Source organism: Citrobacter sp. Cpo045 (assembly GCF_030332875.1).
Classification (GTDB): Bacteria; Pseudomonadota; Gammaproteobacteria; order Enterobacterales; family Enterobacteriaceae; genus Citrobacter; species Citrobacter portucalensis.
In genome coordinates this window covers 1-57,051 of the sequence record NZ_JAOWGZ010000060.1, presented here as the reverse complement: position 1 = coordinate 57,051, position 57,051 = coordinate 1, and the positions used below count along the sequence as shown (strand labels likewise).

The window sequence follows — 57,051 nt, the reverse complement described above, 5'->3', positions numbered from 1 at the left end:
AGCCAGGGCAACAGTTTAATCATCAAGGCAAATAGTCCGCCCAGAAACATCACGGCGGTGGCTACGACCAATGCGGCCAGAACGCCCAGCAAAGATACGCCGGTGACCATCAGCATGATAAAAAATCCAATCACAAAAAGTAGTTCCAGCATGGCTCTCTCCCGAAATGAAATTCTCTCCATTGCTTTACAAGAAACATGCCAAAAATAATGCGTTGATTTATAAAGAAAACGCCCCGCGACAAAGCGCAGGGCGTGGTGAAATTAACTAACTTTTGGTGAAAACTTAACGCTTGTCTGCCACCAGCTTCAGCGCGTGCTCCAGAACGTTAATATCTGCCCCGGCTTTATGTGCATTCTCGCTCAGGTAACGACGCCACTGGCGCGCACCGGGAATACCCTGAAACAGCCCCAACATATGGCGTGTCACATGTCCCAAATAGGTTCCCTTACTCAGTTCACGCTCAATATACGGGTACATGGCACGCACCACGGCGACTGGATCGGAATCTTTGGTGGTAGCTGCAAAAATCTCGCGGTCAACGGACGCCAGAATGCCTGGGTTTTGATACGCCTCACGCCCCACCATCACGCCATCCATATGTTGAAGATGAATTTTCGCTTCTTCCAACGATTTAATGCCGCCGTTGATCGACATCGTCAGATGCGGAAAATCGCGCTTTAACTGATAAACACGGTCATAATCCAGCGGTGGAATTTCGCGGTTTTCTTTCGGGCTTAACCCTGACAGCCAGGCCTTGCGGGCGTGAATGATAAACATCTCACATTCGCCTTTGCCAGATACCGTGTTGATGAAATCGCAGAGGAATTCGTAGCTGTCCTGGTCATCAATACCGATACGAGTTTTCACCGTTACCGGAATCGACACCACGTCGCGCATTGCTTTGACGCAATCGGCGACCAGTTGCGCATTCCCCATCAGGCAGGCGCCAAACATGCCATTCTGTACGCGGTCGGAAGGACAACCCACGTTGAGGTTAATTTCGTCGTAGCCCCGCTGTTCAGCGAGCTTTGCGCACTGCGCCAGCGCCGCAGGATCGCTCCCGCCCAGTTGCAATGCGACCGGATGTTCTTCTTCGCTATACGCCAGATAATCGCCTTTACCATGAATGATTGCCCCAGTGGTTACCATCTCCGTATAGAGCAGCGTCTGGCTGGACAGTAAGCGCAAAAAGTAGCGGCAGTGTCTGTCCGTCCAGTCGAGCATCGGCGCGATAGAAAAACGATGAGCGGGAAAAGCGGTAGACTGAGATTCAGGCAGCATGGCGAATATTCAAGCATCCGGTTAAAAAAGGGGCGCTACTATAGCATAGACCGTTACGATAGTGAGCCACATCCTCGCGGCTCACTCCCCCTGACCCTAAACAAAAGCTATTTACGCCCCGGTTTTCCGTCGTGAGATCCAAAAAACTGCGGCGGATGGTCGACCCAGCGATCCTCACGTGTAGCGGCATAGACCGGGTTAAGCGGATAATAAATGCGGTTGTATTTTTTGTTCGCCTCACCCACGACTAACAGGCGCACCTCTTCACTGGTGTTATTGATAAAGGTATGGCACACGCCTGTACCTGCCGGGAAACCGACGCTGTCGCCCGGTTCCAGCTTCCATAAATACCCGTTAATCCAGGCCTCAGGATAACCTTCCAGCACGTAGATAAATTCTTCCTCATCGCTTTCGGCGTGCGGGTACGAGGTACGCCGACCCGGCGACAGGCGTTCATGATGAATACCGAGTCGTCCTAACCCCAACTTGCGGGCAAGCGGCGCACCAATAGCAAATAGCTCATCGCTGTCAGGATAAGTGGAGTCATCAGCCCCCTCAACCTCACGCCAGTGGCGAATACAATCGGGTCTTTTCATGGTTATTTTCCAGTATTGCGATGCGTCAGGTATAGCACACCACGGTGGATCTCGGCGTTTTAAGCAGAACATGTTAAAGTAAGGGATTAACCTTCCACGCAAATCGAGGCGCCAAATGGACAAAACCACTACGCAAGAGTTATTGGCTCAAGCTGAAAAACTCTGCGCGCAACGCAACGTGCGGCTTACGCCACAACGCCTCGAAGTACTGCGCCTGATGAGCCTGCAGGAAGGTGCGATCAGCGCCTATGACCTGCTCGACCTGTTGCGGGAAACTGAGCCACAGGCTAAACCACCTACCGTATATCGTGCGCTCGATTTTCTGCTGGAACAAGGTTTCGTGCACAAGGTGGAATCCACCAACAGCTATGTGCTTTGTCATCTGTTCGATCAGCCAACCCACAGTTCCGCAATGTTCATTTGCGACCGCTGTGGCGTGGTAAAAGAAGAGTGTGCGGAAGGCGTGGAAGACATTATGCATACGCTGGCGGCAAAAATGGGCTTTGCACTGCGGCATAACGTTATTGAAGCCCACGGGCTGTGTCCGGCCTGTGTGGAAGTTGAATCTTGCCGCCATCCTGGCGAGTGCCAGCATGACCATACGATTCAGGTGAAGAAGAAAGTTGGGCGCTAGGTAAGCGGGAGAGCGTACATCCTTGTACTCTCAGGAGGGAAGGGTTAATTACCAGCGGTAATCATTACGTTTTTCCCAATCGTTAACTTCTTTCTCCGCCTGATCTTTCGCGTAACCGTAACGCTCCTGGACTTTACCGACCAGTTGGTCACGTTTACCTTCAATGACCGTCATATCATCATCGGTCAGTTTGCCCCATTGCTCTTTCACTTTACCTTTAAACTGCTTCCAGTTGCCGCCGACTTCGTCTTTATTCATCATCAAGTCCTCATCGTTAGGTTGTGAATAGCGAGAGTGCCATGTCCAGACACATGCTGTTTTTGCTGGACGTGAGAATAAGTGTAGTCAGTGATTCTGGGTTTTATTTACTATTCGGAATTTTTAACCATCCCGCTCAGGCAAACCAGGTTCCATTACGCCAGTGACGTCGCCAGATAAAGGCCAGTGAAAGCCCGCGCAACGCCAGGAAAACGGTTAACGCCAACCACAAGCCATGGTTTCCCAGCCACGGCAAAGTCAGCAGCGTTAATGCGAATCCTGTGGCAGCAACGGCCATACTGTTGCGCATTTCTGCCGCGCGCGTCGCGCCAATAAACATTCCGTCTAGCAGATAACACCAGACACCCACCAGCGGTAACACCACCTGCCAGAAAAGATAGCGATCGGCCAGCTGTTGGATCTGCGGCAGCGAGGTCAGCAGCGCAACAATCTGCTCGCCAAACAGGGCATAAACCAGCGAAAACAAAATAGCCACAATACCGGACTGTCGGCAGGCCGCCCGCCAGACGTCCAGCAACTGGCTACCGTCTCGCGCCCCATAGGCCTGGCCCGAATGCGCTTCCACGGCATAGGCAAATCCATCCAGCGCGTAGGCGGTAAAGGTTAACAGGGTCATCAGAACGGCATTAACCGCAATGATATCGCCTCCCAGACGCGCACCCAGCACCGTGATTGCGCCAAAACAGAGCTGCAGCAGTAGCGAGCGCAACATGATGTCACGGTTAAGCGCCAGCAAACGGCGGAAGTTGCCACGCCACGCCTGCTTCAGCATTGCCAGCGAAATTCCGCGCATATGCAGGACTTTGCGCACCATCATCAGGCCGATCAGCAAGGTGGCATATTCAGCAATCACCGTTGCCAGTGCCGCACCCTGCACGTTCATATGCAGGCCCATCACCAGCCATATATCGAGCACAATGTTGAGAATATTACCGACAATCAACAAGATAACCGGCGCACGCGCATACTGAACGCCAAGCAGCCAGCCGAGCAGCACCAGATTCGCCAGCGAGGCGGGTGCGCTTAACCAGCGAATTTCGAGGAAACGTCGGGCCTGCTCCAATACCGCTTCACTTCCGCCAACAATGTGCAGAGCCAGATCGATAATCGGCGTACGAAAAAGTGCGATAAGCAACCCTGCTCCCAGCGCCAGCATGAGCGGCTGCACCAGTGCGCGCGCCAGCGCCTGCGGATTTTTCGCACCAAATGCCTGGGCGGTAAGACCGGTGGTGCTCATGCGCAAAAAAAGCAGCAGCATAAAAAGAAAACTGGTTGCCGTAGCACCAACCGCAACACCGCCAAGATAGACCGGACTATCCAGATGACCAATCACCGCGGTATCCACCAGTCCCAGCAGGGGAACGGTGATATTGGAAAAGATCATGGGTAAGGCGAGGTGCCAGAGTGCTTTATCAGAAGAGGTAAAGAAAGGCATACAGGAGGGCCTGAGAAGAAGTTAGACGTACTGGATAATGTGATGCAGGCCCGGCAAGCGCAGCGCTACCGGGCACGTTGCCGGATGGCGACGTCATCGTCTTATCCGGCCTACAGGGATTCAACAGAAAATTACAGCCATTCACCGTTACGGATGACGCCTACTGCCAGCCCTTCAATAGTGAAGTTTTGTTCGCGCAGGTCGACAACGATAGGTTTGAATTCGCTGTTTTCTGGCAGGAGTTCAACCTTGTTTCCCTGCTTTTTCAGGCGCTTAACCGTAACTTCGTCATCAATACGGGCAACAACAACCTGGCCGTTACGCACGTCCTGGGTTTTATGCACAGCGAGTAAATCACCGTCCATAATCCCGATATCTTTCATCGACATACCGCTAACGCGCAGAAGAAAATCGGCGTTCGGTTTGAACAGTGAAGGATCGACTTGATAGTGGCCTTCGATGTGCTGCTGCGCCAGAAGTGGCTCACCGGCAGCCACGCGCCCCACAAGCGGTAACCCTTCTTCTTCTTCCTGCAACAGTCGAATACCGCGCGATGCGCCGGATACAATTTCCAGCACACCTTTACGCGCCAGCGCTTTCAGGTGTTCTTCAGCTGCGTTTGGGGAACGGAACCCCAAACGCTGCGCGATCTCCGCACGCGTCGGTGGCATACCTGTCTGGCTGATGTGATCTCTAATGAGATCAAACACCTCTTGTTGCCTGGCCGTTAACGCTTTCATTCCGCCCCCTGGGTGTATATACAGTTATGCTGTGAGTATATACAGCTAAAGGCTATTTTGGAACCGCAAACTGCACAAAAAACAGGAGATTTATGCAGTTGTGGAAGCCTTATCGCAAATGCGACCACAACAGGATGCCCCAGGTGATTAGAGCGACAAAAATAGACAGCAATACCGCAGCCGACCCCATATCTTTCGCTCGACCGGAAAGTTCGTGGTACTCAGAACCAATACGATCAACTACCGCTTCAATCGCACTGTTGAGGATTTCAACGATCATCACCAGCATCACAGAACCGATCAACAACACGCGGGTAATTGCATCAACATCCAGCCAGCAGGCGATGGCGACGCCCAGCAGGACGGCAACACTTTCCTGACGGAATGCCGCCTCATTAATCCATGCGGCGCGAAAACCTTTCCAGGAATAACCTGCAGCTTTGATAATTCGGGTGAATCCAGTGGTATTATTGGCCATCAAAAAGAACCTTTTTACATTATTAGCGTCAATGTCATTGTAACGTTACCCCGTTTGTTCAGGGTGTGGCAAAGCAGCGCGAAGTATGACCGGATACCACAGAAATTCACTAAACTTTCTGATATCCTTGCAGCGCATTTGCATTATTAACCAGAGGCTTTACATCGTTTATGTCCGGCTGGCCACGAATTTACTACAAATTACTGAATTTACCATTAAGCGTCCTGGTAAAAAGCAAGTCTATTCCAGCAGAACCTGCTCCGGAATTGGGACTCGATACTTCGCGTCCCATTATGTACGTCCTACCGTACAATTCGAAAGCAGACTTGCTGACGCTGCGTGCCCAATGTCTGGTGCACGACCTCCCCGATCCCCTGGAACCACTAGAGATAGACGGAACGCTGTTACCGCGCTACGTGTTTATTCACGGCGGTCCGCGTGTATTCACCTATTACACGCCGAAAGAAGAGTCCATCAAGCTGTTCCACAACTATCTCGACTTGCATCGCAGCAATCCAGATCTGGATGTGCAGATGGTGCCAGTTTCGGTGATGTTTGGCCGTGCGCCAGGGCGTGAAAAAGGCGAGGTCAATCCGCCGTTACGTATGCTAAACGGCGTACAGAAATTCTTTGCGGTGTCCTGGTTGGGTCGCGACAGTTTTGTCCGCTTCTCCCCGTCGGTCTCTCTGCGCCGTATGGCGGATGAACACGGTACGGATAAGATCATCGCTCAGAAGCTGGCACGCGTGGCGCGTATGCACTTTGCTCGCCAGCGCCTGGCCGCTGTCGGCCCGCGCCTCCCTGCCCGCCAGGATCTGTTTAATAAGCTGTTAGCTTCAAAAGCGATCGCTCGTGCGGTAGAAGATGAAGCGCGCAGTAAAAAAATCTCCCACGAAAAAGCGCAGCAAAATGCCATTGCGCTGATGGAAGAGATTGCCGCCAACTTCTCCTACGAAATGATTCGTCTGACGGACCGTATTCTGGGCTTTACCTGGAACCGTCTGTATCAGGGGATTAACGTTCACAATGCTGAACGTGTACGCCAGTTGGCGCATGATGGGCATGAAATCGTGTACGTTCCGTGCCACCGCAGCCATATGGACTATATGCTGCTGTCGTACGTTCTGTACCATCAGGGCCTGGTGCCGCCGCACATCGCAGCCGGTATCAACCTGAACTTCTGGCCCGCGGGTCCGATTTTCCGCCGTCTGGGCGCGTTCTTTATTCGTCGTACCTTCAAGGGCAACAAGCTCTATTCCACCGTATTCCGTGAATACCTGGGCGAGCTGTTCAGCCGCGGTTACTCGGTTGAGTACTTTGTCGAAGGGGGCCGTTCACGTACCGGTCGTCTGCTCGACCCGAAAACCGGCACGCTGTCGATGACTATTCAGGCGATGCTGCGCGGCGGTACGCGCCCTATTACTCTCGTTCCTATTTACATCGGCTATGAGCACGTAATGGAAGTGGGCACCTACGCGAAAGAGCTGCGTGGCGCGACGAAAGAGAAAGAAAGCCTGCCGCAAATGCTGCGTGGCTTAAGCAAGCTGCGTAACCTGGGTCAGGGCTACGTCAACTTTGGTGAACCAATGCCATTGATGACTTACCTCAACCAGCATGTGCCGGAGTGGCGTGAATCTATTGACCCTATCGAGTCTATCCGCCCGGCCTGGCTGACGCCGACGGTGAATAACATTGCCGCCGATTTGATGGTGCGCATTAACAACGCAGGCGCGGCCAACGCCATGAACCTGTGCTGTACTGCTTTACTGGCCTCCCGCCAGCGCTCTCTGACCCGTGAACAGCTGACCGAACAACTCGACTGCTACCTGAGCCTGCTGCGCAACGTGCCGTATGCTGCGGATTCGACTGTGCCGGCGCAGAGCGCCAGTGAACTGATCGACCACGCCTTGCAGATGAACAAGTTTGAGGTCGAGAAAGACACCATCGGTGACATCATTATTCTGCCGCGCGAGCAGGCGGTCTTGATGACTTACTACCGCAATAACATTGCGCATATGCTGGTTTTGCCTTCGTTGATGGCAGCCATCGTGACTCAGCATCGTCGTATTTCACGCGCCGCGTTGCAGCAGCATATCGACGCGCTGTACCCAATGTTAAAAGCGGAGCTGTTCTTACGCTGGGAGCGTGATGAGCTTGCCGGAGTGATTGACGAACTGGCCAGCGAAATGCAGCGCCAGGGACTCATCACCCTGACCGATGACGAACTGCATATCAATCCAGCCCGCTCCCGCACGCTACAGCTGCTGGCGGCAGGTGCTCGCGAGACGTTGCAGCGCTACGCCATTACCTTCTGGCTGCTGAGCGCGAACCCGTCCATCAACCGTGGCACGCTGGAGAAAGAAAGCCGCACCGTGGCGCAACGCCTCTCAGTGCTGCACGGCATTAACGCGCCGGAATTCTTCGATAAAGCCGTGTTCAGCTCTCTGGTGCTGACGCTGCGTGACGAGGGATTCATCAGCGATACCGGAGATGCCGAACCGGAAGAGACGATGAAGATCTATCAGATGCTGGCCGAACTGGTCACGTCAGATGTGCGTCTGACCATCGAGAGCGCCACTCAGGGCGAGTAAGCATAAAAAAACCGGTCGGAATGACCGGTTTTTTATTTTGCAGGCTAAGCCAAAATCAAAAATGCCAGTAGCTCATTGCCAGACCTAAGAACAGCACCAGACCAACGTAGTTATTGTTCATAAACGCTTTAAAGCAGGCATCACGTTCGCGGTTGACGATCAGTTTCTGCTGATAGACAAACAGCGCGCCCACCACCAGCAGAGACCAGTAATAGCCCAGTCCCAACCCGTTTAGCCAGCCCACCAGCGCCATCAGCGCCAGCACGCCTACCTGCAAAATACCAATAATCAGCTTGTCGTTCTGACCGAACAGGATCGCGGTCGATTTAATGCCGATCTTCAGGTCATCATCCCGGTCAACCATGGCGTACTGCGTATCATAGGCCACCGCCCAGAGGATATTGGCGAGGAACATTAGCCAGCAGCTCAGCGGTACGGATTCACTCACGGCGGCGAACGCCATCGGGATCGACCAGCCAAACGCCGCCCCCAGCACCACCTGCGGCAGATGCGTATAGCGCTTCATAAATGGGTAAACCCACGCTAATGCTAATGCCGCAACGGACAACAAAATGGTCATCGTGTTGAGGGTCAAAACCAGCAGGAAGGCCAGCAACACCAGTACCACAAACAGCGTTCGGGCTTCTTTCTCGGTGACAGCCCCGCTCGGCAGCGGTCGATTCGCGGTGCGTTTGACGTGCCCGTCAAATTTCCTGTCGGCATAATCATTCACCACGCATCCGGCGGCGCGCATTAACCAAACGCCAGCGACAAAAACCGCCAGGATCCACAGTTGCGGCATGCCTGGGGTCGCCACCCACAGAGCCCACAGCGTAGGCCAGAGCAGCAGTAAGGCGCCGATTGGCTTATCCGTACGCATCAAGCGGTGAAACGCCAGCAGCTTATTCTGCGTCAGACTCCACTCCATCTTTATCTTCCTCTCAGTACAACGGCGACGCAGGCAGAAAAAGCTCGGTAAGCATCAGTGGCTTACCGCTCAGCCGCAGGCGGGAACGACGCCCCCACAGCGCTGCATCGCGGCCAATCTCAATAAAATCTCGGGTCAATGTCGATGACGTAAACAGGTAGCGTCCGAGCGGGGTTTTCCCCAGGTTCTGTAAGGCCAGTTCAGGGCCGCACAAGGTTGATTCAGGCACCACAGTCCGTCCGGCAAGCCAGGGTTCACCATCCGCGCATAACAGGATTTCACGTAACCAATAACGAGACTCTTTAGGCAGCAGCGTCAGTTCTTCAGCCACCTCATTTTGCCCAACGAATTCTTCGCGAATCAACGTTACGGTGACCTTTTTCCCCTGCTGCTCAAAACGTTTGGTCATGGAATCTTCCAATAACAACCAGTCGAGCAGTTGGGCGTCCAGCGCCGGGATCGCATCAAAATAACGCAGCGCACGCAGTTGCGTTAACGCAGGGTGTGGCATGCCTTACTCTCCGATTTATAACCTGAAGGCATTGTATCGCAGAAAAGGCATTACGGGGTGAGCAAACACGATTAAGTGATCGGCAGGGCAACATAAGTGTAACAATTAGCACCGAAGGATAAAAAAAGGTGCGCCAGGAGACGCACCAGTTGTTGCAAAATCAACAATGTGGGGAGATGTTTACCCCTTGCCTTTTACACTGCTGATAAAGGTGGATCGGGCAGATTTGGATCCCAGACGTTCCGCTTCATCAAGCAGCTTCAGCGCTTTATCAACATCGCCTTTTGCAACTGCATCCTTAATCGCCTGATTAAAATAGCTTTCCGTGTCGTTCAGCATTGGCTCGCTTTTCTTCACGGGTTGTGGTGCCGGAGCAGCAACGGCTGCCGCCGGAGCAGCAAGGGCCACTGCAGGCGCTGCGGTATTACCAACCGTAACAGGGCCAGGACCGGAAGAACCAAACAGCGGCCCGACCAGCACGCTGGAGGAGGAGCTGGTTTTAACTTTCAGATGCAGCAGACCGTCGGTGGTGTGGCGGGCAATCGGGTCCGGAATATCCGGAACAGCGTTACCTACCCCCTTGGCATAGGCTTTTGCCGGGTCAAGCAGAGTCGTGGTCTGCTGGAGATCTTTATCTGTGGTAAAGACCAGAACATACAGTTTTTGCTGGCCCAGCGCTGGCGTCAGACGCATTACGCCTTCCAGACGATCGGCACTCATCACGCCGGGCTCCTGGTAGGTGAAATAGCTGCTGGGGAAGAACGCAGATGGCGTCATATTCTGATCGAGAATTAAGACGTTTGGCGCAAATACGCTGGTTTGTTTGTTGACTTCACTGGTCAGCGTCAGCGTCAACTCGCCAATATTCGCCGGTACGCTATAGGCCGCTACAGGGCCAGTAATACCAGCAACATCTAAACGCTGACCTGCATTGGCAAGCTGTGTGGACTGAGTTTTAGATTGATCAACCGGCGTCCAGGTTAACTGTTGCAGCGCAGCAGTGGGAATTGCTGGGGCCGCGGTGGTGTTCTGCGGAACAATATTTACATCGGCCAGGCTGATGCCAGGCGCGCTGGCAAATAACCCTGCAGATAAACAAAGGGCAACGAGACTTTTCTTCATTTTCATTGTTATCACCTCAGATAGCATGGGTTCAGCGGTGGCCAGGCAATAGCGCGCTAAACCGTAATCAAGAGGGGCTTGCGCCCCTCTTTCGGTCTTTACGTCAGGTTAGTGCTGGATTACCACCAGATTTCCATCTGGGCACCGAAGGTCCATTCATCGCTGTCGCCACGGCCAAAGGAACCGCCGTTAAAGCCGTCTTTAACTGCTTTACCGAAGTTCGCGTTATTAGATGGGTTACCGTTGTAGTCGTAGCCCCACTTCTCATCCCACTTAGCATAGGTTGCGAAGACGCGGATAGCCGGACGAGACCAGATGCTGTCGCCAGCCTGCCACTGTTGTGCCAGAGTAATTTTATACTGGTTGTTGGTATCGCCAGTTTCCTGGGATTTGACGTTGTCGTAGCCCACTTCCAACAAGGTGCTCATGATTGGCGTCCATTTGAACATTGGACGAACGCCCACGGTCCACCACTTAGTGCCGTTGTTGTTATCCCAGTCGATATCCTGGTACATACCGACGTACATCAGGTCCCAACGATCGCCCAGAGAGATTGCGCCGTGGTCGAGGATACGCAGCAGGCTGCCGTTGTTGTTAATGTCGTAAGCAAAGTTGGAGTTGCTATCAATGCCCACGCCAGAGCCCTGAGACAAACCTTTACCCTGAGAGGTCATGGAGTCGGTAGCGTACTGAACCACAAACTTGTTGTAGCCTTTCAGCATGCTTTGGGTGTGTTCAGCGGTGAACATCCAGCCATCTTTAGATGCGCCGTCAACCAGGCGATAATCATCGCGCGGGTTTGCACGACCGTAGTCAACGCCCAGTTCCAGCGTACCGCCTGGGTTAATTTCCATCTGCGCTAAACGAACGTCAAACACGTCGTTCGCGGTACGGGTGGTGTAATCATAAATGCTGTTGCTGGCGAAGGAGGAAGAACCGCCCGCTTCAGAAGAACGGGTTGCAGCCAGAGACAGTTTACCGAAGCCTACATCGATGTTTTCCAGACCAGCACCAGGACCTGAAATATCCCAGTAGTAGAAGTCGATCATGTGGACGTCATGACGCTGATAGAAGCGCTTACCGGCCCAGATAGTGGAGCCTGGCAGCCATTCAATCAGGTTTTTACCCTGCACGTTGGCTTCACGGAAGGCCGGGTCAGTCCCTTCCCAGTCATTTTGCTGTGCAACGGAGTAGGCAACGTTAGTGTCGAAGTAGAAGCTCTTATCGCCCTCTTTCCACACTTCCTGACCTAATTTAATTTCCGCATAGGTTTCACATTCGTTACCAAGACGGTATTTACTTTGTGCACCTGTTGCCTGGAAACATTGTTGTTCACCGCCGCTACCTGTCCAGCCAATGCCGGAACGAGCATAACCATGGAAATCCACAGCCATTGCCTGAACAGACATAATGCCTGCTGCTACAGCAACCGCCAGAGGGAGTTTGCGCAGAGTAATCATCGTTCTATCTCCTGAGATCATTGCTTTTCTTTAAACGCTGCCACCTTCTAAAACTGCGAATGGTTTTGCGTTTCGTTTTTTTATGGGGGCCTTAAACGCCCGGCTCTTGGTGCAACCGACGACATGCAGTGCCATCCTCACGGAACAGATGGCAACGCTCTGGCGGCAGGCCGATAGCGAATGTGGCACCCTCTTCTACCAACACCACGTCGTTCTGGCGGTAAACCAGGTTTTGACGGATGGCGGGGATCTGGATATGAATTTGTGTTTCGTGACCAAGCTGCTCGACCACCTGCACTTCACCTTCAAGGGTGACATCGGCGATATCGCTGGGCAGCAGATGTTCCGGGCGGATACCTAAAGACATGTTGGCGCCAACCTGTACCGCATGGCTGTCTACCGGGAGCCATATTTGCTGGCGGTTGGGCAGTTCAACCTGCACCTGATCGATAGCCGTTGCCGTGACTTTCACCGGCAGGAAGTTCATCTTCGGTGAACCAATGAAGCCCGCCACAAAGCGGTCAGCCGGGTAGTGATACAGTTCCAGAGGCTTACCAACCTGCGCTACGCGACCGGCATCCAGCACCACAATTTTGTCGGCCAGTGTCATCGCTTCGACCTGATCGTGGGTGACGTAAATCATCGTGCGGCCAAGACGTTTATGCAGGCGGGAGATTTCAATGCGCATCTGCACGCGCAGAGCGGCGTCGAGGTTTGACAGCGGTTCATCCAGCAGGAATACGCGCGGCTCGGCGACCAGCGTACGGCCAATCGCCACACGCTGACGTTGTCCACCGGAAAGCGCTTTCGGTTTACGCTCCAGCAGGTGTGCCAGTTGAAGAACTTCCGCAACCTGATTCACGCGCTGGTTCATCACCTCTTTTTTCGCTCCGGCCAGTTTGAGGCCGAACGACATGTTCTCCGCGACGGACAAATGGGGATACAACGCGTAGGACTGAAAGACCATGCCCACACCGCGTTCGGCGGGCGGAATGTCGTTCATCCGGGTCTCCCCGATAAACAGGTCACCACTGGTGATGGTTTCAAGTCCGGCGATCATACGCAGCAAGGTCGACTTACCGCAGCCTGACGGTCCGACAAACACCACGAATTCCCCTTCGTGAATGTCGAGATTGATATCTTTCGATACCACCACGTCACCCCAGGCTTTCGTTACATTTCGTAGCTGTACGCTCGCCATGCCCTTCTCCCTTCGTTACAACCTGTCATCGACAGCAACATTCATGATGGGCTGACTATGCGCGATCCCTTGACTGCGTGAATCCTCCACCCCCCGGCTTTTTTATGGGGGAGGAGGCGGGAGGATGAGAGAGCAGCGTCTGAGACCCGGGCCACCAGCCTCAGAGGAATTTCGTGATGCAGCCTGCAAAAATCGGTGGGTTTTTATGTGCGCCAGTACGCAATACTCACATTTATGTAACACAGATCACATAAAGAGCGGGTGGGGCGTAGGGGTAAGGAGGATGGAAAGAGGTTGTCGTATAAAGAAACTAGTAACCGTTAAGCCACCTCTGCAAAATCACCAAACAGGATGGGAACTATGAAAATCAAAACTGGCGCACGCATCCTCGCATTGTCTGCATTAACGACGATGATGTTTTCCGCCTCGGCTCTCGCCAAGATTGAAGAAGGTAAGCTGGTTATCTGGATTAACGGCGACAAAGGCTATAACGGCCTCGCTGAAGTGGGCAAAAAATTCGAGAAAGACACCGGGATCAAAGTCACCATTGAGCACCCGGACAAACTGGAAGAGAAGTTCCCGCAGGTTGCCGCGACCGGCGACGGCCCGGACATCATCTTCTGGGCGCATGACCGTTTTGGCGGCTACGCTCAGTCTGGCCTGCTGGCTGAAATCACGCCTGACAAAGCGTTCCAGGACAAGCTCTATCCGTTCACCTGGGATGCCGTACGCTATAACGGCAAACTGATTGCCTACCCGATCGCGGTTGAAGCGCTGTCGCTGATTTACAACAAAGACCTCGTTCCAAATCCACCAAAAACCTGGGAAGAAATTCCTGCACTGGATAAAGAGCTGAAGGCGAAAGGTAAATCCGCGCTGATGTTTAACCTGCAAGAACCGTACTTCACCTGGCCGCTGATTGCCGCCGACGGTGGTTACGCGTTCAAGTTTGAGAACGGTAAGTACGATGTGAAAGACGTGGGCGTGGATAACGCTGGCGCGAAAGCGGGTCTGACCTTCCTGGTTGATCTGATCAAGAACAAACACATGAACGCGGATACCGATTACTCCATCGCCGAAGCGGCCTTTAACAAAGGCGATACCGCGATGACCATCAACGGTCCGTGGGCGTGGTCCAACATCGATAAGAGCAAAATCAACTACGGCGTCACGCTACTGCCAACCTTCAAAGGCAAAGCGTCTAAACCGTTTGTTGGCGTTCTGAGCGCCGGTATCAACGCCGCCAGCCCGAACAAAGAACTGGCGAAAGAGTTCCTCGAAAACTACCTGCTGACCGATCAAGGTCTGGATGAAGTGAACAAGGACAAACCGCTGGGTGCCGTTGCGCTGAAATCCTTCCAGGATCAGTTAGCGAAAGACCCACGTATCGCCGCCACCATGGATAACGCCCAGAAAGGCGAAATCATGCCGAACATCCCACAGATGTCCGCATTCTGGTATGCCGTTCGTACCGCAGTGATCAACGCAGCCAGCGGCCGTCAGACCGTCGATGCCGCACTGAAGGACGCACAGGGTCGTATCACCAAGTAATGCAGTTGTGAACGTGCCGGATGGCGGCATAAATGCCTTATCAGGCCTACAGGGTATGTAGGCCTGATAAGCGCAGCGTCATCAGGCACGCTGACCAACAGGTTTTCATTGTTGTTGAGGATTGAACCCCATGGATGTCATTAAAAAGAAACACTGGTGGCAAAGCGACACGCTGAAATGGTCAGTGATGGGTCTGCTTGGGCTGCTGGTCGGTTACCTTGTTGTTTTGATGTACGCTCAGGGGGAGTACCTGTTTGCCATCATGACGCTGATTTTAAGCTCTGCTGGCCTGTATATTTTCGCTAACCGTAAAGCCTATGCCTGGCGCTATGTTTACCCGGGCGTTGCCGGTATGGGGCTGTTTGTCCTGTTTCCGCTGGTTTGTACGATCGCCATTGCTTTTACCAACTACAGCAGTACCAACCAGCTGACATTTGAACGTGCTCAGGAAGTCCTGATGGATCGTTCTTATCAGGCGGGTAAAACCTACAATTTTGGCCTGTATCCGGCGGGTGATGAGTGGCAACTGGCCCTCACCGACGGTGAAACCGGCAAGAATTACCTTTCTGACGCCTTTAAATTTGGCGGCGAGCAGAAACTGCAACTGAAAGAAGCCGAGGCGCTACCGGCAGGCGAACGTGCAACGCTGCGTATCATCACGCAGAATCGCCAGGCGCTTACCCAATTGACCGCCATCCTGCCGGATGAAAGCAAAGTTACCATGAGTTCGCTGCGCCAGTTTTCCGGCACGCAGCCACTCTATACGCTCGCTGAAGACGGTACGCTCACCAACAGCCAGAGCGGCGTAAAATACCGCGCCAACAACGATATTGGTTATTATCAGGCGATTAACGCTGACGGTAGCTGGGGTAGCGAAAAACTCAGCCCGGGCTACACCGTTGCCATCGGCTGGGATAACTTCACCCGCGTGTTTACCGACGAAGGCATCCAGAAACCGTTCTTCGCCATCTTCGTCTGGACGGTGGTCTTCTCGGTACTGACCGTTATTTTGACCGTTGCCGTGGGCATGGTGCTGGCCTGCCTCGTACAGTGGGAGTCTCTCAAAGGCAAAGCGATTTACCGCGTCCTGCTGATTCTTCCGTATGCCGTACCGTCGTTTATCTCGATTCTGATTTTCAAGGGCTTATTCAACCAGAGCTTTGGTGAAATCAACATGATGCTGAGCGCGCTGTTTGGCATCAAACCGGCCTGGTTCAGCGACCCAACCACCGCGCGTTCGATGATTATTATCGTCAACACCTGGCTCGGTTATCCATACATGATGATCCTGTGCATGGGTCTGCTGAAAGCGATTCCTGACGACCTGTATGAAGCCTCGGCGATGGATGGCGCAGGTCCGTTCCAGAACTTCTTTAAGATAACGCTACCGCTGTTGATTAAGCCGCTGACGCCGCTGATGATCGCCAGCTTCGCCTTTAACTTTAACAACTTCGTGCTGATTCAGTTGTTGACCAACGGTGGTCCGGACCGTCTTGGTACCACCACACCAGCCGGTTATACCGACCTGCTCGTAAGCTACACCTACCGTATCGCCTTTGAAGGCGGCGGTGGTCAGGACTTCGGTCTGGCGGCGGCGATTGCCACGCTGATCTTCCTGCTGGTTGGTGCGCTGGCGATTGTGAACCTGAAAGCCACACGTATGAAGTTTGATTAAGGGAGATTACGACAATGGCTATGGTCCAACCGAAATCACAAAAGTTACGTTTATTCGCAACGCACTTAGGGCTGCTGATTTTTATCGCGGCGATCATGTTCCCGCTGCTGATGGTTATCGCTATCTCGCTGCGCGAAGGTAACTTTGCCACCGGCAGCCTGATCCCGGAAAACATCTCCTGGGAACACTGGAAACTGGCGCTGGGCTTTAGCGTTGAACACGCGGATGGCCGTGTGACGCCACCGCCGTTCCCGGTACTGTTATGGCTGTGGAACTCGGTGAAAGTGGCCAGCATTACCGCGATCGGTATCGTGACGCTTTCCACTACCTGTGCTTACGCCTTTGCCCGTATGCGTTTCCCGGGCAAAGCAACCCTGCTGAAAGGGATGCTGATTTTCCAGATGTTCCCAGCGGTGCTGTCTCTGGTCGCGTTGTATGCTTTGTTTGATCGCCTGGGCCAGTACATTCCGTTTATCGGCCTGAACACGCACGGCGGCGTGATCTTCGCCTACCTCGGCGGTATTGCGCTGCATGTATGGACGATTAAGGGCTATTTCGAAACTATCGACGGCTCACTGGAAGAAGCGGCCGCGCTGGATGGCGCTACGCCGTGGCAGGCATTCCGCCTGGTGCTGTTGCCGCTTTCCGTTCCGATTCTGGCGGTCGTGTTTATTCTGTCTTTCATTGCCGCTATTACCGAAGTACCGGTCGCGTCACTGCTGCTGCGTGATGTGAACAGCTATACCCTTGCGGTAGGTATGCAGCAGTACCTCAACCCACAGAACTATTTGTGGGGCGACTTTGCCGCCGCGGCTGTACTTTCAGCCATTCCGATCACTCTGGTGTTCTTGCTGGCACAGCGCTGGCTAGTCAACGGTCTGACCGCGGGTGGTGTGAAAGGTTAAGTTTTACCGAAGTACCAGCCCGGCAACGGGCAATGCCACTGCAACCCTCAACTTATGTTATCCCAACCTGTGACTGTTATTCGGCGCTCTACGGAGCGCCCTTTTTTTATGTTATTTTGCATCACTGTTACGATTATTTCCTTTCGTGCTCCCCATCACTGCAATTCTATTTCCTGTCTGAATATAGATAAATTAAACAGAATTAAGATCACAGAAAAGACAAAACGTAATTGCAATGTAAAAAATGATAATTGTCTTCCCTGCCTGTTAAATTCAACATCACGGCACTGATCAAAAGAGCTGTATCCTCTAAGGCAGGTCTGAATGAACTCTCAATATAATTCCAGTTATATTTTTTCGATTACATTAGTGGCAACGTTAGGAGGGCTATTATTCGGCTACGACACTGCGGTCATATCCGGAACGGTAGAATCCCTGAATACCGTGTTTGTCGCGCCACAACATTTAAGTGAATCCGCCGCCAACTCGCTGTTGGGCTTTTGCGTCGCCAGTGCGTTGATAGGCTGCATCATCGGCGGTGCACTGGGCGGCTATTGCAGTAACCGGTTTGGCCGCCGGGACTCGCTGAAAATCGCGGCTCTGCTGTTCTTTATTTCCGGTATTGGTTCCGCCTGGCCGGAATTAGGCTTTACGACGATTAATCCTGATAATTCCGTACCTGTTTATTTGGCCGGATACGTTCCCGAATTTGTTATTTATCGTATCATTGGTGGTATTGGCGTAGGTTTAGCCTCAATGCTCTCACCAATGTATATTGCTGAACTGGCACCCGCACATATTCGTGGAAAACTGGTGTCATTTAACCAATTCGCCATTATTTTTGGTCAACTGTTGGTGTATTGCGTTAACTATTTTATCGCCCGTTCTGGCGACGCTAACTGGTTGAATACCGATGGCTGGCGCTATATGTTTGCGTCCGAAAGTATTCCCGCCCTGCTGTTTTTACTGCTGCTGTACACCGTACCAGAAAGCCCGCGCTGGCTGATGGCGCGTGGCAGACACGAGCAGGCGGAAGGTATTCTGCGCAAAATTATGGGCAGCACCCTCGCTACCCAGGCCATGCAGGAGATCAATCAGTCTCTGGACCATGGTCGTAAAACCGGTGGTCGCCTGCTGATGTTTGGCGCAGGCGTTATCGTCATCGGCGTAATGCTGTCTATCTTCCAGCAATTCGTCGGTATTAACGTCGTGCTCTACTACGCCCCAGAGGTGTTTAAAACGCTGGGAGCCAGCACCGATGTAGCGCTGTTACAGACCATCATTGTTGGCGTGATCAACCTGAGCTTTACCGTGCTGGCGATCATGACGGTGGATAAATTTGGTCGCAAACCGCTGCAGATTATTGGCGCTCTGGGCATGGCCATTGGTATGTTCAGCCTCGGTACCGCGTTTTATACCCAGGCTTCCGGGCTGGTTGCACTGCTGTCGATGCTGTTTTACGTCGCCGCATTCGCCATGTCCTGGGGACCGGTTTGCTGGGTGCTGCTGGCAGAAATCTTCCCCAATGCGATTCGCGGCAAAGCGCTCGCCATTGCGGTGGCCGCACAATGGCTGGCGAACTATTTCGTCTCCTGGACCTTCCCGATGATGGACAAAAATTCGTGGCTGGTTTCCCATTTTCACAACGGTTTCTCCTACTGGATTTACGGTTGTATGGGTATTCTGGCGGCGCTGTTTATGTGGAAGTTTGTACCGGAAACCAAAGGCAAAACGCTGGAAGAACTTGAAGAACTGTGGGAACCCGCCGCAGAGAAAACCCAGCCTGCCTCTGCGCAGTAATCCTGACCTGCAACACGCCGCAGCCCGATTGCGGCGTGTTGTCTTTTACTCTCGCTTCAGCCGTTTTGAATTACACAGCCACAAGGTGATCACCAGCAGCAGGATCGCCGCGGAATAGATCAGCACATCCATCGGTGCTTTATGATCGACAATGATCAACCGCACAATCGCGGTGATCCCGATATAAACAAAATAGCGCAACGGAAAGTGAAACCCCGACTGAAAGTACTTCACAATCAGCGCGATAAATTCAAAATAGAGGAAGTAAACCACCAGCCCTTCCACCAGCTCATACTTGCTGGTTTGTTCCGGCGCGAACAGCACATCCGCCAGATGCAGCGTTTCTTTCCCGAGGAATACAACCAGGATCAGGCCCAGACTCAGCAGTCCCAGATTCAACACGGTCTGTAAGATGGTGGAGATAAACTCCACTCGCGGACGAGATAGCGACGTCATAACAGCACCTCTTACTCAGTGGCGAGGTTCATGTATAACGCAAAAATGTGACAGAGATCTACATTTTTTGTTTATGTTTTGTGCAAGAAAGGTCAGCGGGGAATGATGAATGTCACGACACATTTCACAGGATGAAGTATGCAGCTAAGACAATCCGCTGTCCGCAACGTTACCTGCGGTGAGAACGTGGTGATTTATGAACCCGCAAATCTCTACAATTGCACATTGGGTGACAACGTTTTTGTCGGGCCATTTGTTGAAATCCAGGGTAATACGCAAATTGGCGCAGACAGCAAAATTCAGTCGCATACCTTCATCTGCGAATATGTCACCCTGGGCGCCCGCTGTTTTATCGGTCATGGCGTGATGTTCGCCAACGATATGTTTCGCGAAGGAAAACCCAACGCCGACCGCAACAGTTGGGGAAGAATTTCGATTGGCAACGATGTCTCAATCGGCAGTGGAGCGACCATTCTGGCGGTCACCATCTGCGATGGCGCGGTCATCGGTGCGGGGAGCGTGGTGACCAAATCGATCACCGAGAAAGGCGTGTATGCAGGAAACCCGGCAAAATTATTGCGTCGCCTGTAACTTGCCTGCTGACGGCGCAAATGCCTTATCCGGCCTGCAGTACAGGCAGTTTGTAGGCCGGATAAGCGTAGCGCCATCCGGCTGGCAAACGGCTCGATTACCGGAAGTTCTCACTTCTGTCGCTGGTCATGTCGTACAGACCAAACTTACGTCCAAGCTGCTGGCCGCCATCACGCGTTAACGGCGTCCAGCCAATCGCTGCACGGCTGCGGGTCGGACCTGACGAGAACAGATCCAGCGGCACGGATACGTACACCCCTTTGGTAAAATCACCCTCTCCGTACTCATCCGGCGAGGCGTCGGTGATGGTCGCATAGCCGCCTACCACAACGCCGCTGTCAAAGCGCTTCGCCACTTCCAGCGTTCCGCCCTTATCTCCCGCCAGATACTGGCCCACGCTGGCTTTCACCAGTACATCCTGAGCGAATGACGGATTCCAGTACGCCGTCAAATGCCCGGTCTTCACGCTGTAGTCGGTGAATTTCATCATGTCCTGCGCGCTACGCCAGTCACGCTGTTTCACGTAGTTGGCATCAACACCAAACGCCCAGTTGCTGTCTAACGGACGATACAGCACTTCTGCCCCCGCTCCGCCGTACATGGTTTCCAGATAGCCACCGTAAACCTGTCCGTAGAACCCGTTTCCGAGTGACTGGAAGTAGTTGGCCTGTAGGTTATTCACGTAGACATCGTTTTGCACATACTCGCGCACATGGGTACGCACTCGTGGCAAATGCGAATCCTGCGGCGGGTTGGTGTAGTTAAATTTGTCATAGTTATTGGCGAGGTTGGCGAACAAACTCCCGGTGGTCAGCAGGTGATCGGTAACCCACCAATCCGCCGTTCCCATCACGCCCAACTGATACATATAGAAGTTTTCCGGGCCGCCCACCGACTGGTTAAGCACCGGATCGATGTGGAAATCGAAGCGTGACTTATCGATATACCAGCCCTGCTCGGTCGTTTTCGGCACCACGGGCTCAACGCGTTTTTGCGCCAGCTGGGTTTCATGGCCCAACGGTTCGCCTTCCAGATGACGCTTGAGGCTGGAAACCTCCGTTTCGGTCGTCACCTGCGGCAAGTTAAGACGATTTTCCGTAATACGGATCGTGCGGATCCCATCGGGAAGATCGTTCATCACGATCCGGTTGGCACGTTCGATCCCTTCGCGCGAATCACGATATTTCACCTGTTCGCCGGTCACATACAGCGTATCGCCCTGCACCTGAATTTTAGGATCGGCCAGTCCGGCGTTATATTTCAGCAGCGTTAGCTGATTCGCCACCACCGAGTGTTGCAGGATGGCATCCTGCGGCTGTGGCTGATATTTCGGGCGGTCGTTGTCGTTATAGTTTGGCCGCAGATCGTTGAAGTTTGTCCGCAGCGTGACCCCAAACATAAAGGTGTTCCCGCGCTCATAGCTGAGGTTAACGTCGGCCCAATCGGTGACGCGATAAATAGCGCCGACGTTAAACTTGCTCTTCTGATCCAGCTTGCCCGCAAAATCCTGCTGGTAATTGTTTCCCTCATACTCCAGTTTCAGACGCAACGGCTGCCAGGGCGTCTGATACTCGACGCCGCCAAACAGCGATGCCGGGCCGTGGAACATCTGGCTGCCGTCAATAGAACCGGCCTGCTTATAACTGTTATCGCGATAGCAGAATTTATCGCTGTATGAGCAAAACGGATTGCTGACGTTGCCACTGGTCCCGAGATAACCCCAGCCCAGGCCAAGCGAAAAATCAAACGGCCCCCAGGCTTTATTCGCCACAATATACTCCGCATCGAACAGGCCAGTTCCGCCAATATCTCGCGCGCCAACCGCCACCTGCGGCATCCAGTAGCTCTCTTCCCACAGCCGCAGTTTGAGATCAAAAGCTTTATCCTTGTAAGTCTGATCGCCAGAAAACGACTCCACGCTACTGTATTTTTTGGTACGCACATCGGTATAACGCAGCGTGGTTTCCAGCCACGGGAAGAGCTGCACCGACGCAGAGTAGTAGCGGTACTGATCGTTATCGCGGTAATTGAGGCTCATTTCGCCCTCACGCGCCATGCGTGCGGTTGGGGTTTGCAGCAGTCCCACGCCGCCAAAATCGGACTGCGAAGGTCCAATGGGCGCGGGCCAGGTTTCACCGTGGCAGGCAACGCTTACGCCCAGCGCCAGTAAGCTGAGCAGGTAAGTTTTTCTCATTATTCGGGTATCCGCTGGGTCAGGGTGCGAAGAATGTCGGCATTAATTTCATCCGGGGTGCTGCTCCAGACAGCATCAGAGAGTCCGACATAAATGATGCTGCCGGGCATCGGCTCAACGTGACGTTGGTTCCAGTAAGCGACCGGTACTTTTTGCGTGCGCCCGTCGGGATAGATAACCCAAGCGAAGCTACGATCCGCGCCGCTGAGCCGACTTTGCCCATCGAGATAACTGGCAACATCGCGCCCGGGCATAAACGGTTGTTTACCCGGATGGCTTAGCAGGCCAAACAGCGTGATATGCGTTGGCTGCGCTCCGACCCACAGCGTGTAATTGCCCTGCAACGGCGGGTTCCCTCGCTCGCTGACGCGCACAACATCCGGGTCAAGATTAATCATCTGCCTGCCGGTCACCTTCAGCGCCTGAATCCGCTGGCGTAATGTGTTGATAGCGGCAGCATCGTCACCGCTTTCTTCAGCACTCAGCGCTGCCAGACGAGCCAGTAATGCCTGCTGCTGACGTTCCGCCTCCGTCGTGGCCCGCTCTTCGCTGATAACCGCGCCTGGCCACCAGCTATTGCTCAACCGCGGCTGTCCAACCAGGTCGAGCAGATGTTCGGCCCCGGTCAGCGTTTTTGGCTCTTCGCTGGCGGAGGTAAAGACCTTAACGCTGCCCGCAGCAAAAACAGACGCTGCGCTCAGGCCCAACAGCAGCGCCATAACGACTCGTTTGATCATGATTTTGCCGCCTTAATCAGCGTGGTTTTCACCGGGAAGTAATGCGCGCCTAGATACTGTTCCGACTGGCGAATCTGCCCTTCACTGTCTATCCAGTAGCGGTTATGCCAGCGCGTTTGATCGGTAGTTATCTCTTCATCGAGGATCCGTACCGGGGTGTCATCGCTGCCGACCTTGATGGTGTCTGCGCCATCCCATTTGAAAACCGAGCGCGCGGTGGCATAGCGTACCTGCTGATGTTCAGTCCAGCCCATTGTGCGGGTCCACGTTGCGCCATCGACTATCTGATTGGGTTTGATGAGTGGGTCTTCCGCCAGATTATTCACCTCAATTAGGTTGTCCCCGCCGAGATGCGTTTTCACAATGCGCCCATGCTGCGTGACGAGAATAGCCCGATCCTGAGTCACCCATTTCTGCTGTCCGTTTTCCGCAAACGCGAGTACCACAAACAGTTGGGGACCGCCGTTTAGCTGCATATACTGGCTGGCGTAGGGCATATTTTGGATTTCATCGTCCGTCATCTGTACGCCGGGAGTACCAAACACGCTATCCCACAGCGAATGCCCCAACCCTTCGGTGGTGGCTGAGCACGCCTGCAGTAACAGGCAAACCATTATGAGCGCTGGTCGCTTCACGACGTTTCTCCGCATTATTGCCGGGTGGCGCGACGCTTATCCGGCCTACAAATCCCACATACATTTGGCAATTCAAAATAACCACACCGAAGTGTGGTTAGAATTAAACGTACCTCTATTACTGGGTACTGGTGGTTGTGGTGGTTGTAGTTCCGGTATTAGAACCATCGCCGCCACCGGTCGCCGCCAGGGCGACCCCCACTGCAGAACTTACGGTGCTCACGCTGGTTGCGGAGGAACTTCCTGCCGAAACCGACGCGGCAGCCGACCCTGCTGCCTCACCCACCTGAACGGGGGCGGCATAGACAGAAGTCGCCGCAAGCGCAGATATAGCCCACAGGCCATACAGAACTTTTTTCATCACAAATTCCCTTCATTGTATGAATGGAGATTTACCCAAAAGAATTTCGGGCGAGATCGAGTATACACAAGCCAAAGTGTGCAAATTACGCCACGCGGGAATTTAGGATAATTAGATAACGAAAGGAAAAATGATTAAAAAATACAACAAAGACAAATAAATCAATAAATTAAAATATAAAAATTAAAATGCAATATCCGGTAAATCCGAAAACATCAGAAATTGAATAACATTAATAAAATTATTTTAGGATTAAGCTCAATTAAGGTATGAAGTTAGAACGTAGATATCCTGGAGCATTCTTATAAAAAAGCCGATATTAATATCGGCTTTTTATTTCATTAATGCCGGATGCGGCTAAACGCCTTATCCGGCCTACAAGTGTGTGCTATCAGGCACGCCAGGACTTATAACGGTTAATCAAACCGTTGGTAGAACTGTCGTGGCTGCTCACTTCGGAACCATCTTTCAGCTCTGGCAGAATGCGGTTCGCCAGCTGTTTGCCCAGCTCAACGCCCCACTGGTCAAAGGTGAAGATGTTCAGGATAGCGCCCTGAGTGAAGATTTTGTGTTCGTACAGTGCAATCAGCGCACCCAGGCTGAACGGCGTGATTTCGCGCAGCAGGATGGAGTTCGTTGGGCGGTTACCTTCGAACACTTTGAACGGCACAACGTGGTCCAACGTTGCCGGATCTTTACCCTGGTCGCGGTATTCCTGCTCAACCACTTCACGAGATTTACCGAATGCCAGTGCTTCGGTTTGCGCGAAGAAGTTAGACAGCAGTTTCGGATGGTGATCCGACAGCGGGTTGTGGGTGATGGCCGGCGCGATGAAATCGCATGGAACCATTTTGGTGCCCTGGTGGATCAGCTGGTAGAACGCATGCTGGCCGTTAGTACCCGGCTCACCCCAGATGATTGGGCCAGTCTGGTAATCCACCACATTGCCGTTACGGTCAACGTATTTACCGTTGGATTCCATGTTGCCCTGTTGGAAGTAGGCCGCGAAACGGTGCATATACTGGTCATACGGCAGAATTGCTTCGGTTTCGGCACCGAAGAAGTTGTTGTACCAGATACCGATCAGCGCCAGCAGCACCGGCAGGTTTTTCTCAGCCGGAGTGGTGGAGAAGTGTTTGTCCATCGCATGCGCGCCGGAGAGCAGCTCAACAAAGTTGTCGAAGCCTACGGACAGGATGATGGACAGACCGATTGCAGACCACAGGGAGTAACGACCGCCAACCCAGTCCCAGAACTCGAACATATTGGCAGTATCAATGCCAAACTCACCAACCGCTTTACCGTTAGTGGAGAGCGCTGCGAAGTGTTTGGCAACGTGCTTGTTGTCGCCTGCGGTCGCCAGGAACCAGTCGCGCGCGCTGTGGGCGTTGGTCATGGTTTCCTGGGTGGTGAAGGTTTTGGAAGCGACCAGGAACAGCGTGGTTTCCGGGTTCACTTTCTTCAGCACTTCAGCAATGTGCGTACCATCGACGTTAGACACAAAGTGCATGTTCAGGTGATTTTTGTACGGACGCAGCGCTTCGGTCACCATGAACGGACCGAGGTCAGAACCGCCGATACCGATGTTTACTACATCAGTGATGGCTTTACCGGTATAGCCTTTCCAGCTTCCGGAGATGATCGCTTCAGAGAAGGATTTCATCTTCTCCAGCACACCATTCACTTCCGGCATGACATCTTTGCCGTCAACGATGATAGGCGTATTGCTACGGTTGCGTAGCGCCACGTGCAGCACGGCACGGTCTTCAGTGCGGTTGATTTTCTCACCGGAGAACATGGACTTGATGGCACCCGCCAAATCGGTTTCTTTCGCCAGATCCTGCAGTTTAGCCAGCGTCTCTTCAGTGATGCGGTTTTTGGAGAAATCCACCAGCATCAGATCATCAAACGTCGCGGAAAACTTAGTGAAACGATCGCTATCTTTCGCGAAAAGATCCGCGATAGTAACGTCTTTCATTTCTTCAAAGTGTTTTTGTAGTGCCTGCCAGGCTGAGGTCTGCGTTGGATTGATGTTTTTCATTAGCAATACTCTTCTGATTTTGAGAATTGTGACTGAGATCGATTGTAACGCCAGTCACAGAAAAGTGTGATTGTTTTAATGCCATTGCCAGGGCATCCGCCAAACGTGACTAAAAAGTATAGCGGTTATCAGCGTTGTTATTAGTACCGTTACTCAACGCAGTTGCAGCATGAAAAATCCGCATAATCCCAGCGTTGACAGTGCAAGCTACACATTTTATTTATAAATACGGTATTTGCATTTGCGCCTGCACCGGTTTCTGTTCTGCCTAATGTGCCATGGTCGCTCTATTCATTCCCTGACACGAGGTAGTTATGACTGATGTAGTTGTCTCCAAATTTGGCGGTACCAGCGTGGCGGATTTTGATGCCATGAATCGCAGCGCTGATGTAGTACTTTCTGATGCTAACGTCCGTGTAGTGGTACTTTCCGCTTCTGCGGGAATCACCAACCTGCTGGTCGCACTGGCTGAAGGGCTGGAGCCAACCGCGCGCTTCGAAAAACTCGATGCCATTCGTCAAATTCAGTTCAATATTCTGGAACGCCTGCGTTATTCAAACGTGATCCGTGAAGAGATCGACCGTCTGCTGGAAAACATCACCACGCTGGCTGAAGCGGCGTCACTGGCGACCTCAACTGCGCTGACCGACGAACTGGTCAGCCACGGCGAACTGATGTCTACCTTGCTGTTCGTCGAGATCCTGCGTGAGCGCAACGTGCAGGCGCAGTGGTTTGACGTACGTAAAGTGATGCGCACCAACGATCGTTTTGGCCGCGCAGAACCTGACGTCACGGCGCTGGCCGAACTGGCAACGCTCCAGTTGGCCCCGCGTCTGAGCGAAGGTCTGGTGATTACTCAGGGCTTTATCGGCAGTGAAGGTAAAGGCCGCACCACCACGTTGGGGCGCGGCGGGAGCGATTATACGGCAGCCCTGCTGGCCGAAGCGCTGCACGCCACGCGCGTCGATATCTGGACCGATGTTCCTGGCATTTACACGACCGATCCGCGCGTTGTTCCGGCGGCGCAGCGTATTGATGAAATCGCCTTTGAAGAGGCCGCAGAAATGGCGACCTTTGGCGCGAAAGTGCTACACCCGGCAACGTTGTTACCTGCCGTACGTAGCGATATCCCGGTGTTTGTTGGCTCCAGTAAGGATCCAAAAGCAGGCGGTACGCTGGTATGCAATAAAACCGCGAATCCACCGCTGTTCCGGGCGCTGGCACTGCGTCGTAAGCAAACGCTGCTAACGCTGCATAGCCTGAATATGCTGCACTCTCGCGGCTTTTTGGCGGAAGTGTTCGGCATCCTCGCACGCCATAACATTTCGGTCGATTTAATTACCACATCCGAAGTCAGCGTGGCGCTGACGCTGGATACCACCGGTTCGACCTCCACCGGCGATACACTGTTAACACAGTCTCTGCTGATGGAACTGTCTGCCCTGTGTCGGGTTGAAGTGGAAGAAGGCCTGGCGCTGGTGGCGCTGATTGGTAACGACCTGTCCAAAGCCTGTGGAGTGGGTAAAGAGGTGTTCGGCGTACTGGAGCCATTCAACATCCGCATGATTTGCTACGGCGCGTCCACTCATAACCTGTGCTTCCTGGTGCCCGGTACTGAAGCCGAACAGGTGGTACAGAAGCTGCACCATAATTTGTTTGAGTGAGTAGTTACCAACGCCCGATGGCTCTTGTACCATCGGGCATTTTCACCGCATCACCGTTTCATATAACAATCTGTCCAACTCCCTGACATCGCCTTCCCGACTATCCGGTAACGTCGGCGGAATCTCTCCTCTTTCCAGCTTGGCGCGGATAAACGCATGCAACAGTGGACGGCGCGGGCCGTATTCCGCTTCACCCGCACACTGCTTGCGCTCCAGCAGCTCATCAATTTCCTGACGCAATGGCGCATCCAGTTCACTTCCCGCCAGCAACTCGGCAAAACACATCGGTGGCACGCCTTTCCCCGCCTCCACCCAACGCACCGCCAGCAGCGGGCGAATGACGTAAAAGTACTTTTTCAATCGCACGTCGTCACCTTGCAGATAGCCACGGAAGTTTTTCCGCGCCATCGAGTAGTAGTGCCAGCGGGCACGTAGCGGGGAAAACCATTTGGGCACCAACGCTTTCAGCGCCGACACGGTCACTTCATCCTGTTGATAGACCACTGGCGAATCCAGCCACTCAATAAGCGTAGGGTTTGCGCCTTTCAGTAATCCTAGCGCCTTGCGCCATTCCCAGCCGCTGACGTCCAGCTCATCATCTATCGGCAACTCGATAACATCTCGTGGCGCTTCGATCCGCAGATACCACTCGGGCGGATGAACATAGAGAAATCGCACGTCGTAGTCGCTGTCCGGCGAGGCAAATCCCCAGCCACGGCTGCCGGATTCACAGGCATACAGCACCCTGACGCCATAGCGCTGCTCAACCTCTTTTAGCTGGCGCAATACCCTTTCACGCATCGCGCCGTCCACTGTGTTGTAGCTCATTATTCTTATCCTTTTATGTTCACAAGGCCGTGCAGCACCTGGTCCAGGCCCCCGAACACCGAGATTTTATCGATACGTTCAGCGACTCTTTCAAGGGTTTCCAGCTCTTTTAAGCGCAGCGCCACCGGGTTGTTTTCCATCACTTTCGCGGTATTCAACAGCGATCGCGTCGCGGCAGTCTCTTCACGACGGCGGATCACGTTGGCCTGGGCGGATTTCTCAGCTTCAACCAGTTGGGACAGGATGGCCTTCATATCACCCGGCAGGACAATATCTTTCACGCCGAGCGAAGCGACCTCGATACCAAACGGCGTCATTCGGGCTTTCACCTGTGCGCTCACCACCTCATCGATCACCTGCTTATCTTCCAGCAGCTCGTCCAGCGTGCGCGTTCCCACCGCTTCCCGCAGGGCAAACTGCAATTCGCGGTAAAGGTGATCCAGCGGTTTGGTTAGTTGGCCAAAAGCCAGCAACACATCGCCATAACGCCAGTTTGCGGCCAGATTTAAACGCAGGTTGACCTTATCCTTGGTCAGGATCTCTTGTCCACCGACCTCCAGTACCTGTAAACGAGTATCAACAACTTCGGCTTCAATCAGATGGTTTACCTTCCAGTATGCGGTCAACCCCGGCGGCAACAGCGTCTGGGTTTCGCCATCAATTTTCAGCACACCAACATGCCACGCAGGAACCTGTACCGTTAAGATAGCTTCACGACCTTTCACCGTACCGTTACGTCGTGGCTGTAACACCGCATTCATCACCTCAACCGGTACCGAAACCTGACGCGTATCCATACGCACCAGCTTCAGTGCTTCCTCTGCGCGCCAATACAGACGGCGCGTTCCCGGTGGCAAAATTTCCTGCAAGACGCCGTTCACATACAGCGCACCCGCTTCGGTATCGCTTAAATCGGCCACCACACAGTACTGCTCCACCCATGCAGGCTGGAAGCGACGTAAATACTCCGCCAGAGCTTCCGGAATTTCGCTGCCATCGTTATTGATCACCAGAACATCCGGTGTGTTAAACCATGGCAAACGGTGTTCACCTGCATCCAGTACCTGATAGTAATCACCCTGTCGGGATAACAGGCCAAGCTGGCCTTTACGAATAGTGATTTTTTTCTTCATTTTTTATTCCTTATTGTGAGTCAGGCGCGGGTGCAGGGGCGAAGCGGCAGGGGAATTCCCTTTTGCCTGTCGCACGGCATCTTTACCGGCAGCCTGTTCTGGAGCGTGCTAACTGCGCATCGCTCCGTTTTATTTCTATGATTAACAACCAGTTTTCATTCGGAGGATGAAATTGGGAATCGAACCCACTGTGTGTCAGCGGCTGACGGAACACTCCCGGAAAACAGCCTGTGCCGTTCCTGACGTGCCGGCGGGGTTTAACCCCCTGCGTTTTCAGCGTGATTGACGTAAGAGTTATTGCCAGAAGCGTGCCAGAAATGAAAATCGTCAGAATTTATTTTTAATGAATTGATTTATATAAATTTAATTGTTATCGCCAATATTGGCAGTTGTCTCACTCGGTTAATTTTTTTATCTTTTAATCTCTTAACTTATCTTTTTGGATAAACCATGAAAAAGCGGCGGGTTGTAATTGGCGTACTGGGTACGGTGCTGGACAAACGCGGTAAACGCGCCAATCGGTTTAAAAAGTGGCGCCCCACGGTTGGATTGTGCCAACAGCCTGATTTCCCTGTCGACAGACTGGAACTGCTCCACCAGCCACGCGATGAAGGCATGGCGCAAAGGTTGATTGAAGACGTCGCGCTGCTCTCACCTGACACCGAAGTACGCCCGCATGCCGTGACTATTAACGACCCCTGGGATTTTGAAGAGGTCTACGCCGCCTTTCTCGACTTCGCCACCCACTACAGCTTTGATACGGAAAACGAAGAGTATCTGGTGCACATCACCACCGGGACGCACGTCGCGCAGATCTGCTGGTTTCTGCTAACTGAAGCCCGCTACCTGCCCGCCAGCCTGCTGCAAACCAGCCCGGCACCAGCCGGTTCATCGGATGAGGCCGTTTCCGCCGGCGTTTGCTCGGTAATCGATCTCGATTTAAGCCGCTACGCCACGCTCACCAGTCGTTTTCAGCGCGAACAGCAGCAGTCAGTCTCTTTTCTGAAGGCCGGGATTGATACGCGCAACGCCACCTTCAATAAACTGATCGATCGCATTGAGCGTGTGGCTCTACGTTCGACCGACCCGATCCTGCTCACCGGCCCCACCGGCGCGGGTAAATCCTTTCTGGCGAAACGTATTTTTCAGCTACGCCAGTCGCGGCATCTGGTGGCGGGAAAACTGGTCGCCGTCAACTGCGCAACCCTGCGTGGCGACAACGCGATGTCTACGTTGTTTGGTCACGTGAAAGGGGCGTTTACTGGCGCACTCACGGCGCGCGGCGGACTACTGCGAGAAGCGGATGGCGGCGTGCTGTTTCTCGATGAGATAGCCGAACTGGGGTTAGACGAACAGGCCATGCTGCTAAAAGCGATTGAAGAAAAAACCTTTTTCCCGTTTGGATCGGACAAAGAAGTACAGAGCGATTTTCAGCTGATTGCCGGAACCCATCGCGACATGCAGCAATGGGTCGCCGAGGGCCGTTTTCGCGAAGATCTCTACGCGCGTATCAATATGTGGAACTTCGCCCTGCCCGGTCTGGCGCAGCGGCGGGAAGATATCGCTCCGAACGTCGAGTATGAGCTACACCGTTTTTCCAGCAGTAAACAGATGCAGATCCGTTTCGACAAAGAGGCACGTGCTTGTTATCTGGCATTTGCCTGCTCCCCACAGGCGCAGTGGCGCGGCAATTTTCGCGAGCTAAGTTCATCCATCGCGCGAATGGCGACGCTTGCCGAACAGGGACGCATCACCTTATCCCTTGTCGAAGAAGAAATTGCGCTGTTAAAAGAGAGTTGGCAGATTACCGCTACGCAACCGGAACTGAACATGGACATTGACCTTTTCGATCGCCGCCAGTTAGAAACGGTGCTGGAAGTGTGTCGCCGCAGCGCGTCGCTGTCGGAAGCCGGACGCGAACTGTTTGCCGTCTCACGGCAGAAAAAAGCCAATCCTAACGATGCAGACCGCTTGCGAAAATATCTCGCCCGCTTCGGGCTGAGCTGGGAAAGCGTTCGCAGCGATCAGATACAATAAACAATATCTCACATTACCCAATCTGAACTGTTACTGGTTTTCCTAACTTCACCAGCATCATGACCAGCGCATCAAGGGTAAATTTGTTGGTTTTCTGATTAACAACATCTGAAACACGGGGCCGGGAAATATTCAGTTTCACAGCAGCTTCCGCTTGTTTCAGATGGTTTTCATCAATCCATCCGGAAATTTCTTGCATCAACTGCTGCTTCAGGCGAATGAGTTGTTCGACCTCGCATTCAGCATCATGCTTTAAGCTCTTCGCTTCCGCTTCTGCAAACCCCAGTTCGGCAAAAATATTGACATCCGGAGAGGTTACATGGCGAACCTTATTATCAACGGTATTGTTCATTTCTGATTCCTGTCTTCTTGCAAAGCGGTTCGATATCTAACTTTAGCAATGTGTTTATCGTGCTCAGAAGTACGTTTCGCCTTTTTATTGAAACAATGCAGTACATAGACCGCGTTAGCATAGCGAGCAATGTAGATGATTCGGTATGCGCCAGATTCATACCTGAGCCTTACCTCCTCAACACCTCGACCTATCTCTGGCATCGGCTTCCAGTCAGCAGCTTCTAATCCAGCCTGTAAACGATGTAGCTGAAAACCAGCGGTTTTACGTATATCTTCAGGAAAGCTTCGTAAATCATCAAATGAACTGCCAATCCAGACAATGGGCTTTAAGGCCCGCTTTATTGAAAGCATAACACATCCTTGTATAAAATTTTATACAAACAATAAAATGCGTAACCCACACGTTTTCCTGTCATTACGCTAAATCAGAATAGAAATTCCGTCACTTCAACAAGCTATATTTTGCGAGGCTCTTTCAGGATTAGTTTTATTCTGCACGAATTACCGTACACTGAGGATATCGGCTAACAGAGGGCACCCTTATGGCACTCCCCCGCATTACCCAAAAAGAGATGACCGAGCGCGAACAGCGTGAACTGAAAACGCTGCTCGACCGCGCGCGCATTGCGCATGGTCGTCTGCTGACCAACGCAGAGACCAACAGCATCAAGAAAGAGTACATCGATAAACTGATGGCCTTGCGCGAAGCAGAAGCTAAAAAAGCCCGCCAGTTGAAGAAAAAGCAGGCCTATAAACCGGATGCGGAAGCATCGTTTTCCTGGTCAGCAAATACGCCGACGCGCGGCAGACGTTAACGTCCCTTCTTCTTACGTCCCGGCGAAGTAAAACGCTTACCGTTTGCCGCCGGGCGCGATTTCTCTTTCTCCGCTGATTTTTCGATTTTCACCACCGGACGCTTAATGCCTGCGGTTTTTGGCTTCGCTTTCGCCTTCGGTTTGGCTTCTGAGGACGAGTTCTCAATCAGCTTGAACAGATCGATCAGTTCGTCATCTGTCAGGTCGCGCCATTCACCAAGCGGCAGGCCAGACAAACCAACGTTCATGATACGCGTACGCTCAAGCTTGGTAACTTCATAGCCAAAGTGTTCGCACATACGACGGATCTGACGGTTAAGCCCCTGAATCAGCGTAATACGAAACACAAACGGCGCTTCTTTCTTCACCTTACATTTTTTGGTGACGGTACCGAGAATGGGCACACCGGCCCCCATCCCACGGATAAAGTCATCAGTGACCGGCTTATCGACCGTCACCAGATACTCTTTTTCGTGATCGTTACCGGCACGCAGGATTTTATTCACCAGGTCGCCGTGGTTGGTCAGAAAGATAAGTCCCTGAGAATCTTTGTCCAGACGACCAATTGGAAACACGCGCTTGCTGTGATTCACGAAATCAACAATGTTGTCGCGTTCGCTGTCTTCGGTGGTGCTGACAATCCCTACCGGCTTATTCAGCGCGATAAAAACCAGATCTTCCGCTTCACGCGGCTCAATCAACCGACCATTTACTTTTACGACGTCGCCAGGCATCACCTGATCGCCGATGGTGGCGCGTTTACCATTCAGGAAGACATTCCCTTGTTCGATAAAGCGATCCGCCTCGCGGCGCGAGCAGATTCCGCTTTCACTGATGTATTTATTTAATCGGATGGATGAGTCGGGCAGCATAGTTTCTCCTTTGACAGCGAAATATACCCTACCTTGCGGACGATAAAAAATAATCGTGTTCGACTGTCCACGCGCTATTTGTGATCCGTCACACCTTTTGACACAAAAGTGTCAGCGATCCATCCCTGCAATTTTGTTGAGTGAAAACAAGCAGAATCAATACATTAGAGAGGTATGCACATCTGTGCCGACAACGCGCCATCACCACATCAAATGTGCAACACAATCGGTCATTTCAGGGCGCTGAAATAAGTGAAAATAGCTTTGAGATGGAGAACAGATGGGGTTATATCAGATCAAGAAGGCAATTTCGTGATTTGCACAAATGTGCAGGAGTCCAAAAATGGCGACGGAAAACAGCGATGATATCCGCCTGATCGTAAAAATAGCGCAGCTGTATTACGAACAGGATATGACACAAGCGCAAATCGCCCGCGAGCTGGGTATTTATCGCACCACGATCAGCCGGTTACTAAAACGTGGACGCGACCAGGGTATCGTCACCATCGCCATTAATTACGACTACAACGAAAATCTGTGGCTGGAACAGCAGCTAAAACAGAAATTTGGCCTGAAAGAGGCGGTCGTAGTCTCCTGCGATAGCGAGCAGGAAGATGAACAACTTAATATGATGGGCGTACATGGCGCGCAGTTGCTGGAACGCTTACTGGAACCTGGGGACATTATCGGGTTCTCATGGGGCCGCGCTGTACGGGGACTGGTGGAAGGATTATCTCCTGCCAGCCAGTCGCGCCAGCTGATCTGCGTACCGATTATCGGCGGACCATCCGGCAAGCTTGAAAGCCGCTACCACGTCAATACGCTGACCTACGGCGCTGCGGCAAAGCTCAAAGGGGAATCACACCTGGCAGATTTCCCGGCACTGCTGGAAAACCCGCTGATCCGTAACGGGATCATGCAGTCACGACATTTTAAATCGATTTCCGCGTACTGGGATAATCTGGACATCGCGCTGGTCGGGATTGGATCTCCGGCGATACGTGATGGCGCCAACTGGCACGCTTTTTACGGCAGTGAAGAGAGTGATGACCTGCATGCCCGCCAGGTTGCCGGAGACATTTGCTCGCGCTTTTACGATATCAACGGTGTAACCGTAGAGACCAATATGAGTGAAAAGACGCTCTCCATCGAAACCAATAAATTAAAACAGGCGCGTTACTCCATTGGCATTGCAATGGGTGAAGAAAAATACAGTGGGATATTAGGCGCATTACGTGGGAATTATATTAACTGTTTAGTTACCAACAGCCATACCGCTGAATTATTGTTGAAGTAAATAAATTCTAATTGGTCCTGCCATAATTGATTTTATGTGGGATCCCCTTATCTGAATCGGGAGTTTATTATGCAAACGTGGTTAAACTTGCAGGGCAAAGTCATTATTGTTACCGGTGGCGCATCCGGAATTGGTCTGGCGATTGTCGAAGAGTTATTAGCGCAAGGCGCTAATGTACAAATGGCAGATATTCATGGCGGAGAAGGTAAATACGATAGCCATGACGGGTATCATTTCTGGCCAACGGATATTTCCAGTGCCAAAGAGGTTAATCATACTGTCGCTGAAATTATCCAACGCTACGGACGTATTGATGGGCTGGTAAATAATGCTGGCGTTAATTTTCCGCGTCTGCTGGTCGATGAAAAAGCACCCGCCGGGCAATACGAACTCAACGAAGCTGCTTTCGAAAAAATGGTTAATATCAACCAGAAAGGTGTGTTCTTAATGTCGCAGGCAGCGGCACGCCAAATGATAAAACAGCGTAACGGCGTGATTGTGAATGTCTCTTCCGAAAGCGGACTGGAAGGCTCAGAAGGTCAAAGCTGTTACGCCGCGACCAAAGCCGCATTGAATAGTTTTACCCGTTCCTGGTCGAAAGAGTTGGGCAAACACGGCATCCGCGTGGTTGGTATTGCACCTGGCATTCTGGAAAAAACCGGACTGCGGACCCCCGAGTATGAAGAAGCGCTGGCCTGGACCCGCAACATCACCGTCGAACAGTTGCGCGAGGGCTACACCAAGAACGCGATCCCGATTGGTCGATCAGGGCGCTTATGCGAAGTAGCTGATTTTGTTTGTTATCTTTTATCTGAGCGCGCCAGTTACATAACCGGAGTAACCACTAACATTGCGGGCGGAAAAACGCGCGGCTAAGGAGGTTTTATGGTCAATGCAATCTTCTGTGCTCACGGCAAACTGGCCTGCGCCATGCTGGAATCGGTACAGATGGTCTACGGTGATGCCAACGTTGAAGCCGTGGCATTTGTCCCCGGAGAGAACGCCAGCGACATTGTGGAAAAGCTAAAAAAGTTAGTAAGTATTCACACTAGCGATGAATGGCTGATTGCCGTCGATTTGCAGTGTGGCAGTCCCTGGAATGCCGCTGCGACGCTGGCGATGCACAATCCGGCGATACGGGTCATTAGCGGGTTATCACTGCCGTTGGCGCTGGAGCTGGTAGACAACCAAAACAATATGAATGTGGATGAACTGTGCGAACACCTGACGACCATTGCTCAACAAACCTGTGTCGTCTGGAAGCATCTGGAAACGGCCGAAGAGGATTTCTGATGAACATTACCCTTGCTCGTATTGATGACCGTCTGATCCACGGTCAGGTCACCACCGTCTGGTCGAAGGTGGCGAATGCTCAACGGATTATTATCTGTAATGACGACGTTTATAACGATGAAGTACGTCGCACATTATTACGTCAAGCCGCCCCACCGGGAATGAAAGTGAACGTCGTTAATATCGAAAAGGCGGTCGCGGTTTACCATAATCCGCAATACCAGAACGAAACCGTTTTTTATCTATTTATCCGCCCACAGGATGCCTTAGCAATGGTCAAGCAAGGCGTGAAAATCGCCACGTTAAATATTGGTGGCATGGCCTGGCGGCCTGGTAAAAAACAATTAACCAAAGCCGTTTCTTTAGATAACGACGATATTCATGCGTTTCGTGAGTTAGATAAACTGGGTGTTACGCTGGATTTACGCGTTGTCGCATCCGATCCATCTATTAATATTCTCGAAAAAATAGAAGAACAATCGTTCGCTGAATAAATAAAAATGCCTGTGTACTTATGCTTTAACAGGCAGGGATGATCACATTCACAAGGTGACATATTATGGAAATAAGTACCCTACAAATTATCGCCATATTCCTATTTTCCTGTATTGCCGGAATGGGCAGCGTGCTGGATGAGTTCCAGACCCACCGTCCGCTAATTGCTTGTACCGTTATCGGCCTAATCCTTGGTGATTTAAAAACCGGGATTATGCTCGGCGGCACGCTGGAGTTAATCGCTCTTGGCTGGATGAACGTCGGCGCAGCGCAGTCTCCCGATTCGGCGCTCGCCAGTATTATCTCCGCCATTCTGGTTATCGTCGGTCAGCAAAGCATTGCTACCGGTATCGCCATCGCCCTGCCAGTCGCGGCGGCAGGTCAGGTGCTGACGGTATTCGCCCGTACCATCACCGTGGTGTTCCAGCACGCGGCGGATAAAGCAGCCGAAGACGCCCGCTTTCGCACCATCGACATGCTGCACGTTTCCGCTCTCGGCGTACAGGCGCTGCGCGTTGCCATCCCTGCATTAATCGTCTCGCTGTTTGTCAGCGCCGATATGGTCAGCAATATGCTCAACGCCATTCCGGAATTCGTCACCCGCGGATTGCAGATTGCCGGTGGCTTTATCGTGGTGGTCGGCTACGCCATGGTGCTGCGCATGATGGGCGTGAAGTACCTGATGCCCTTCTTCTTCCTCGGGTTTATCGCTGGGGGTTATCTCGATTTGAGCCTGCTGGCTTTCGGTGGGGTGGGCGTGATCATCGCGCTGGTCTACATCCAGTTGAACCCACAGTGGCGTAAAGCCGAACCGCAGGCGCAACCCGCCTCTTCTCAAGCTCTCGACCAGCTTGATGACTAATGGAGCCAGCCATGGAACAGAAAAAACTGACCAAATCCGACCTGTTTAGCATGTTTGTTCGCTCCAACCTGCAACAGGCGTCATTTAACTTTGAACGCATTCATGGGCTGGGCTTTTGCTACGACATGATCCCTGCCATCAAGCGCCTGTATCCGCTGAAAGAGGACCAGGTTGCAGCACTCAAACGCCACCTGGTGTTTTTCAACACCACGCCTGCCGTGTGCGGCCCGGTGATTGGCGTGACCGCCGCGATGGAAGAAGCTCGCGCCAATGGTGCGGAAATTGACGACGGCGCCATCAACGGCATCAAAGTTGGGCTGATGGGCCCGCTGGCCGGTGTTGGCGACCCGTTGGTCTGGGGAACATTGCGCCCGATTACCGCGGCGCTCGGCGCATCGCTGGCGCTGTCCGGAAACATTCTCGGCCCACTATTGTTCTTCTTTATTTTCAATGCAGTACGTCTTGCCATGAAGTGGTACGGCTTACAGCTTGGCTTTCGTAAAGGGGTCAATATCGTCAGCGACATGGGCGGCAACCTGCTGCAGAAACTGACCGAAGGCGCATCGATTCTCGGCCTGTTTGTCATGGGGGTGTTGGTCACTAAATGGACCAGCATCAACGTGCCGCTGGTGGTATCGCAAACGCCTGGCGCAGACGGCACCACCGTCACCATGACCGTGCAGAACATTCTCGACCAACTCTGCCCCGGCCTGCTGGCGCTGGGTCTGACGCTGCTGATGGTGCGTCTGCTCAACAAGAAAATTAACCCGGTATGGCTGATCTTCGCCCTGTTTGCGCTGGGAATTATCGGTAACGCGCTGGGCTTCCTGTCCTGATTTTTTCGCCCCGGCGATGCCGGGGCAACTTCAACAAATAGTCCTCGAAAGAGGAAGAGGTGGTAACAATGCAAACAACAACAGCTTTACGCCTTTATGGTAAACGCGATCTGCGCCTGGAAACCTTCGATCTTCCTGAAATGCAGGACGATGAAATTCTGGCCTCAGTCGTAACCGACAGCCTGTGCCTTTCTTCCTGGAAAGAGGCTAACCAGGGCGAGAACCACAAAAAGGTGCCGGACGATGTGGCTACCAACCCGATCATCATCGGTCACGAGTTTTGTGGCGATATTATTGCCGTAGGCAAAAAATGGCAGCATAAGTTTCAGCCCGGCCAGCGCTATGTCATTCAGGCTAACCTGCAACTGCCGGATCGCCCGGACTGCCCCGGCTACTCCTTCCCGTGGGTAGGCGGTGAAGCCACTCACGTTATCATTCCTGATGAAGTCATGGAGCAGGACTGCCTGTTAGCCTACGAAGGTGAAACCTATTTTGAAGGCTCGTTGGTTGAGCCGCTGTCCTGCGTGATTGGCGCATTCAACGCCAACTATCACCTACAGGAAGGCACGTATAACCACAAGATGGGCATTCGTCCGCAGGGGCGTACACTGATACTCGGCGGCACCGGGCCGATGGGACTACTGGCGATCGACTACGCGCTGCATGGTCCGGTTAACCCGGCGCTGCTGGTGGTGACCGACACCAATAACGACAAGCTGAGCTACGCCCGCAAGCACTATCCATCAGAACCACAAACGTTGATCCATTATCTCCACGCCCAGGATGCAGGTTATGACACCTTGATGGCGCTGAGCGGCGGGCACGGGTTTGATGACATCTTTGTGTTTGTGCCCAACGAACAGTTGGTTACGCTGGCCTCTTCTTTGCTGGCTGCCGATGGTTGCATGAACTTCTTTGCCGGTCCGCAGGATAAGCAGTTTAGCGCGCCGATTAACTTCTACGACGTGCACTATGCCTTCACCCATTATGTTGGGACATCTGGCGGCAATACCGACGACATGCGCACGGCGGTAAAACTGATCGAAGAGAAGAAAGTTCAGGCGGCAAAAGTGGTGACGCACATTCTGGGATTGAATGCGGCAGGTGAAACAACGCTGGAACTGCCGCAGGTCGGTGGAGGTAAAAAACTGGTTTACACCGGAAAAGCATTGCCGTTAACTGCGCTCACCCAGATTGACGATCCGGCCTTGCGCGCTATCCTGGAGCGTCATCAGGGGATCTGGTCGCAGGAAGCCGAACAGTACATATTGTCTCACGCCGAGGAAATTTAACATGATTAACCGCGACACCCAGTTGTGCATGTCGCTTGCCGGTCGCCCCGGCAACTTTGGCACACGTTTTCATAACTATCTGTATGAAAAGTTAGGGTTAAATTTTATCTACAAAGCCTTTACTACGCAGGATATTGAGGCCGCAGTGAAAGGCGTTCGCGCACTCGGGATTCGCGGCTGTGCGGTCTCTATGCCGTTTAAAGAGAGTTGCATGCCGTTTCTGGATGCCATCGATCCTTCCGCAAGCGTCATTGATTCCGTCAACACCATCGTCAATGACAACGGTACGCTGACAGGATTTAACACCGACTACATTGCGGTAAAAAGCCTGATTGCCAGCCACCAGCTTGATAACCACGCGCGCGTCATGATCCGCGGCAGCGGTGGAATGGGTAAAGCGGTTATCGCCGCATTTCGCGATGCCGGTTTTCACGATGTGATCGTCGCTGCCCGTAACCGGGAGAGCGGCCCGGCGCTGGCAAAACAGTACGGTTTCCAGTGGCAGCCGCAGCCGGAAGGAATTACCTGCGATATTCTGGTCAACGTGACGCCCGTCGGCATGGTTGGCGGTAAAGAGAGCGATGAACTGGCCTACAGCGAAGCAATGGTCGCTGCCGCCAGCGTGGTGTTTGACGTCGTCGCCCTGCCGCCGGAAACACCGGTAATCAAACTGGCACAGCAATTAGGTAAAAAGACCATCAGCGGTGCAGAGGTGATTGCCTTACAGGCTGTGGAGCAGTTCGCCATGTACACCGGCGTACGCCCGGATGACGAGCTAATCGCCGAAGCGGCAGAATTTGCGCGGGCGGGGTAAAGAAGCAGGAACAGAGCGCCAGGGATGGGCGCTCTGTCTATTTTAGGTACTATGCAACAGCGAACAGTTGCTGGTCAGCTTTCGCTTCCAACTGCGCCAGCGCGGGAATCAATTGGCTGATGTTGACCAGACTGTGTCCTAACTGGCATATGCTCTCATACGCAAAATGTTCCTGACCTTCACCCCCCATGGTCAGCAGGCTTTCGCCCATAAAATTCAGCGTCTGGTACAACCCTGCCAGCGCCTCTTCACAGCCAAACGATAGCGCCAGATTTTCTTCAGTAGTGAGATGGCTACAATCAAGATGGCGGAACGCCTCGGCGAGTGAGAAATACAGTAGATCGGCCTGTGAAATGAGAGAATAGCGGACATTAAAATGGGGATAAAACGTAGTTAGTCATGCCATCAGCAGGTAATATGACGATACGCAAAAAGTACGCCATCAATTGCTAAATCATCGCGTCCAAGAAGGTTTGGGAGAGTTCAATGTCTTCAGCGTTTCAGCATCGATTCATTCTGACTGGTGGCCCAGGGTCAGGCAAAAGCACGATAATTGATACGATTATAAAACGAGGGTTTTGGTGTTCTAAAGAAGCTGGAAGAGGTGTGATCCAAGACCAGGTTAACATCGGCGGCGATGCATTACCGTGGGCCAACCAGACTGCATTTGCAGATCTGATGCTATCCTGGGAAATGCGTTCGTGGCATGAAGCGGAAGGGCATACACAACCCTGCTTCTTTGATCGTGGTGTTCCTGATGTTGTAGGTTATTTACGTCTTTCTGAACTTACCATACCGAGGCATCTGGAAAACGCCATCGAGAAATTTCGCTATAACCGAATCGTATTTATTGCACCACCCTGGCGTGAAATATATGTACAGGACACAGAGCGCAAACAATCTTTCGATGTTGCCATCGCGACATATCACGCAATGGTAAAAACATACCGTATGTATGACTATCAGTTGATTGAATTACCATGTGTTTCTGTAGAAGAGCGAGTGGATTTTATTCTTTCCAGGATAAAACCCTGCTAAGACGGCAACTACGTGTAGTGGTGAATCACCATGCATGAATCTGTCATATTCTAGTGGACATATAGCTTCCGCTCCTGGCACAAAGCCCTCCCAATCCCCTATCATCGATTCTCGTATCAACCGCAGCATCCTGAAAAACTACGTATTATTGCGAGACACTTTCCTGTTTCCTCCAGCAAGCATTTCCCCTTACTCCCCATTTTTTTACTCTCTAGTCTCAACTTGTCAATTCATAATGTAGTTTATAAAATACATGGAACGTCATCATGGAAATTCTTCAGACAATGGTTTTCCGGCGTTGGGAGCAAAACCTACGGGACAGGAGAGCTAAAACGCTCATTGCCACACGCCTTTTTCGTCTGGCTAATGGTTTAGCTGGTGATGTTAAACCTGTGGGGGAAGGCGTCAGCGAAATGCGCATTTCTTACGGTCCTGGCTACAGGATTTACTTTAAACAGCAAGGTTGCCGCATCATCATTTTGTTATGTGGGGGCGATAAAAGCTCACAAGCCAACGATATTACTCTTGCAAAAATGCTCGCCCGTACACTGGATTCACAGGAGATCTTCTGCCATGAATAAACTTACTCACTACGATCCCGCGACTGCGCTGGTTGATGATGAAGAAATTGCCGTGTTTATGGCCGATGCCCTCGAAACAGGCGATGCAGCATACATTGCAAAAGCACTGGGCGTGGTAGCTCGCGCTAAGGGAATGGCGAACATTGCGGCAGAAACGGGATTATCCCGCGAGCAGCTTTATCGCTCTTTTAGTGAGAAAGGTAACCCGACGCTGAAAACCACCCTTGCAGTGATGAAGGTACTCGGCATTGAATTGACACTTAAAAAATAGCCTCAGCTTCTATCTCCCCCTTCCAACATCGTGAGCCATATCAGTAAGGCGTTAGCCTGATAGTGGTAGCATTAGCGCGGTTTGTAATTTTCTGATTACATGGAGAAATGATGGAACTGCTTTTATTGAGTAACTCGACGCTGCCGGGCAAAGGCTGGATGGAACATGCGCTGCCGCTGATTGCTGAACAACTGAATGGTCGCCGTACGGCGGTGTTTATTCCGTTCGCTGGCGTGACGCAAACCTGGGATGAGTACACGGCGAAAACGGCAGCCATCTTTGCGCCAATGGGCGTCAACGTTACGGGTATTCATACCGTTGCCGACCCGATTGCCGCTATTGAAAACGCAGAGCTGGTGATTGTCGGCGGGGGTAATACCTTCCAGTTACTGAAAGAAAGCCGCGAACGCGGACTGCTGGCGCCGATTGTGGATGTCGTCAAACGCGGTGCGCTGTATATCGGCTGGAGCGCGGGTTCCAACCTTGCCTGCCAGACCATCCGCACCACCAACGACATGCCGATTGTCGATCCAAAAGGTTTTGATGCCCTGGGTCTGTTCCCGCTGCAGATTAACCCACATTTCACCAACGCGCTGCCGGAAGGCCACAAAGGCGAAACGCGTGAACAGCGTATCCGCGAGCTGCTGGTTGTGGCACCGGAGCTGACGGTGATTGGCCTGCCGGAAGGGAACTGGATTAAGGTAAGTAACGGTCAATCCGTGCTCGGCGGCCCGAACACCACGTATATCTTTAAAGCGGGTGAAGAAGCGGTTGCCGTTGAAGCAGGCCACTGCTTTTAGTTGATTTGTTGTCTGATGCCTGATGGCGCTGCGCTTATCCGGGCTACAACTGTAGGCCTGATAAGCGCAGCGCCATCAGGCAGTTCAGCGCACATTGCCGGATGCGGCTTCGCCTTATCCGGCCTACCGGACTGCGCCATCGGGCAATATTTCACCTGTCCTCATTAGTAATCATCCCGCCCATCGTCTTCATCCGGCTGTTCCAGCACGCTGTAAGCCACGGAGCAAAACAGCGAGTTCAGACGCTGCATATCGCCCAACAGCGCCAGGTGCAAGGAGCTGGTTTCGATGCTCTGCACGTTCTGCTGATGCAGACGGTCAACGTGCGCATGCGAATAACGACGATTGAGAATACGGAAGCGGTGCTTGCTGCGGCGCAGACGACGGGCACTGGTCACATCTCCTGAGAAGAACACCGACATCGCCAGTTGCAGATTGCTGAGCAACTGATCGTAGAGCGCATCCAGTTCTTTCAGCCCTTCGACAGAGAATGCCCGGCGAGCGGCCAGCGACTTATCGGCTATCTCGCTGCCCATACGTTCGACAATATCGGAAGCCTGTTCAAGGTTGAGCGACATTTCGATAATCTCCGCCCAACGGCGCGATTCCTCTTCCGCCAGCTCATCCTTTGGCATCCGCGCCAGATAGAGCTTAATTGCCGTGTACAGCACGTTAATATCATCCGCCATCCTGCGCAGCTCTTTCTCTTCACGCGGTTCGCCGTGCATTACTTTCTTCAGCCCGTCCATCATCTGCTCCATCGCGTCACCGATACGCAGGGCTTCACGGGCGGCATTGGCCAGAGCGAGCGTCGGCGTATCCAGCGCGCTGACGTCCAGATGCTTGGGTTTCAGATGTGCATCCAGCTCCGGCTCATCGCGGATGATGCGCTTACAAAAACGCGCCATCGGTTCGGCGAACGGCACCATCGCCACGCAGCGCACCAGGTTGTAGAAGACGTGGAAGTAGATAACCAGTTCAGATTTCGGCAGCGGCAGTTCATCCATCAGATTGGCCAGCGGATGAACAAACGGCAGGATAATCAGGCTGCCCACCAGCTTAAACAGCAGGCTACCGAGCGCCACACGGCGTGCTGCGGCGTTAGCGGCGCTGTTATTCAACATCGCCAGCAGACCGGACCCGAGGTTAGCACCAATCACCAGACACAACGCCACCGGGAACGAGATAATACCTGCCGCGGTCAGCGTGGCCGTCAGCAGCACCGCCGCCAGGCTGGAGTAACTGATAATCGCAAACATGGCGCCAATCAGCGCATCGAGCATAATATCGCCGGTGAGCGAGGCAAAAATAACCTGTACACCATTAGCCTGGGTGATCGGCGTTACCGCCTGCACAATCAGCTCCAGCGCCAGCAAAATCAACCCCAGCCCAATACCGACCCGCCCCAGTTGCCCCACGCGGGACTGCTTACGGCCGAGAAAGAAGATCACGCCGATAAAAATCAGCAGTGGTGACAGCCAGGAGAGATCGAAGGTCAGGATACGCGCCATCAGCGCGGTCCCCACGTCGGCACCCAGCACTATGACCAGCGCAGGGGTAAGCGCCACGAGATCTTGTGCAACAAACGAGGTCACCAGCATGGTGGTGGCGTTGCTGCTTTGCACCAGCGCCGTTACGCCGATACCCGCACAAAAGGCGAGCGGCTTCTTTTCAACACTACGGCTGAGCACGGTACGCAAACGGGCGCCGAAGACGCGCATCACGCCGGTACGCACAATATGCGTACCCCAAACCAGCATAGATACAGCAGAAAGCAGGTGTAACAGAGTTAACACGGAATCAGGTTCTCCTTATTTTTATGGTTTTTTGAGGCTCATTTGCCTGATGGCGCTGCGCTTATCAGGCCTACAAATCATCCCTATGTAGGCCGGATAAGGCGTTTACGCCGCCATCCGGCAACGGCCCCCTTTCAGTATAAGGGTTTAAACGTAATAAAGAGACAGGGCACTCATTGAGCGCCCTGTTTGTTGTAAAGAAAGATGACAGTTTTGTGAATCAGTCGGCGTCATAGCCGAGGTTCGGCGCTAACCAGCGCTCCACTTCCGCCACGCTCATCCCTTTACGGAAGGCATAATCTTCAACCTGATCGCGCTGGATTTGCGCCACGGCGTAGTACTTGCTGTCCGGATGACTGAAATACCAGCCGGAAACCGACGCGCCTGGCCACATGGCGAAGGATTCGGTGAGCTTCATCCCGGTGTGAGCTTCCACATCCAGCAGTTCCCAGATGGTGGCTTTTTCGGTGTGTTCCGGGCACGCCGGATAGCCTGGTGCCGGGCGAATCCCCTGGTAGTTTTCGCGGATCAGCTCCTCGTTACTGAGGTTCTCATTCGCCGCATAGCCCCAGTAGACTTTACGCACGCGCTCATGCAGATATTCTGCGAACGCTTCCGCCAGACGGTCAGCGATCGCTTTCACCATGATCTTGTTGTAGTCGTCGTGCTGGGCTTCGAAGGCGTCCGCCAGCGCATCTTCCTCAAGACCGCCGGTCACCGCGAAAGCACCGATATAATCCGCTTTGCCACTCAGTTTCGGCGCAACAAAGTCAGACAGGCAGTAGTTGGCGAAACCGACTTTTTCCGTCTGCTGGCGCAGATGATGACTCACGTTGATGACGTGCGTACGCGTCTCGTCACGGTAGATCTCGATATCGTCACCCACGCGGTTTGCCGGGAATAACCCCACCACGCCGCGCGGATTCAGGGTCTTCTCGGTGCTGAGTTTATCCAGCATGTCGTTAGCGTCTTTGAACAGGCGCTTCGCCTCTTCTCCTACTACCTCATCTTCGAGAATGCGCGGGTATTTCCCGGCCAGCGACCAGGTCATAAAGAACGGCGTCCAGTCGATGTAATTGCGCAGGGTTTCGATGCTGGCTTCCACTTCCTGCACGCCCAGACGGTGCGCCACCGGCGGGGTGTAGTTTTCCCAGTCGAAGGCCAGATCGTTGTCGCGGGCAGCCTGTAACGTTACTGGCGGGGTACGCGGTTTCTTACGCGCATGCTGGATACGCACGGTTTCGTACTCTTTACGCGTACGGGCGACAAAGTCATCGCGCTGGGTGTCAGAGAGCAGCGCAGCCACCACGCCAACGGTACGCGAGGCATTCTGCACGTACACCGTCGGGCCACTGTAGTTCTGCTCAATTTTCACCGCCGTGTGTGCTTTTGAGGTGGTCGCACCGCCAATCAGCAGCGGAATAGTGAATCCCTGACGCTCCATCTCTTTCGCCACGTTGACCATTTCATCCAGCGATGGGGTAATCAGCCCGGAAAGGCCAATCAGATCGGCATTCACTTCACGCGCCGTTCTGAGGATTTTCTCCGCGGGCACCATCACGCCAAGATCGACGATTTCGTAGTTGTTACATTGCAGCACCACGCCGACAATGTTTTTGCCGATATCGTGCACATCGCCCTTCACGGTCGCGATGACCATTTTGCCGTTGCTGGAGCCTTTCTCTTTGCTGGCCTCAATGTACGGTTCGAGGTACGCCACCGCCTGCTTCATCACGCGGGCGGATTTCACCACCTGCGGCAGGAACATTTTGCCCTCGCCGAACAGATCGCCAACGACGTTCATGCCGTCCATCAGCGGTCCTTCAATAACTTCGATCGGACGCGCAGCCTGCTGGCGCGCTTCCTCGGTATCCAGCTCAATAAACTCGGTAATGCCTTTCACCAGCGAGTATTCGAGGCGCTTTTTCACGTCCCAGGTGCGCCATTCCGCCATCTGGGCATTCGCCGTGTCGTCGGTTTTACTGCCGCGATATTTCTCTGCCAGCTCCAGCAGTCGTTCGGTGCCATCGTCACGACGGTTGAGGATCACATCTTCAACAGCATCGCGCAGCTCGGCGGGCAAGTCGTCGTAAATAGCCAGCTGTCCGGCGTTGACGATCCCCATGTCCATGCCGTTGCGAATGGCGTAGTAGAGGAATACCGCGTGAATGGCTTCACGTACCGGGTCGTTGCCACGGAACGAGAATGAAACGTTAGAAACGCCGCCGGAGATCAGCGCGTGCGGCAGTTCGCGTTTGATGTCTTCACACGCGCCGATAAAGTCCTGCGCGTAGTTGTTGTGCTCATCAATACCGGTCGCGACAGCAAAGATGTTCGGGTCGAAGATGATATCTTCCGGCGGGAAGCCCACCTCTTCGGTAAGAATTTTGTACGCCCGACGGCAGATTTCGATTTTACGTGCGCGGGTGTCGGCCTGCCCTTGCTCGTCAAAGGCCATCACCACCACCGCGGCACCGTAGCGACGCAGCAGCTTCGCGTGATGGATAAAGGTCTCAACCCCCTCTTTCATCGAGATGGAGTTAACGATGCCTTTACCCTGAATGCACTTCAGCCCTTTCTCGATAACGTCCCATTTCGAGGAGTCGATCATAATCGGCACGCGGGCGATATCCGGCTCACCGGCGATCAGGTTGAGAAAACGCACCATTGCCGCTTCGGCGTCGAGCATCCCCTCATCCATGTTGATATCGATGATCTGCGCGCCGCTTTCCACCTGCTGACGGGCGACGTCCAGCGCTTCGCTGTATTTCTCTTCTTTGATCAGGCGTTTAAACTTCGCCGAACCGGTGACGTTGGTACGCTCGCCAACGTTCACAAACAGGCTGTCGTCGCCGATGTTCAGCGGCTCAAGGCCGGAAAGGCGGCAGGCAACCGGGATTTCCGGCAAGCGGCGCGGCGGTAAGCCATCCACTGCGCGGCTCATGGCGGCGATATGTTCCGGCGTGGTGCCGCAGCAGCCGCCGACGATATTCAGGAAACCGGCCTCAGCCCACTCGCGAATCTGCGCCGCCATGGTGTCGGCGTCGAGATCGTATTCACCAAAGGCGTTCGGCAGACCGGCGTTCGGGTGCGCGGTGACGTAGCATTCAGCAATGCGCGACAGTTCCTGCACGTACTGGCGCAGCTCGTCCGGGCCTAACGCGCAGTTCAGACCGAAGGTCAGCGCATCGGCGTGGCGCAGGGAGTTGTAGAATGCTTCGGTAGTCTGGCCGGAGAGCGTACGCCCGGAAGCATCGGTGATGGTGCCGGAGAGCATAATCGGCAGCTCAACGCCCAGCGCTTCGAATTCGGTTTTAACCGCGAAAATAGCGGCTTTGGCGTTCAGAGTATCGAAGACGGTTTCAATCAGGATCAGGTCACTGCCGCCTTCCACCAGCGCTTTGGTGGATTCACGGTAGGCGGCCACCAGCTGATCAAAGGTAATGTTGCGGTAAGCCGGGTCGTTAACATCAGGCGAGATAGACGCCGTACGGTTCGTTGGGCCGAGCACGCCTGCGACGTAGCGCGGTTTTTCCGGCGTGCGCGCCGTCCATTCGTCAGCCGCCGCACGCGCCAGTTTGGCTGCCGCAAAGTTGATTTCCGCCGACAGGGATTCCATCTGGTAATCCGCCATGGCGATAGTCGTCGAGTTAAAGGTGTTGGTTTCGATGATATCCGCGCCCGCCTCAAAGTAGGCGTTATGGATGGCGGCGATGACCTCCGGTTTGCTGAGCACCAACAAGTCGTTGTTACCTTTCAGATCGCACGGCCAGTCGGCAAAGCGTTCGCCGCGGAAATCCTCTTCGCTCAGACGATATCCCTGGATCATGGTGCCCATACCGCCGTCCAGCACCAGAATACGTTCATTTAACTGCTGACGTAATTGTTCTACTTTGCTGCTCACACTCGCTCCCGACAACGCTCAACCAGACCGAAAAAAACTCAACAGGTCATACTGGCACAAACCTGAGAGGCGGAAAAGAGAACAACGGCCAACATGAGACATGTTCAGCTTCACTCATCCGATCAGTACAGGAATTCTTGCATTATAATTGAATAAAACGAAAATGATTTCCACGATACAGAAAAGGAGTCTGCCATGGTAGCCACTGTCCCCGCGAAACGCGGTAGAAAACCCGCCGCTGCTACTGCGCCTGCAACCGGGCAGGTTCAGTCTCTGACCCGCGGCCTGAAGCTGCTGGAGTGGATTGCGGAATCCAACGGCAGCGTGGCGCTGACCGAGCTGGCTCAGCAGGCCGGCCTGCCAAACTCCACGACTCACCGTTTGCTGACCACCATGCAGCAGCAGGGTTTTGTCCGTCAGGTGGGTGAATTAGGCCACTGGGCAGTAGGTGCGCATGCGTTCATCGTGGGCAGCAGCTTTTTGCAAAGCCGTAATCTGCTGGCAATTGTGCATCCGATCCTGCGCAAGCTGATGGAAGATTCCGGTGAGACGGTAAACCTGGCCGTGCTGGATCAAAGCGACCATCAGGCCATTATTATCGACCAGGTGCAGTGCACCCAACTGATGCGCATGTCCGCGCCTATCGGCGGCAAGCTGCCGATGCACGCCTCCGGTGCGGGTAAGGCGTTTTTATCCCAACTGAGCGAAGAACAAGTGACTGGCCTGTTGCACCGTAAAGGCCTGCATGCTTATACACACGCCACGCTGGTGTCGCCAGTGCATCTGAAAGAGGATTTGGCCCAGACGCGCAAGCGCGGCTATTCCTTTGATGATGAGGAACATGCGCTGGGTCTGCGCTGCGTGGCGTCGTGCATTTATGACGAGCACCGCGAGCCGTTCGCTGCGATTTCCATTTCCGGACCCATTTCGCGTATTACCGACGATCGCGTGACCGAGTTTGGCGCCATGGCGATCAAAGCGGCGAAAGAAGTGACGCTGGCGTACGGTGGATTTCGCTAGGATGGGGTTGCCGGGTGGCGGCTACGCCTTACCCGGCCTGCTATCCAGGGTTAGGGCAGATTTGTAGACCTGATAAGCGTAGCGCATCAGGCTCGGCGCACATTGCCGGATGGCGGCGCAAGTGCCTTATCCGGCCTACGGTCGGTTTCATAACGCACGCTGAACCGCTGCCGACGCCGGTAGGCGTAAACATCTTCCACGTGACCGTTTTTGATGCGCGTCTGTAGGCCGCGCCAGTAGTCAGCGCTGAACAGGTCAGCGTGCATCTCTTCAAATAGCGGCCCTATACGCGGGTCGGCACATAGCCAGTGACGAAATTCTTCCGGGAAGACATCTCCCGGCGATACGCTGTACCACGGCTCAGCGCTCATCTCATCTTCCGGGTAGCGTGGCGGCGGGATATGGCGGAAATTCACCTCAGTCATGTAGCAGATTTCATCGTAATCGTAGAACACCACACGCCCGTGACGGGTCACGCCGAAGTTCTTAAATAGCATATCGCCGGGGAAAATATTGGCGGCGGCCAGCTGACGAATGGCGTTGCCGTACTCTTCAATGGCATCGCGCAGTTGCTGACCTTCGACCTGCTCCAGCCAGATATTCAGCGGTACCATCCGTCGTTCAATATACAGATGGCGAATGACAATCTGATCGCCGAGATCGGTAATTTTTTCCGGGGCTTCCTGCAATAACAGCGCCATCAGCGCCGGATCGATTTGCCGTTTCTCCAGCACAAAATTCTCGAATTCCTGGGTGTCAGCCATCCGCCCAACACGATCGTGTTCTTTAACCAGTTGATAGCAGGCGCGGACGTGGGCGGCAGACATCTCTTTTTGCGGGGCAAATTTGTCTTTGATGATTTTAAACACCCGGTCAAAACCCGGCAGCGTAAACACCAACATCACCATGCCGCGGATCCCAGGCGCTTCAATAAATTGCTCATCGCAATGGGCAAGATAGAGCAGATATTCGCGGTAACTTTCGGTCTTCGCGTGTTTCTGACAGCCAATCGCCATGTACAGTTCGGCGGTGGTTTTACCGGGCAGGATCTCGCGCAGCCACTCCACCAGCGCCGCGGGCAAAGGGGCGTAAACCATAAAATAGGAGCGGGCGAAGCCAAACACAATGCTCGCCTCCGCCGTCGTGGTCAGACAGGTATCGACAAACAATTCGCCTTCATCAGTCCGGTGGATTGGCAGTAAAAACGGTAGCGTCCCCGAAGGAGTAATCAGCTTACCGACCAGCCAGGCGGCCTTGTTGCGATAAAACAGTTCGTTCGCCACCTGTAAATGGCAGCCCGACAACACATCCGCTCCCAGGGTTTCGGTCAGGTGTTCGATGATGTAGTGGATATCACGATGTTTGTTCTGCCACGGCAGACGCAGGGGCAGATCGCTAAGGACGCGCGTCAGCAGCCACTCCCAGCCGGTATCCGGAAAAAAGTCTTTCGCCAGCGGACGTGGGATCGTGCGAAAACGGCGCTCTGGCTGAGAACTGAAAATAAACAGCCGCTCGGGAGTCAGCGAGCGGTGGTCAAATAACCGACAGTAAACGGAGTTAAAGAAACTCTCCGCAATCTCGAAGCGCGGGTAATCCGGCAGTAGCCGGGTGTAATGCTCTTTCACGCGAAGTAAAAAATCCGCGTCGGTACTTTTGCCGTCAGTAATGCAGCGCAACTGCTCCACCACCAGACCCACGTGATGATCGTAAAGGTGAATACGGCTTTTCATCGCCTGCTGAACCGCATGCCAGTCGGCATGTTCAAAACGCTGCTGCGCGCCGGAGGTGACTTCCAGAAAACGCCCGTACTGGGCGTCGAAACCTTGCAAGATAGTCTGAGCAATCAGTAATTCCAGGCCACGCGTCATCAATGTCTCCCATCCGGCACAACGTCATGCCGGATGGCGCGTTCGCTTATCCGGCCTACATCCCTTCGTAGGCCCGGTAAGCGCAGCGCCACCGGGCATTGTTCAAAACTGCGATTCTTCGGTCGAGCCGGTCAGCGCGGTCACCGAAGAAGCTCCGCCCTGAATGATGGTGGTGACTTTGTCGAAGTAACCTGTGCCCACTTCCTGCTGATGGGAGACGAAGGTGTAACCGTCTTTAGCTGCCGCAAATTCTGGCTGCTGAACCTTCTCAACATAATGGCGCATGCCTTCACCCTGCGCATAGGAGTGCGCGAGGTCGAACATGTTGAACCACATGCTGTGGATACCCGCCAGGGTAATGAACTGGTATTTGTAACCCATATCCGACAATTGCTGCTGGAAGCTGGCGATGGTTTTGTCATCCAGGTTTTTCTGCCAGTTAAACGACGGCGAACAGTTGTAAGCCAGCAGTTTGCCTGGGTATTTCGCGTGGATCGCATCGGCAAAGCGCTTCGCCAGTTCAAGGTCCGGCGTGGAGGTTTCACACCACACCAGATCCGCATACGGTGCGTAGGCCAGACCACGGCTGATCGCCTGCTCAATACCCGCATGCGTACGGTAGAACCCTTCGCTGGTACGTTCGCCAGTGATGAACTCGCTGTCGTATGGGTCGCAATCAGACGTAATCAGATCGGCTGCGTCGGCATCGGTACGTGCAATCACCAGCGTCGGCACACCCATGACGTCGGCTGCCAGACGGGCGGCCACCAGTTTCTGGATAGCTTCCTGCGTCGGAACCAGCACTTTGCCGCCCATGTGACCACATTTTTTCACCGATGCGAGCTGATCTTCGAAGTGAACGGCCGCTGCACCAGCCTCAATCATCGATTTCATTAGTTCAAACGCGTTCAGTACGCCGCCAAACCCTGCTTCCGCATCGGCAACGATCGGCAGGAAGTAATCGACATAGCGAGGATCGTTCGGCTCAATACCGGTTGACCATTGGATCTGATCGGCGCGACGGAATGTGTTGTTGATCCGATCAACCACCGCCGGGACGGAGTTCGCCGGATACAGCGATTGGTCCGGGTACATGCTGGATGCCAGGTTGGCATCTGCCGCCACCTGCCAGCCTGAAAGGTAGACCGCTTCAATACCGGCTTTCGCCTGCTGCAGCGCCTGACCGCCGGTCAGCGCGCCGAGGCTGTTGATATAACCTTTCTTCGATTCGCCGTGCAGCAGACGCCACATTTTCGCCGCGCCAAGCTGCGCCAGCGTGCATTCCGGGTTGACCGAGCCACGTAATTTCACCACTTCCTCCGCGCTATATGGACGGGTGATGCCTTCCCAGCGCGGTTGAGTCCATTCTTTCTGTAATTCTTCGATTTGTTGAGTACGGGTTTTCATGTGCAGATGCTCCATATTGTTATGTGGTGAATTACGCCAGCAGGCGGTAGCCTGGCAGGGTCAAGAAATCGATCAGTTCATCAGAGGTAGTGATTTGCTCCATCAGGCGCGCGGCATCGTCAAAACGCCCGCTGCTGTAGCGGTGTTCGCCCAGCTCGTCCTGAATCACTAGCATCTCTTCGGCCAGCATCTGACGGAACAGCGGTTTGGTAACCGGCTTGCCGTTGCTGAGCGTCTTCTCGTGGTGGATCCACTGCCAGATGGAGGTACGGGAGATTTCGGCGGTGGCCGCGTCTTCCATCAGACCGTAAATCGGTACGCAGCCGTTACCGGAGATCCACGCTTCGATGTACTGCACCGCGACACGGATATTGGCGCGCATGCCTTCTTCAGTACGCTCACCTTCACAAGGTGCCAGCAGTTGCTCTGCGGTAATCGGGGCATCTTCTTCACGGGTCACGAACAGCTGATTTTTGTTTTCACCGAGTATGTCGTTGAACACCGCCATGGCGGTATCTGCCAGTCCCGGATGGGCAATCCATGTGCCGTCATGACCGTTATTTGCTTCCAGTGCTTTGTCCGCTTTTACCTTGGTCAAAACCTGGTTGTTACGTTCCGCATCTTTGCTGGGAATGAATGCAGCCATGCCGCCCATCGCGAATGCGCCACGTTTATGACAGGTTTTAATCAGCAGACGCGAATAGGCACTGAGGAATGGCTTATCCATCGTCACCACCTGACGGTCCGGCAGCACGCGATCCGGGTGGTTCTTCAGCGTTTTGATATAGCTAAAAATGTAGTCCCAACGACCGCAGTTCAGACCCACAATGTGGTCACGCAGGGCGTGCAGAATTTCGTCCATCTGGAAGACGGCAGGCAGCGTTTCAATCAGCAGGGTCGCTTTAATGGTGCCGCGCGGCAGGTTAAAGCGGTCCTCTGCATAGCTGAACACTTCGCTCCACCATGCCGCTTCTTGCCAGGCCTGCGTTTTTGGCAGATAGAAATAAGGGCCGCTGCCTTTCGCCAGCAACGTTTTGTAGTTGTGGAAGAAATAGAGGGCAAAGTCGAACAGGCTGCCCGGGATAGATTCGCCACGCCAGGTGACGTGTTTTTCCGGCAGATGCAGACCACGAACGCGACATACCAACAGAGCCGGATTAGGCTTGAGCTGATAAATTTTACCCGCTTCGTTGGTGTAGCTAATGGTGCCATTGACCGCATCGCGCAGGTTGATCTGCCCGTCGATAACTTTGCTCCACTCAGGAGCCAGTGAATCTTCGAAGTCAGCCATAAAGACTTTGACGTTCGCGTTCAGCGCGTTGATGACCATCTTGCGCTCAACGGGTCCGGTGATCTCTACGCGGCGATCCAGTAAATCATCAGGAATTCCGCGAATTTTCCAGTCACCTTCACGAATGGAAGCTGTTTCCGAAATAAAATCAGGCAACTTACCGTCATCAATATCCTGCTGCTGCTGGATACGTGCAGCCAGAAGTTTATTCCGCTTTGGCGTAAATCTTGTCACCAGTTCAGTCAGAAACTCCACTGCTTCAGCGGTCAGAATTTGCTGTTCCTGTTCGCCACGCGGCCTGGTGAAGACCAGTTCATCGGTTGTCGTTGCCTGTTGATTCATTGCGTAGTTCCTCGTCATTGATCCAAACACATCCCCAATGCGAACGAAGGATCGTTGTGCGCTTTTCGTTCAGCACAACTAAGACTACTCATTTAAATTTCAAAATCAAAAACAATTTCCATTTTTAATTTAATTATCAATTAACCTATTGATAACAATATAAATAAAATTTAATTACACGATGAGGTGCGTTTCGGAAATAAAAAAGGCACCCAAAGGTGCCTGATTCAATATGCTGAAACGCTTAAGGATCGTCTGCTACAGAAGATTAATCCAGCGTTGGATTCATGTGACGCAGATCATATGGCGTGATCTGGTAGACGTAATAGTTGAGCCAGTTGGTAAACAACAAATTACCGTGGCTACGCCAGGTTGCCCGCGGTTTGTTTTGCGGGTCATCTTTCGGGAAATAGTTATAGGGTACTTCCGGCGATAAGCCCGCTTCGACGTCACGAAAATATTCGCTGCCGAGTGTATGGTCGTCATACTCAGGATGACCCGTCACGAAGGCGATACGTTTGTCTTTGCTGGCAAACAGGTAGGCATCTCCCTCTTCGGTTTCAGCAAAGATCTCGAGATCGGTGTAGTCGCGGATAAGCGCTGCAGGGAAATCAGCATAGCGCGAATGCGGGGCCAGGAACGCATCATCGAATCCACGCGTCAGTAGCGCATGAGGGTGCAGAATATGGTGCTCATAGACGCCTGAGAGTTTGTCCGTGCGGGTTTGCTTGGGAATTCCGTACAGGATATTCAACGCGGCCTGCACCGCCCAACAGACAAATAACGTCGAGGTAACGTGATCTTTGGCCCATTCAAGCACTTGCTTAATCTGCGGCCAGTAAGCCACATCATTAAATTCAACCAGGCCCAACGGTGCGCCGGTCACGATCAATCCGTCAAAGTTCTGATCGCAGATATCCTCGAAATTACAGTAGAAGTTATTCAGATGCTCCGTTGGGGTGTTGCGTGACTCGCGGGCATCGATGCGCAATAGCTGAACATCTACCTGCAGCGGTGAGTTAGACAGTAAGCGCAGGAACTGGTTTTCCGTTTCAATCTTCTTGGGCATCAGGTTAAGGATGAGCACCTTCAGTGGACGAATTTCCTGACCGGAAGCGCGGGATGTCGTCATCACGAAGACGTTTTCCTCACGCAAAAAATTGACGGCGGGTAGCTCGTCCTGCACGCGAATTGGCATAACCTGATAACCTCACAACATACGTTTAAACGTTTAGACATCCAGATAGCTGAAGATACCCAGGAATCATGCGAATGTCGAGCCTGCATCCTCAAGTTGAGAAAGTTTCACGGCTCCTTGCTGTAGAATAGTGCAGTAAAGAAAAAAAGGAGAATGCTATGAACCTTACCATTCGTCGTTCGCGTCAGGACGAAGGAGATAAGTTAGTTTCTATTTGGTGTCGCTCAGTAGATGCCACGCACCATTTCCTCTCTGCGGATTATCGGATTGAGCTGGAGGAGCTGGTACGTTCATTTTTACCAGAAGCCCCTCTGTGGGTTGCAGTGACAGAACAGGATGAGCCCGTCGCCTTTATGCTCCTGACCGACCAGCATATAGATGCTTTGTTTGTCGATCCGGATGTGCGTGGTAGTGGCGTTGGTAAACTGCTGATTGAACATGCTTTATCAATGAGTTCAACGCTAACAACCAACGTTAACGAGCAGAATGAGCAAGCGGTTGGATTCTATAAGAAGATGGGATTTAGCGTGACGGGACGTACAGAGGTGGACGATCTCGGACGACCGTACCCGTTACTCAACCTCGTACGCGGGTAGCAGGACTAGCTTTTGTAGGCCGGATAAGGCGATACGCCGCATCCGGCAGTATGCAGACGTGTTGCCTGATGCGCTGCGCTTATCAGGCCTACAAAATACGTTCAGCCCGGCCCCTGTAGGCCGGATAAGGCGGTACGCCGCA

At 53.1% G+C, this 57,051-nt stretch carries 54 protein-coding genes (1 of these 54 only partly in view); 24 read left to right on the top strand and 30 right to left on the bottom strand.

The genetic code is table 11. From position 1 onward, the window contains the following. The 3 genes from pspG to OGY13_RS01300 all read right to left on the bottom strand — a co-directional run. A protein-coding gene (pspG, locus tag OGY13_RS01310; RefSeq protein ID WP_048227487.1) for an envelope stress response protein PspG crosses the window boundary here: on the bottom strand, positions 1-152 show its 5' portion. The gene continues 91 nt to the left of window position 1, outside the view; the window shows 152 of its 243 coding nt (coding positions 1-152); the start codon lies at positions 150-152; its stop codon lies off the left edge, out of view. Between the two features lie 133 nt (positions 153-285). Continuing rightward, positions 286-1,284 (bottom strand): tRNA dihydrouridine(20/20a) synthase DusA, encoded by a 999-nt coding sequence (dusA, locus tag OGY13_RS01305; protein WP_048215129.1) that lies wholly within the window; start codon positions 1,282-1,284, stop codon positions 286-288. A 107-nt stretch (positions 1,285-1,391) separates the two neighbouring features. After that, positions 1,392-1,880 (bottom strand): cupin domain-containing protein, encoded by a 489-nt coding sequence (locus OGY13_RS01300; RefSeq protein WP_213752945.1) that lies wholly within the window; start codon positions 1,878-1,880, stop codon positions 1,392-1,394. A 115-nt stretch (positions 1,881-1,995) separates the two neighbouring features. On the opposite strand from OGY13_RS01300, the gene zur reads away from it, so the two are divergent. Continuing rightward, positions 1,996-2,514 (top strand): zinc uptake transcriptional repressor Zur, encoded by a 519-nt coding sequence (gene zur, locus OGY13_RS01295; RefSeq protein WP_003031709.1) that lies wholly within the window; start codon positions 1,996-1,998, stop codon positions 2,512-2,514. A gap of 48 nt (positions 2,515-2,562) precedes the next feature. On the opposite strand, the gene OGY13_RS01290 is transcribed toward zur, so the two are convergent. The 4 genes from OGY13_RS01290 to OGY13_RS01275 all read right to left on the bottom strand — a co-directional run bounded on the left by OGY13_RS01290 (position 2,563) and on the right by OGY13_RS01275 (position 5,446). Next, positions 2,563-2,772 (bottom strand): CsbD family protein, encoded by a 210-nt coding sequence (locus OGY13_RS01290; RefSeq protein ID WP_003031706.1) that lies wholly within the window; start codon positions 2,770-2,772, stop codon positions 2,563-2,565. A 136-nt stretch (positions 2,773-2,908) separates the two neighbouring features. Further along, positions 2,909-4,228 carry an MATE family efflux transporter DinF gene (gene dinF, locus OGY13_RS01285; protein ID WP_079935026.1) on the bottom strand — a complete coding sequence of 440 codons (1,320 nt, stop codon included), beginning with the start codon at positions 4,226-4,228 and terminating at the stop codon, positions 2,909-2,911. Positions 4,229-4,359: 131 nt separating this feature from the next. After that, positions 4,360-4,968 carry a transcriptional repressor LexA gene (gene lexA, locus OGY13_RS01280; protein WP_003826596.1) on the bottom strand — a complete coding sequence of 203 codons (609 nt, stop codon included), beginning with the start codon at positions 4,966-4,968 and terminating at the stop codon, positions 4,360-4,362. A gap of 109 nt (positions 4,969-5,077) precedes the next feature. After that, positions 5,078-5,446, bottom strand: a complete 369-nt coding sequence (locus OGY13_RS01275) for a diacylglycerol kinase (protein WP_003826594.1) — start codon at positions 5,444-5,446, stop codon at positions 5,078-5,080. A 170-nt stretch (positions 5,447-5,616) separates the two neighbouring features. Here OGY13_RS01275 and plsB point away from each other — a divergent pair, with 170 nt between their 5' ends. Next, positions 5,617-8,037, top strand: coding sequence for a glycerol-3-phosphate 1-O-acyltransferase PlsB (gene plsB / locus OGY13_RS01270; protein WP_008786919.1), 2,421 nt, complete (start codon positions 5,617-5,619; stop codon positions 8,035-8,037). A gap of 55 nt (positions 8,038-8,092) precedes the next feature. Here the strand turns inward: plsB and ubiA are convergent, their stop codons facing one another. The 5 genes from ubiA to malK form a co-directional block, all read right to left on the bottom strand. After that, positions 8,093-8,965: a 4-hydroxybenzoate octaprenyltransferase gene (gene ubiA, locus OGY13_RS01265; protein ID WP_213752944.1), complete on the bottom strand. Its 873-nt coding sequence runs from the start codon at positions 8,963-8,965 to the stop codon at positions 8,093-8,095. A gap of 13 nt (positions 8,966-8,978) precedes the next feature. After that, positions 8,979-9,476 carry a chorismate lyase gene (ubiC, locus tag OGY13_RS01260; RefSeq protein ID WP_003826587.1) on the bottom strand — a complete coding sequence of 166 codons (498 nt, stop codon included), beginning with the start codon at positions 9,474-9,476 and terminating at the stop codon, positions 8,979-8,981. A gap of 180 nt (positions 9,477-9,656) precedes the next feature. Beyond that, positions 9,657-10,604 carry a maltose operon protein MalM gene (malM, locus tag OGY13_RS01255; protein ID WP_213752943.1) on the bottom strand — a complete coding sequence of 316 codons (948 nt, stop codon included), beginning with the start codon at positions 10,602-10,604 and terminating at the stop codon, positions 9,657-9,659. A 113-nt stretch (positions 10,605-10,717) separates the two neighbouring features. Beyond that, positions 10,718-12,058, bottom strand: a complete 1,341-nt coding sequence (locus tag OGY13_RS01250; RefSeq protein WP_133085647.1) for a maltoporin — start codon at positions 12,056-12,058, stop codon at positions 10,718-10,720. A 91-nt stretch (positions 12,059-12,149) separates the two neighbouring features. Continuing rightward, positions 12,150-13,259, bottom strand: coding sequence for a maltose/maltodextrin ABC transporter ATP-binding protein MalK (malK, locus tag OGY13_RS01245; protein ID WP_048215134.1), 1,110 nt, complete (start codon positions 13,257-13,259; stop codon positions 12,150-12,152). Between the two features lie 360 nt (positions 13,260-13,619). Here malK and malE point away from each other — a divergent pair, with 360 nt between their 5' ends. The 4 genes from malE (at position 13,620) to xylE (ending at position 19,190) form a co-directional block, all read left to right on the top strand. Further along, the gene (gene malE, locus OGY13_RS01240) at positions 13,620-14,810 is read left to right on the top strand and encodes a maltose/maltodextrin ABC transporter substrate-binding protein MalE (protein ID WP_003031680.1); all 1,191 of its coding nucleotides are present in this window, start codon (positions 13,620-13,622) and stop codon (positions 14,808-14,810) included. Positions 14,811-14,940: 130 nt separating this feature from the next. Continuing rightward, a complete protein-coding gene (gene malF / locus OGY13_RS01235; RefSeq protein WP_100271648.1) occupies positions 14,941-16,485 on the top strand; it encodes a maltose ABC transporter permease MalF in 1,545 nt (514 codons plus the stop codon). A gap of 14 nt (positions 16,486-16,499) precedes the next feature. After that, complete coding sequence (malG, locus tag OGY13_RS01230; protein WP_003826575.1) at positions 16,500-17,390, top strand: maltose ABC transporter permease MalG; 891 nt, start codon at positions 16,500-16,502, stop codon at positions 17,388-17,390. Between the two features lie 324 nt (positions 17,391-17,714). Continuing rightward, positions 17,715-19,190 carry a D-xylose transporter XylE gene (gene xylE / locus OGY13_RS01225; protein ID WP_032942091.1) on the top strand — a complete coding sequence of 492 codons (1,476 nt, stop codon included), beginning with the start codon at positions 17,715-17,717 and terminating at the stop codon, positions 19,188-19,190. A 45-nt stretch (positions 19,191-19,235) separates the two neighbouring features. Here the strand turns inward: xylE and psiE are convergent, their stop codons facing one another. Next, positions 19,236-19,646 (bottom strand): phosphate-starvation-inducible protein PsiE, encoded by a 411-nt coding sequence (gene psiE, locus OGY13_RS01220; RefSeq protein WP_003031674.1) that lies wholly within the window; start codon positions 19,644-19,646, stop codon positions 19,236-19,238. A gap of 138 nt (positions 19,647-19,784) precedes the next feature. Here psiE and OGY13_RS01215 point away from each other — a divergent pair, with 138 nt between their 5' ends. Next, positions 19,785-20,237 (top strand): acyltransferase, encoded by a 453-nt coding sequence (locus tag OGY13_RS01215; protein ID WP_008786912.1) that lies wholly within the window; start codon positions 19,785-19,787, stop codon positions 20,235-20,237. Between the two features lie 97 nt (positions 20,238-20,334). Here OGY13_RS01215 and OGY13_RS01210 read toward each other — a convergent pair whose 3' ends face one another. The 5 genes from OGY13_RS01210 to pgi form a co-directional block, all read right to left on the bottom strand. Beyond that, positions 20,335-22,431, bottom strand: a complete 2,097-nt coding sequence (locus OGY13_RS01210; RefSeq protein WP_153686841.1) for a YjbH domain-containing protein — start codon at positions 22,429-22,431, stop codon at positions 20,335-20,337. Continuing rightward, a complete protein-coding gene (locus OGY13_RS01205) occupies positions 22,431-23,168 on the bottom strand; it encodes a capsule biosynthesis GfcC family protein (protein WP_213752942.1) in 738 nt (245 codons plus the stop codon). Before OGY13_RS01205 ends, OGY13_RS01210 begins: the two co-directional genes overlap by 1 nt. Then, positions 23,165-23,803: a YjbF family lipoprotein gene (locus OGY13_RS01200; RefSeq protein WP_020996091.1), complete on the bottom strand. Its 639-nt coding sequence runs from the start codon at positions 23,801-23,803 to the stop codon at positions 23,165-23,167. The genes OGY13_RS01205 and OGY13_RS01200 overlap by 4 nt, the downstream gene beginning before the upstream one ends. 118 nt (positions 23,804-23,921) lie before the next feature. Further along, positions 23,922-24,164 carry an exopolysaccharide production protein YjbE gene (gene yjbE, locus OGY13_RS01195; protein ID WP_003826562.1) on the bottom strand — a complete coding sequence of 81 codons (243 nt, stop codon included), beginning with the start codon at positions 24,162-24,164 and terminating at the stop codon, positions 23,922-23,924. 391 nt (positions 24,165-24,555) lie between these two features. Continuing rightward, complete coding sequence (pgi, locus tag OGY13_RS01190; RefSeq protein ID WP_213753007.1) at positions 24,556-26,205, bottom strand: glucose-6-phosphate isomerase; 1,650 nt, start codon at positions 26,203-26,205, stop codon at positions 24,556-24,558. A 314-nt stretch (positions 26,206-26,519) separates the two neighbouring features. On the opposite strand from pgi, the gene lysC reads away from it, so the two are divergent. After that, complete coding sequence (lysC, locus tag OGY13_RS01185; protein ID WP_213753008.1) at positions 26,520-27,869, top strand: lysine-sensitive aspartokinase 3; 1,350 nt, start codon at positions 26,520-26,522, stop codon at positions 27,867-27,869. A gap of 42 nt (positions 27,870-27,911) precedes the next feature. Here lysC and OGY13_RS01180 read toward each other — a convergent pair whose 3' ends face one another. Further along, entirely contained in the window at positions 27,912-28,697 is a 786-nt protein-coding gene (locus tag OGY13_RS01180) for a nucleotidyltransferase domain-containing protein (protein WP_213753009.1), read from the bottom strand. A gap of 5 nt (positions 28,698-28,702) precedes the next feature. Beyond that, positions 28,703-29,830: a slipin family protein gene (locus OGY13_RS01175; RefSeq protein WP_103285898.1), complete on the bottom strand. Its 1,128-nt coding sequence runs from the start codon at positions 29,828-29,830 to the stop codon at positions 28,703-28,705. A gap of 450 nt (positions 29,831-30,280) precedes the next feature. Here OGY13_RS01175 and rtcR point away from each other — a divergent pair, with 450 nt between their 5' ends. After that, the gene (rtcR, locus tag OGY13_RS01170) at positions 30,281-31,867 is read left to right on the top strand and encodes an RNA repair transcriptional activator RtcR (RefSeq protein WP_213753010.1); all 1,587 of its coding nucleotides are present in this window, start codon (positions 30,281-30,283) and stop codon (positions 31,865-31,867) included. A 13-nt stretch (positions 31,868-31,880) separates the two neighbouring features. Here rtcR and OGY13_RS01165 read toward each other — a convergent pair whose 3' ends face one another. Beyond that, positions 31,881-32,219, bottom strand: coding sequence for a helix-turn-helix domain-containing protein (locus tag OGY13_RS01165; RefSeq protein ID WP_008786903.1), 339 nt, complete (start codon positions 32,217-32,219; stop codon positions 31,881-31,883). After that, positions 32,216-32,572, bottom strand: a complete 357-nt coding sequence (locus tag OGY13_RS01160; RefSeq protein WP_213753011.1) for a type II toxin-antitoxin system RelE/ParE family toxin — start codon at positions 32,570-32,572, stop codon at positions 32,216-32,218. The genes OGY13_RS01165 and OGY13_RS01160 overlap by 4 nt, the downstream gene beginning before the upstream one ends. A 191-nt stretch (positions 32,573-32,763) precedes the next feature. On the opposite strand from OGY13_RS01160, the gene OGY13_RS01155 reads away from it, so the two are divergent. Beyond that, complete coding sequence (locus OGY13_RS01155; RefSeq protein WP_003826541.1) at positions 32,764-33,036, top strand: YjbD family protein; 273 nt, start codon at positions 32,764-32,766, stop codon at positions 33,034-33,036. Here the strand turns inward: OGY13_RS01155 and rluF are convergent. After that, positions 33,033-33,908, bottom strand: coding sequence for a 23S rRNA pseudouridine(2604) synthase RluF (rluF, locus tag OGY13_RS01150; RefSeq protein WP_008786901.1), 876 nt, complete (start codon positions 33,906-33,908; stop codon positions 33,033-33,035). The genes OGY13_RS01155 and rluF overlap by 4 nt on opposite strands. Before the next feature lie 343 nt (positions 33,909-34,251). Here rluF and OGY13_RS01145 point away from each other — a divergent pair, with 343 nt between their 5' ends. The 8 genes from OGY13_RS01145 to OGY13_RS01110 all read left to right on the top strand — a co-directional run bounded on the left by OGY13_RS01145 (position 34,252) and on the right by OGY13_RS01110 (position 40,797). Further along, positions 34,252-35,205, top strand: coding sequence for a sugar-binding transcriptional regulator (locus OGY13_RS01145; RefSeq protein ID WP_213753012.1), 954 nt, complete (start codon positions 34,252-34,254; stop codon positions 35,203-35,205). Positions 35,206-35,274: 69 nt separating this feature from the next. Further along, on the top strand, positions 35,275-36,081 hold the full coding sequence (locus OGY13_RS01140) for an SDR family oxidoreductase (protein ID WP_137378048.1): 807 nt from the start codon (positions 35,275-35,277) through the stop codon (positions 36,079-36,081). 9 nt (positions 36,082-36,090) lie between these two features. Beyond that, entirely contained in the window at positions 36,091-36,498 is a 408-nt protein-coding gene (locus OGY13_RS01135; protein ID WP_213753013.1) for a mannose/fructose/sorbose PTS transporter subunit IIA, read from the top strand. Further along, a complete protein-coding gene (locus tag OGY13_RS01130) occupies positions 36,498-36,992 on the top strand; it encodes a PTS sugar transporter subunit IIB (RefSeq protein ID WP_213753014.1) in 495 nt (164 codons plus the stop codon). The genes OGY13_RS01135 and OGY13_RS01130 overlap by 1 nt, the downstream gene beginning before the upstream one ends. Before the next feature lie 65 nt (positions 36,993-37,057). Further along, entirely contained in the window at positions 37,058-37,855 is a 798-nt protein-coding gene (locus tag OGY13_RS01125) for a PTS mannose/fructose/sorbose transporter subunit IIC (protein ID WP_003826527.1), read from the top strand. Positions 37,856-37,866: 11 nt separating this feature from the next. Next, positions 37,867-38,691: a PTS system mannose/fructose/sorbose family transporter subunit IID gene (locus OGY13_RS01120; RefSeq protein WP_003031641.1), complete on the top strand. Its 825-nt coding sequence runs from the start codon at positions 37,867-37,869 to the stop codon at positions 38,689-38,691. A 68-nt stretch (positions 38,692-38,759) separates the two neighbouring features. Beyond that, entirely contained in the window at positions 38,760-39,983 is a 1,224-nt protein-coding gene (gene sorE / locus OGY13_RS01115) for an L-sorbose 1-phosphate reductase (protein ID WP_032942071.1), read from the top strand. A 1-nt stretch (position 39,984) separates the two neighbouring features. Continuing rightward, positions 39,985-40,797: a shikimate 5-dehydrogenase gene (locus tag OGY13_RS01110; protein WP_213753015.1), complete on the top strand. Its 813-nt coding sequence runs from the start codon at positions 39,985-39,987 to the stop codon at positions 40,795-40,797. Positions 40,798-40,846: 49 nt separating this feature from the next. On the opposite strand, the gene OGY13_RS01105 is transcribed toward OGY13_RS01110, so the two are convergent. Next, positions 40,847-41,029: a hypothetical protein gene (locus tag OGY13_RS01105; protein ID WP_226804268.1), complete on the bottom strand. Its 183-nt coding sequence runs from the start codon at positions 41,027-41,029 to the stop codon at positions 40,847-40,849. 254 nt (positions 41,030-41,283) lie between these two features. On the opposite strand from OGY13_RS01105, the gene OGY13_RS01100 reads away from it, so the two are divergent. From OGY13_RS01100 to pepE, 4 genes are all read left to right on the top strand, one after another. Next, on the top strand, positions 41,284-41,835 hold the full coding sequence (locus tag OGY13_RS01100) for an AAA family ATPase (protein ID WP_003826517.1): 552 nt from the start codon (positions 41,284-41,286) through the stop codon (positions 41,833-41,835). 263 nt (positions 41,836-42,098) lie between these two features. Continuing rightward, positions 42,099-42,416: a type II toxin-antitoxin system RelE/ParE family toxin gene (locus OGY13_RS01095; RefSeq protein WP_032942059.1), complete on the top strand. Its 318-nt coding sequence runs from the start codon at positions 42,099-42,101 to the stop codon at positions 42,414-42,416. After that, positions 42,409-42,687, top strand: a complete 279-nt coding sequence (locus tag OGY13_RS01090) for an addiction module antidote protein (RefSeq protein ID WP_032942057.1) — start codon at positions 42,409-42,411, stop codon at positions 42,685-42,687. The genes OGY13_RS01095 and OGY13_RS01090 overlap by 8 nt, the downstream gene beginning before the upstream one ends. A gap of 110 nt (positions 42,688-42,797) precedes the next feature. Further along, the gene (gene pepE, locus OGY13_RS01085) at positions 42,798-43,487 is read left to right on the top strand and encodes a dipeptidase PepE (RefSeq protein ID WP_032942056.1); all 690 of its coding nucleotides are present in this window, start codon (positions 42,798-42,800) and stop codon (positions 43,485-43,487) included. A 164-nt stretch (positions 43,488-43,651) separates the two neighbouring features. Here the strand turns inward: pepE and OGY13_RS01080 are convergent, their stop codons facing one another. Together OGY13_RS01080 and metH are read right to left on the bottom strand one after the other, a co-directional pair. Continuing rightward, positions 43,652-45,283 (bottom strand): Na/Pi cotransporter family protein, encoded by a 1,632-nt coding sequence (locus tag OGY13_RS01080; RefSeq protein ID WP_128612477.1) that lies wholly within the window; start codon positions 45,281-45,283, stop codon positions 43,652-43,654. Positions 45,284-45,503: 220 nt separating this feature from the next. After that, positions 45,504-49,187, bottom strand: a complete 3,684-nt coding sequence (gene metH, locus OGY13_RS01075; protein ID WP_057068603.1) for a methionine synthase — start codon at positions 49,185-49,187, stop codon at positions 45,504-45,506. Positions 49,188-49,382: 195 nt separating this feature from the next. On the opposite strand from metH, the gene iclR reads away from it, so the two are divergent. After that, positions 49,383-50,207, top strand: coding sequence for a glyoxylate bypass operon transcriptional repressor IclR (gene iclR / locus OGY13_RS01070; RefSeq protein WP_003826510.1), 825 nt, complete (start codon positions 49,383-49,385; stop codon positions 50,205-50,207). An 86-nt stretch (positions 50,208-50,293) separates the two neighbouring features. On the opposite strand, the gene aceK is transcribed toward iclR, so the two are convergent. From aceK to metA, 4 genes are all read right to left on the bottom strand, one after another. Further along, positions 50,294-52,075, bottom strand: a complete 1,782-nt coding sequence (gene aceK / locus OGY13_RS01065; RefSeq protein ID WP_003826508.1) for a bifunctional isocitrate dehydrogenase kinase/phosphatase — start codon at positions 52,073-52,075, stop codon at positions 50,294-50,296. A 102-nt stretch (positions 52,076-52,177) separates the two neighbouring features. Then, entirely contained in the window at positions 52,178-53,482 is a 1,305-nt protein-coding gene (gene aceA / locus OGY13_RS01060; RefSeq protein WP_003826506.1) for an isocitrate lyase, read from the bottom strand. Positions 53,483-53,513: 31 nt separating this feature from the next. After that, positions 53,514-55,115 (bottom strand): malate synthase A, encoded by a 1,602-nt coding sequence (gene aceB / locus OGY13_RS01055; RefSeq protein WP_213753016.1) that lies wholly within the window; start codon positions 55,113-55,115, stop codon positions 53,514-53,516. Positions 55,116-55,383: 268 nt separating this feature from the next. Then, positions 55,384-56,313, bottom strand: a complete 930-nt coding sequence (gene metA, locus OGY13_RS01050; RefSeq protein ID WP_003826503.1) for a homoserine O-acetyltransferase MetA — start codon at positions 56,311-56,313, stop codon at positions 55,384-55,386. A gap of 158 nt (positions 56,314-56,471) precedes the next feature. Between metA and OGY13_RS01045 the strand changes: the two genes are divergently transcribed. Further along, a complete protein-coding gene (locus OGY13_RS01045) occupies positions 56,472-56,909 on the top strand; it encodes an acetyltransferase (protein WP_003826501.1) in 438 nt (145 codons plus the stop codon). Positions 56,910-57,051 lie beyond the last annotated feature (142 nt).

What these genes read in the sequence shown, in the direction of transcription:
- dusA (WP_048215129.1), bottom strand. Translation starts at nt 1,284, where the DNA reads ATGCTGCCTGAATCTCAGTCTACCGCTTTTCCCGCTCATCGTTTTTCT.
- OGY13_RS01300 (WP_213752945.1), bottom strand. Translation starts at nt 1,880, where the DNA reads ATGAAAAGACCCGATTGTATTCGCCACTGGCGTGAGGTTGAGGGGGCT.
- zur (WP_003031709.1), top strand. Translation starts at nt 1,996, where the DNA reads ATGGACAAAACCACTACGCAAGAGTTATTGGCTCAAGCTGAAAAACTC.
- OGY13_RS01290 (WP_003031706.1), bottom strand. Translation starts at nt 2,772, where the DNA reads ATGAATAAAGACGAAGTCGGCGGCAACTGGAAGCAGTTTAAAGGTAAA.
- dinF (WP_079935026.1), bottom strand. Translation starts at nt 4,228, where the DNA reads ATGCCTTTCTTTACCTCTTCTGATAAAGCACTCTGGCACCTCGCCTTA.
- lexA (WP_003826596.1), bottom strand. Translation starts at nt 4,968, where the DNA reads ATGAAAGCGTTAACGGCCAGGCAACAAGAGGTGTTTGATCTCATTAGA.
- OGY13_RS01275 (WP_003826594.1), bottom strand. Translation starts at nt 5,446, where the DNA reads ATGGCCAATAATACCACTGGATTCACCCGAATTATCAAAGCTGCAGGT.
- plsB (WP_008786919.1), top strand. Translation starts at nt 5,617, where the DNA reads ATGTCCGGCTGGCCACGAATTTACTACAAATTACTGAATTTACCATTA.
- ubiA (WP_213752944.1), bottom strand. Translation starts at nt 8,965, where the DNA reads ATGGAGTGGAGTCTGACGCAGAATAAGCTGCTGGCGTTTCACCGCTTG.
- ubiC (WP_003826587.1), bottom strand. Translation starts at nt 9,476, where the DNA reads ATGCCACACCCTGCGTTAACGCAACTGCGTGCGCTGCGTTATTTTGAT.
- malM (WP_213752943.1), bottom strand. Translation starts at nt 10,604, where the DNA reads ATGAAAATGAAGAAAAGTCTCGTTGCCCTTTGTTTATCTGCAGGGTTA.
- OGY13_RS01250 (WP_133085647.1), bottom strand. Translation starts at nt 12,058, where the DNA reads ATGATTACTCTGCGCAAACTCCCTCTGGCGGTTGCTGTAGCAGCAGGC.
- malK (WP_048215134.1), bottom strand. Translation starts at nt 13,259, where the DNA reads ATGGCGAGCGTACAGCTACGAAATGTAACGAAAGCCTGGGGTGACGTG.
- malE (WP_003031680.1), top strand. Translation starts at nt 13,620, where the DNA reads ATGAAAATCAAAACTGGCGCACGCATCCTCGCATTGTCTGCATTAACG.
- malF (WP_100271648.1), top strand. Translation starts at nt 14,941, where the DNA reads ATGGATGTCATTAAAAAGAAACACTGGTGGCAAAGCGACACGCTGAAA.
- malG (WP_003826575.1), top strand. Translation starts at nt 16,500, where the DNA reads ATGGCTATGGTCCAACCGAAATCACAAAAGTTACGTTTATTCGCAACG.
- xylE (WP_032942091.1), top strand. Translation starts at nt 17,715, where the DNA reads ATGAACTCTCAATATAATTCCAGTTATATTTTTTCGATTACATTAGTG.
- psiE (WP_003031674.1), bottom strand. Translation starts at nt 19,646, where the DNA reads ATGACGTCGCTATCTCGTCCGCGAGTGGAGTTTATCTCCACCATCTTA.
- OGY13_RS01215 (WP_008786912.1), top strand. Translation starts at nt 19,785, where the DNA reads ATGCAGCTAAGACAATCCGCTGTCCGCAACGTTACCTGCGGTGAGAAC.
- OGY13_RS01210 (WP_153686841.1), bottom strand. Translation starts at nt 22,431, where the DNA reads ATGAGAAAAACTTACCTGCTCAGCTTACTGGCGCTGGGCGTAAGCGTT.
- OGY13_RS01205 (WP_213752942.1), bottom strand. Translation starts at nt 23,168, where the DNA reads ATGATCAAACGAGTCGTTATGGCGCTGCTGTTGGGCCTGAGCGCAGCG.
- yjbE (WP_003826562.1), bottom strand. Translation starts at nt 24,164, where the DNA reads ATGAAAAAAGTTCTGTATGGCCTGTGGGCTATATCTGCGCTTGCGGCG.
- pgi (WP_213753007.1), bottom strand. Translation starts at nt 26,205, where the DNA reads ATGAAAAACATCAATCCAACGCAGACCTCAGCCTGGCAGGCACTACAA.
- lysC (WP_213753008.1), top strand. Translation starts at nt 26,520, where the DNA reads ATGACTGATGTAGTTGTCTCCAAATTTGGCGGTACCAGCGTGGCGGAT.
- OGY13_RS01180 (WP_213753009.1), bottom strand. Translation starts at nt 28,697, where the DNA reads ATGAGCTACAACACAGTGGACGGCGCGATGCGTGAAAGGGTATTGCGC.
- OGY13_RS01175 (WP_103285898.1), bottom strand. Translation starts at nt 29,830, where the DNA reads ATGAAGAAAAAAATCACTATTCGTAAAGGCCAGCTTGGCCTGTTATCC.
- rtcR (WP_213753010.1), top strand. Translation starts at nt 30,281, where the DNA reads ATGAAAAAGCGGCGGGTTGTAATTGGCGTACTGGGTACGGTGCTGGAC.
- OGY13_RS01165 (WP_008786903.1), bottom strand. Translation starts at nt 32,219, where the DNA reads ATGAACAATACCGTTGATAATAAGGTTCGCCATGTAACCTCTCCGGAT.
- OGY13_RS01160 (WP_213753011.1), bottom strand. Translation starts at nt 32,572, where the DNA reads ATGCTTTCAATAAAGCGGGCCTTAAAGCCCATTGTCTGGATTGGCAGT.
- OGY13_RS01155 (WP_003826541.1), top strand. Translation starts at nt 32,764, where the DNA reads ATGGCACTCCCCCGCATTACCCAAAAAGAGATGACCGAGCGCGAACAG.
- rluF (WP_008786901.1), bottom strand. Translation starts at nt 33,908, where the DNA reads ATGCTGCCCGACTCATCCATCCGATTAAATAAATACATCAGTGAAAGC.
- OGY13_RS01145 (WP_213753012.1), top strand. Translation starts at nt 34,252, where the DNA reads ATGGCGACGGAAAACAGCGATGATATCCGCCTGATCGTAAAAATAGCG.
- OGY13_RS01140 (WP_137378048.1), top strand. Translation starts at nt 35,275, where the DNA reads ATGCAAACGTGGTTAAACTTGCAGGGCAAAGTCATTATTGTTACCGGT.
- OGY13_RS01135 (WP_213753013.1), top strand. Translation starts at nt 36,091, where the DNA reads ATGGTCAATGCAATCTTCTGTGCTCACGGCAAACTGGCCTGCGCCATG.
- OGY13_RS01130 (WP_213753014.1), top strand. Translation starts at nt 36,498, where the DNA reads ATGAACATTACCCTTGCTCGTATTGATGACCGTCTGATCCACGGTCAG.
- OGY13_RS01125 (WP_003826527.1), top strand. Translation starts at nt 37,058, where the DNA reads ATGGAAATAAGTACCCTACAAATTATCGCCATATTCCTATTTTCCTGT.
- OGY13_RS01120 (WP_003031641.1), top strand. Translation starts at nt 37,867, where the DNA reads ATGGAACAGAAAAAACTGACCAAATCCGACCTGTTTAGCATGTTTGTT.
- sorE (WP_032942071.1), top strand. Translation starts at nt 38,760, where the DNA reads ATGCAAACAACAACAGCTTTACGCCTTTATGGTAAACGCGATCTGCGC.
- OGY13_RS01110 (WP_213753015.1), top strand. Translation starts at nt 39,985, where the DNA reads ATGATTAACCGCGACACCCAGTTGTGCATGTCGCTTGCCGGTCGCCCC.
- OGY13_RS01100 (WP_003826517.1), top strand. Translation starts at nt 41,284, where the DNA reads ATGTCTTCAGCGTTTCAGCATCGATTCATTCTGACTGGTGGCCCAGGG.
- OGY13_RS01090 (WP_032942057.1), top strand. Translation starts at nt 42,409, where the DNA reads ATGAATAAACTTACTCACTACGATCCCGCGACTGCGCTGGTTGATGAT.
- pepE (WP_032942056.1), top strand. Translation starts at nt 42,798, where the DNA reads ATGGAACTGCTTTTATTGAGTAACTCGACGCTGCCGGGCAAAGGCTGG.
- iclR (WP_003826510.1), top strand. Translation starts at nt 49,383, where the DNA reads ATGGTAGCCACTGTCCCCGCGAAACGCGGTAGAAAACCCGCCGCTGCT.
- aceK (WP_003826508.1), bottom strand. Translation starts at nt 52,075, where the DNA reads ATGACGCGTGGCCTGGAATTACTGATTGCTCAGACTATCTTGCAAGGT.
- aceA (WP_003826506.1), bottom strand. Translation starts at nt 53,482, where the DNA reads ATGAAAACCCGTACTCAACAAATCGAAGAATTACAGAAAGAATGGACT.
- aceB (WP_213753016.1), bottom strand. Translation starts at nt 55,115, where the DNA reads ATGAATCAACAGGCAACGACAACCGATGAACTGGTCTTCACCAGGCCG.
- metA (WP_003826503.1), bottom strand. Translation starts at nt 56,313, where the DNA reads ATGCCAATTCGCGTGCAGGACGAGCTACCCGCCGTCAATTTTTTGCGT.
- OGY13_RS01045 (WP_003826501.1), top strand. Translation starts at nt 56,472, where the DNA reads ATGAACCTTACCATTCGTCGTTCGCGTCAGGACGAAGGAGATAAGTTA.